Raw genomic sequence first — 56,808 nt, 5'->3', positions numbered from 1 at the left:
GTAAACAATTTCAAGCTATAAACTGTAAATTATCAATACCATTACAGACATCCTTAAAACTTTAAGGTTTAGCGATCGCCTAATTTATGAAAAATACAGCTCATACAGTTACTTTTATATTACATTGCAAATATCTATGTAACATGTAAAGATGCCAGCGCTCATTGCTATAACCTCTATACTGGTGACCAATCTTGGGGTTGTTTCAGGTGGCGGACATTCTTCCAGATAGAGTTTTGTAGCTTCTTTGAGATTCGCTAAAGCTTCTTCTATTGTTTTACCTTGGTCAACTGTGCCGACTTCTGGACATTCAGCTATGTACATATCATCTTCCTTATAAAGGATAGCAGTAAAGCTTTTAGTTTTCATCGTATATAATTTTTTCTAGATAATTGGAATTATTTCCAAAATCTAGTCTACCTAAAATGATTGATTGTAGCAACCTTTTTTATAGCGATCGCTTGATTCTGGTGCTAAAATAAATCAGTCAGTTAACGGGTATAATTATGAATATAAAAGTAGTATTAGAAGCAAGTGAAGAAGGTGGATATACCGTTTACGTTCCATCATTGTCCGGTTGTATTAGTGAAGGAGAAACTATTGAGGAGGCACTGACTAATATTCAAGAAGCTATAGAACTTTACCTTGAACCCATTGAAAAAATAGAGCGATAATGCTCCGAACCACTAGCGCTCACGCTCTTGTTTGATAGTTGAGAAATGGGGAGCGATCGCTCCTGCCATCTTTATGCTAATTGAAAAGTTTGTTCTATATTTTTAGGTTGTGGAAGGCTTTTACCTTCTTGCTGATATTCTTCAACTAACAGCTCTAATACTTCGCAAGCATTTTGCATTGCTTCTTCATAAGAATTTCCGTGGGTATGAAATTTTTGAGAAGGAAATTCTGGTAGATGAACCAGATAGCAGTTATCTTCATCCGACCAAAAAATGACGACTGTATAGGGTAATTTCATTCTTCTGACTCCTGTTGTTCGATGGTTTTTAACATTTCCAATTTGCGATTAACTTCTTTTTCTATATAAAGTTTTGCGTCCTCTCCATCTCCACCTGCAATAGTAATAGGTTGGGTTGGAAGTAAAGGATGAACCCATCTAGTGTGACTGCCTTTTGCCGAACGATAAATAAATCCTGCCTTGCGTAGCATACTTTTTAGTTCCCTAATTTTTTTTGGCATGGATGGACGGAGAAATCATGTTTAAGGATAGATTCTTTTATTAAAGCATAAAAACTAAATTTTTCAAATGAGGTTCAAACTTTAGATTGGATAGAAAATCCGACAATTGCAAGTTGTGTTATGATAATAGTCATTAGTCTCAATTCTTATCAAGGTGATATCATGTTTGTCAAAGGTATAAAACGAGGAAGAAATATCGAAATTTTTGAGGATATAAACATTCCTGATGGTCAAGAGATTTTGATTACCATTGAAACAAGGGGGAGTTTCTGGAAAAGTCTCAATAGCTTTCGTCAAGAACTTGATACTGAAGGAATATGGCTCGAACCAGAAGTTTTTGAGGGAGTTCGAGACTTATCATCTGGTAGAGAAGTAATTTTATGAGTTTACGTTTTTTGCTCGATACTAATGTTCTATCGGAACCAACACGCCAACACCCGCACCCAAATGTTATGGCAAAGCTACAACAACACGAAGGAGAAATTGCTACTTCAACTACGGTGTGGCACGAACTTCTGTTTGGTTGCAGTCGCCTTCCCAATTCTAGGAAACGCAGGTTTTTAGAAAGATATTTGAATGAGATAGTTCGTTCTACTATTCCGATTCTACCTTATGATGTTAACGTTGCAACATGGCACGCCCTTGAAAGATCTAGATTGACGAGTATTGGCAAAACTCCTGCTTTTGCTGATGGTCAAATTGCAGCAGTTGCTAAAGTTAATGGTTTGATTCTGGTGACGAATAATGTGTCAGATTATCAGGATTTCTTGGAGGTTACAGTTGTCAATTGGTTTGTTACATGAATATTGCGATAATGCTCCGCACCGCTTGCGCGACCGCTCCTAAAATATAGTATGATATTGGTAAGATTCGAGCTGTCGAATCACTATAAATTCTAATTCTCGGAATTGTATTATGGAAACAATAAGTTTTAGTCTGAATTCTGAAAAAAGAAAGGCCATTGACAAAATTGCTTCTTTATTGGAACGCTCTCGTTCTGAGATTCTTAATGATGCAGTTGATGCTTATTTGCAAGTGCAGCAGTGGCAGTTAGACCACATTAAAGAAGGTTTACGTCAGGCAGATGCAGGTGAGTTTGCTAGCGATGAAGAAGTTGCTGCTGCTTTCGCTAGGTGGCGACAATGAAGATAGTTTGGACTCGTCTTGCCTTAAATGATATCAACTCTGCTTACGAATATATTGTGACTAATAACCAAGATGCTGCCCTAGATACTATCGAAAGAATTGAAGAAGCAATAAATAGGCTGCTTCAGTATCCTCAGATGGGAAGAGTAGGACAGATATCTGGTACGAGAGAATTAGTTATTAGTCGCACGCCGTTTATTGTGCCTTACCGAGTTAGGGATGATACCTTGGAGATTTTAGGTGTGATTCATGCTGCCAGGCAGTGGCCAGAGCGTTTTTAAACTTTGCTGATGAGGGAAGCGATCGCTCTTGTCTAAGAATTGGGAGATGAGTTAGCGAAGCATTTAGAGAAAAATATAGTCTCCAAATGCTTCACATTTTCTATATCAGGATGTACCTTCCTGTTTTTTCTTAGCTAAAGCTTCTTTGATTTTTTTCTCCGCCTCTTCTTTTTCTTCTGGAGTTAACGGTCTTGATTCTGGGGTAACGTTAATTCGTGCTTTTTTAATGGAGTTAATAGACTCAAGTAGTTCGCTGAGTGTGAGTTCTTCTTTTCCTTGACGTGCTGCTCTCATCGCTGCATCTATAACAGCATTTTTGATATCTCTCCCGCAAACATCTTCAACCTGAGCTAGTTTTTCTAGGGAGACATCTTCTGCTTGAGGTAGCTCTTTGACAAGGTGTCTTTGCCAGATTTCACGACGACAAGTTTCATCTGGCATGGGGAAGTATATGTTTCTCACCCGCGTCTCAAATGCTTTGTCATAATTTTCTACAAGATTTGTGGAAAAAATGACTACTCCGCGAAATCTCTCTAAGCAAATAAGTAACTGACTCCGCATAGAGTTAATAGCTTGCTCCGATCCTTGGGTGACATTGGTGAGTCGTTTGGAAAGTAAGGAGTCAGCTTCATCTATAAATAACAGAGCATTTTGTTGTTCTGCTGCCAGAAAAATTGCCTCGACGTTTTTGGGTCCCTCACCGTGGTACATACTCTCAATTTGAGCATAGCTGGCAACTAAAATCGGACGGTTGATTTTAGAAGCTATGGCGTGTGCTGCTAGAGTTTTTCCTGTTCCTGGTTTACCATGAAAGTTTAGTGCTGTACGAGGAAAAGGTTCAATTTTACGCAAACCCCACTTGTCGAAAACTTGAGATTCTAAGCGAATTAAGTCAACAGCTAACAGGAGGTCTTCTCTGACTTTTTCAGGGATGACTAACTGCTCAAAAGTAAATAGGGGTTGTTGAGCTTTGTACCTTTTAGTAGGTTTTTCTGGGGATAAGTCGCGGTCTGATTTTTTCTGGATAGAATTTTGTCCGTTTTGGGAACTGTCTTTTTCAAGTGCAGTACCAACTGTTATTTTGATATCCTCAATACCAGTTTCATCAAGTAGCTTATTGACTGCCAGGGAAAACCTAGACCGACAAACTGCTGCTATATCTTCTGGCACACTATCAGGAATACCCTGTATGCGAATATCGCGAGGTGGGTTCATTTCTTGGATAGTTATTAGTCGTTGGCTGTTTTAAGTCCAGATTACAAGTTTTTTACCGTGATGAGCTTTGCGTAATTCAGAGTCAATGTCGTCAGATTTATAAGCTATAGATTCTTTAACATTGTAATCACTGTCTAAACCTACTGCAATGATTTTATGTTGCCCGTTTGCAAGTCTCTCTTTCAAAGTAGCACGAATTTCACGATTTCTTGCCTGAGTTCTAAACCAGTCAATAATAGTAGATACAACCAGGAAAGCAGTGTGAATTAATCGCAAACCAGCAATTATTAAATAAATAGCAGCAGTAATAGCAGCAATGGTAATTGGGTCCATCTTGTTTTTACTCCACAATAATTAAATTTTCGTTATCAAAAGCATCCTCTAGTTCTGCGTCCAACTTTTTTGCCACTAGCTGGCGACCATAGGGTATTCCATCTGGGCGATCGATTATTTCATTATTACTATCCAAAAACATTTGTGCCAAGAGTTGACCTTGGGAATGAGTTTGGCGTAAAAGATCTCCTTTTTTCACCCTTGGATCGGACGGTCGATCTGTAATAAAATACTTAATTGCATCTTCATAGGTCATAACTGGTATGACTTCTCTTGTTTCCCCTAAGTCTTTGAAGCAATTACTCAAAAATTGCCAATTAATCCTTGGATGAAATTCATTAAAACTAGATTTATTAGACTTCAAGTTCACATAAATTAAGTTTTTATTCCCAAAACTTCTGTTTAGTTGACCATCTAATTTTATAGCTACTAACTGACGACCATAGTGTGTTCCGTCAGAACGATGAACAAGCTGATTATTTGTGTCTAAAAAAACCTGTCCTAAGAGTTTTCCTTCAAGTATTTATTGACGAATAATTACTCCTTTTGTCACACTATAATGAGATGGGATATCGCTCTGGAAATAATGAATAGCCTCGGCATAGGTCATCATTGCCTGAACTTCTGGTACTTCTGAGATTTGTGATATCCATTCTTGAAACTGAGCTAATATTTGCTCTTCTTCTTGGGGATTTATTTGTTTATTTACCTCAGAATAGTCTTTAGAAAACCAGTTTAAAATCATTGCATAATTCCTGTGTTTAATGCTTGGAATTAACTACAAATCCTCAATACAGGATTCCGAAATTTTCTATTCCTTAATATAATATTTTATTTCTACATCTTCTATTAAGTCACATACATCTCTATTTTGTCAACTTCAAAAAATGTGATTTCGTGGTAAAAAGCAATTTTTTCAGAACTAATTTAGTGTTAAAAAGTGTTATTTAATTCTTCAAGTGAGAAAAAGTGTGATAAATTTAAACTATGCGAAACTAAACTACCAATCTACCTGTAGCTATGGACATTGAGACTTTAGTAGAATTAGCGGACAATTTAGTATTTACCGAAACTGGACAAAATTTAGATTCTCTGCAAAAGGAAGTTTTAAAAGGTACTTTAAATGGTAAAAAATACCCTCAAATAGCTAATGATTGTCAACGCCATCCCGATCGTATCAAGCAGGTAGGTACAAAATTATGGAAACTTCTGTCAGATATTTTAGGAAAAAATATCAAAAAATCTAATGCTCGTTCCATATTAGAAAAATTCCACTTTTCACATATTTCAAATACAGGTGATGACTGGGTAAATATTAATAGTAATCATATAAATATCTGTGGAGAAAACAGACAATCTCCCATCCCTAAAAACAAATCTTCCCCCACTCCCACTGACCAAAATAAAAACAACACAAACCCAGAAAATAATTATGATTTATCTGAAGCTCCAGATTTATATTGGATGTGCGATCGCCACACTGAACTTACCACTCTCAAACAATGGATACTACAAAACCACACCCGCATCATCACCATATTAGGATTAGCTGGCATCGGTAAAAGTGTACTTGCCCTACAATTAATTCCACAAATAAAAGATAAATTTGATTATATAATCTGGCGCAATATTGATAACTACCCCACTTTAGAATCTCTGGAAACAAGCATTATTAATTTTTGATCTCCACCTGATTCTTCTTCCCAAAAAACAGCAGATTTTTCTCCTGCCAAAACTACCAATAATCAATTAATAAATTACCTCCGTAAATATCGTTGCTTACTAATTTTTGATAACCTACAAGAAATTTTTGCCAGCGGAGAATTAGCAGGCACTTACCTGCCAGACCATGAAAATTATGGCAAACTTTTTAAACAAATAGCCACATCATCCCACCAAAGTTGTTTATTACTCCTGAGTCAGGAAGAGCCAAAAATAGAGCTAGGAAATCATTACTGTCATACTTTAAAAATTCATGGTTTTTTGGAGGCGTGCAAAATGCTTTTACAAGAGAGAAATTTAACAGATGAAGATCAATGGTTAGAGTTGATTAATCTCTATGGTGGAAATCCTTTATGGTTAAATATAATTGCCGATGCTATTGAAGATTTATGTGATGCAAGTGTAGCTCAATTCCTATCTTGCTCAACCTTATATTTAGGAGATTTAGAACCAATATTAGAGAGAATTTTTCAGCGTTTATCAGAGTTGGAAAAACAAGTAATATTTTGGATAGCTAATCAAGAAACAACAGTTGATATTTCTATTACTCCCGCAGATTTTCCACACTCCCACTCAGATTTATGGAAAGGAATACAATCATTAAAAAGACGTTGTTTAGTAGAAAAAGTGATGGAAGCTGAAGGTTCGTTTTTTACTATTCAACCTGTTGTTAAATCTTTTGGCAAAATGTTACAGCGCTACGCGCTAGGGAACAGGGAACAGGGAACAGGGAATAGCACACTGTAAAAGGGTTTTCGGTGCAGAAACGCTCCGCGAACAAAATCGGGACTTACGCAAATAAACTACATATAGTATATAAAAACTATAGCAATATGGTATATATAGTGTTTTTATTGGAATAATGCGTAAGTCCTGAAGATTTAAAAATGTCCTAATCAATCCTTGTAGTGCTACATTAGCATCGGAGCAATAAATCAAGAGAGGGCGAATGGCATTTGCTAACGTAGAGCTGCCACTAACGCCCCTACATAGGTGTTTTTAAGGTGAATTTGCGTAAGTCCTGTTAATATAAACTATACTTTTCTTGCTATAACTTTTAACTTAATTAAAATGACAGTTACCACAAAACAACTAATTCAATGGAAACAGAAAGGTCGTCCCATAGTAGCTTTAACAGCTTATGATTATGCGATCGCTCAAATTTTAGACCAAGCAGGAGTAGATTTAATTTTGGTGGGAGATTCTCTGGCAATGGTAGCATTAGGCTATGATACAACTCTACCAGTTACTCTTGATGAAATGATTCATCATGCTAAAGCAGTGCGACGAGGTGTTAAGCAAGCTTTAATAGTGGTAGATTTACCATTTTTAACTTATCAAGAAAGTATTCAACAAGCTATACATTCTGCAGGGAGAATACTCAAAGAAACAGGCGCTCAAGCTGTGAAATTAGAAGGTGGAAATGAAGCGATCGCTCAAACGATAAGTAAATTAACATCAGTAGGTATTCCGGTTATGGGTCATATTGGTCTAACCCCCCAATCTGTACATCAATTTGGAGGTTATCGCAAACAAGGTAAAACTCCCGATGCTAGGGCGCGTATTTTAGCAGAAGCTGTCGCTGTGGAAGAAGCTGGTGCTTTTGCCATGATTTTAGAACATATTGGAGTAGACTTAGCTAAAGAGATTACTGAAAAAGTTTCTATTCCTACTATTGGTATTGGTGCAGGTGTCTATTGTGATGGTCAGGTATTAGTTATTAATGATGTTTTAGGCATTTCTGATTGGCAGCCACCTTTTGCTAAATCTTATGCTAACTTGCGAGAAAATATTACTCAAGCAGTTAAGGAATATAGTTTGGAAGTTAAGGAAAGAAAATTTCCTCAACCACCATCTTGATAAGTCAATACTTCTGATATAGTGAAAACTGCATTAGTTTAAAAATTTCCTAGTTAGATATATATACAAGTGTCATGGAACAGGAAAAACACCAGAAATTCCTCAAACATCTAGAAAAAGCATTGTTTGAAAAAGATTCTCATAATTCGTGGGCATTAACTTATGAGGAAGAAGTAGCAGCAGTTAACTATCAAGCACCAGAGCTATTGGCAGAAACAGCTTTAAAGCTTAAAGCTTCTGGTAATTATCTTGATGTTGGATGCGGTACAGGTTTAGTAGGCGAAGTCATTATCCGCCGTCAGAAAGAAAATTTATATATTGATGGCTGCGATATATCTCAAGAAATGTTGAAAGTTGCAGAGCAGAAAGGTATTTATAGAATGCTCACTTGCTGTAATATTTTTGAAATGCCTTATCCAGACTCTAGCTATGATATTGTGATTTCAGCAGGTGTGTTTGTTAGTAATGAAGATAATCGAAAATCAGGCTCTGCTAATTCTCAAGCTTTACCCAATATTATCAGAGTTTTGAAGCCTTCTGGTTATTGTGTATTTTCTGTAAGTGCTCGTGTATGGGAAAGTGATAGTAGAGATTATGAAAGAGTTATTTCTCAGCTACCAGCAAATCTGATTCAAAAGCTTGAACAACCATATCACGATGCTACACCTAAAATGTTTAATATTGTCCTGCAAAAGACAATATGTTAAATACCATATAAAGCGTTTTGTCTGTATTATACCTGAACCTCCCCTTTGACAAAAGGGTACAATGTATGTTGTACAAGAGATACGTTGGATTTTTCATCTACATTTACTGGGTACAATCTTGTAGGAATTCTGGCGTTGCTGAGTCTAGGGATGAATCTTTGCAGAAAAGGTAAATCTCATCTTTTACTTCCTATTTCTCTAAAACTATACTTCATCCCGCAAATATGCAACGCCTTCCATCCTAAACGTAAAAAATCCATAATGCGATCGCATGAAAAACATCTTGGTTGTTCAATTTTGTGAGATGTTTCCCAAGCAACAGCAATTTGATGGTATGCTTAGATTTCCATGTTTGATAATTTCCGAATATAACTACATAAATTTAAAGTTCATAGTTTTATCCTACTCAACCGGAAAATTAGGTCAAGAGTAGTTATGAATTTTCGGCAGCAAAAGAAAAGATAAAAATGTTTTCTCTGATAAATTTCTCCCTGTTCCCTATTCCCTGGCGCGTAGCTATTATACTAAGCGTGAAAAAAGAATGTTACAAATAGTTTTGCTCCTTATAGATGTGAAATAATTTCGGTTAAATTACTGTAGTGTCAAAGTTTTGAGTCCTAAAAATATTGCTTTTGACTTTTGAGTTTTGAGTTTTGACTTCTGTGAAAGGGTATTAGTTCAATTTTAAAGCACTCACAGGTACTTCATCCCAAGATTCAACGGTTCGCAGTATAGCTTTCCATCCTTGTTCCTTTTGAGTCTCAGTTAAATTATTTTGAAAAGACTCATGGCATTCTTGGGCCTGTTGTCGATCGCCACAAGCAATACAAGAGTAGATAATACCAGATGGATCTATCTGTTCATTTACCCAAATAGTCATGGTTAATAGCCTCATTAAAAGTTAACAAAATTATAAACTCATTACACAAAGAAAATTCTGAACTCTAGAGAATTCAGAATTTTCAGTTGGCACTAAATTTTTAATATTAAATGGGATTAAATTCAACCTGAATCTTATCTTTTCTTTTGCGGGTTTAATATCAAATCCGTTTTATTGGACATAAAAAAATTCTCCAATTGTCATAACTACGCTCATCTTTGTAATTCTCTCTCATCCTGACTCGGTCCTCCTGACTTCCCCTCCACCGGAGGGGCGGGGGTGGGTACTTAACCATTCTATAACTGTTTAACGGGATTTGATATAATACCCCACCGTCAACAGGGGTGCTTAAAATTGTTTGGGGTTTGAATCCATAAGTAATTTTCTCTTCTGCCTTCTGCCTTCTGCCTTCTTCAAAATTGCTGTCCAGATGCTAAACTCTTGAGAGAATTGCCAGTAACACGGCATATACGCCATTCATCTAAAATTGATGCACCAATACGTTGATAAAATCCAATCGCTGGTTTATTCCAATCTAAAACACTCCACTCTAAACGTCCACAGTTTCGAGATACTGCTAACTGTGCTACATAACTGACCAGTTGTTTTCCAATACCCCGTCCTCGATACTCCGGTAAAACAAATAAATCCTCTATATAAATTCCCGGTTGAGTGAGAAAAGTTGAGTAGTTATGAAAGAAGAGAGAAAAACCTACAGGTTGGCCAGCAAATTCAGCAATAATCGCTTCAGCGTAGGGATGATCGCTAAATAAATGAGCTTTTAAGGAGGCAGCGCTACCTGTAACAGCATGGGATAATTTTTCATACTCAGCTAGCGCCTTAATTAACTCAAATATTACAGGTACATCTGCTGGCCTAGCACTACGCAATTTTACTTCATTTAAAGACATAATTTAATCGCTATTACAGCTATTACATTTTATTAAAATCGATTTAACCATTCTTTCAAACGTTCAGCTACTTGAGGACGACGCAATTTCCGCATGGCCTTAGCTTGAATTTGCCTGACTCGCTCCCGGGAGAGATTAATCATGCGACTCACTTCATCTAAAGTATGAGGTTCTCCTGTGAGCAAACCATACCGGAGAGTGATGACATCTTGTTCGCGATCATTCAATACATGATTTAAGACTTCCAAGATATCCTGGCGCATCATCATGTCATTCATTTGCGCTTCGGGAGTGCTATTTTCATTATCTTCTAAGAAGTCTAGCAGTTCGCTATTTTCGTCAGTACCTAAACGATGATTTAGAGAAAGAGTTTTCCGGCGAATTTGCTGGAGGTTACGCAGTTGTTGGTGAGAAATTTCTAGTGCTTGAGTAATTTCGGTATCACTGGGGATACGATTTAGCTTCCGTCGTAAGTCGCGGTAAACTCGTTTAAGTTTGTTAATCTGTTCAACTACATGAACTGGTAAACGAATAGTACGTCCTTGATTAGCAATAGTGCGAGTTATTCCTTGACGAATCCACCAATAGGCATAGGTAGAAAATTTGTAACCTTTCTCTGGGTCAAATTTTTCTGTGGCACGGTTTAGTCCTAATGCTCCTTCTTGAATCAAGTCTAGAAAGGGTACTCCTCGGTTTAGATAGCGTTTGGCTATGGAAACTACTAGACGGAGGTTGGAGCTAATCATTCGGCGTTTGGCGGCACGACACTTATGTAAGCGATGAGATAGTTGTGCTTCTGTTAAACCTGCTGCTGCTGCTACTTCAGCTTTTGTAGGTATTCGCCCTAAGTCATTTGCTAGTTTTTCTGGCAGTTGTTCAAAGATAACTAATTCTTGGATCAGCCTTGCTAATTCTACTTCTTCTTTTTGGCTGAGAAGAGGATAGCGAGACATTTGCTTAAATAATGCTCCTACTGCATCATCTATGTCTTGTGCATTTTCTGATAATGAGAGAGTTACAGCCTGTATATTCATACTAGAGTCCTCCTGATATTGATCTTCTTCATGTAGTGATTCGGCAATCATCAAACTCATTTGTTGCATTTGAGTTGCCATTTCTGGTTTATTATCTGGTTTATTAGTGGGAGCTGGAAATTCGACTTTATGCTGACCTGAATTCTCTGTTAGTAGAATTTTCATGGTGTTTTTTCCTATTATATAGTTTTTTGACTGTAAATGGTTGATGAAGCGTAGAGGGAGTGTTGTTTTATACTGTTACTCCTTTATCATTACTTAACAATAAACTCAATATTAAAGTTTTTTGTAAAGTAGAAATAGTACCATATTTCATGCTTTATGTCAATGAATAGCTAAGAGCGATCGCAAATCTCTATTTAGACCGGACTTCCTAAGATTTATAGCAGGGAACAGTGGGAAAAACATTTTCCTTGATTCGGATTGTCATCTGCACAAGCCCTAACCTACCTGTATATTCCTATATCTACAAGAGTTTATATACCTAATAATTACTTAACATTAAGTTATCTGTTTCTGTACTGATAACAATATACATTTCAAAGCTTTAGTATTTAATTAGCTGTATTAATCAATACAAAGCAGCTAGTTTATTTCTAATCTTATTTAATAATAATTAAAATAACTCTAATTATAATAATTTGTAACAAGATTGACTGCTTCTTCAAATTATGTATGCTGTATTTATTCAATTAAATTAGAAGGCGATGCGATCGCAATTAGATTAAATAATTAAGTAGTCAAGTCAAACTTTTTTTATTACTTAAGTATATTTTTTGTTCCGTCTTTTTGTAGCCATTCCCTTCCTTGGAACCATAACTGATGTGGAGTAGCAGCGCTGTTTTCTGATATCAAAAATCAAATGAGTAGAGAGCGATCGCGAATTTTACGCTATACTATAAGCAATATAATTAAATTTTAGCAATAAATCTCTGGACTTGTATTATCTAGTTTTATTGGTGTAGACAATTAGCTACAATAATATTTCTTTACTATAAGTAGGACTGACGCAAATTGATCTTTGAAGCAGCATCTGTAGGGACGCCATTCGGAGCTTTGCGGAGCGCAAATGGCATTCGCACTAGCTATCTCTAGATTCCCTGTTTAAGTCCTGTATAAATGACTATTTAACTTGTTGGAGTAGTCGTGGAACAAAAAATTGAGAGCATTGGTACAGTTATTATTGGAGGTGTTAGTCGTACTGGTAAGTCTCGATTCGCTAATCTCGTTTTTCAGCAAACCCGATGTACTGTTGTGCATTTAGACTCATTTTTAAATGCTGTTCGCAATAACTATCCTGCTCCCATACTTACTCCTAGAGAGAAGGAGATATGTAAAGATTATTGTGATACGGTATTGGTGAAAGCTCTTCGTAATATGGGTCAGGACTGATGCAAATTGATCTTTGAAGCAGCATCTGTAGGGGCGGCATTCGGAGCTTTGCGGAGCGCAAATGGCATTCGCACTAGCTATCTGTAGAGTCCCTGCGTAAGTCCTGATGGGTAAAGAATTTAACTACCTTTGCGTTTATGAGTCTTCATTCATCTCACATAAACTTATTATTCAACGTCTTTGGTATATCAAACCCATTACTTTATTTTTGGGATATCTAAATACCGATCCTGAACGCAAACTTCACGAAATTCACAAAGCAGCACTTGACGATCCTTACTGTTGGTCTCATCAAATGGAAGATTTAGAATTACTAAGAACTGTGCAAAGTTTTATTTCATTGAGTCAAGTCATCGAAAGAGACTGTGTTCGATATGGTTTTCCATTCTTTGATGTTTCAGATAATTGCCATGAAACTGTAGAGCTAGCTCTTATTCATATATTGACTTGTATTACATCATCATAAAGCTAATCTCAATTTAGAATCAAGTGTGAAATAGTTTTAAATTAAAGTTTGGCTCCTCATACAATTTTATTTTGACTGGAAAACAGAACTTCTTTCTTCAGTATTAATACCTTATTTTTTTAAGCTATAGTCTCTGTGTTATGGCAATTTTCATATTGGTGAGGTACGCGCATTCGTTTGTTTTAGGGAGTAGGGAGTAGGGAGTAGGGAGTAGTAATTCGAGAAACAGGGGATAGAAAAAAGAAAAACAACTGTATCTCACGCTTTTTGAGAAACGGTATATACATAATTTAGATGAAAACTTTTATAATGTCATTTTGTTATGGATACTTCAGAATTATACTCTTGCTTTTCAGTTCCGTGAGGCGGTACTAGATGTACTAATTGAGTGCTAACATAGCAGCAAAATATAATCTTTAGTTTGGAAGATTTGAAGATGAGACTCAAAATCTTTTCTGCTATTTTAGTTTTAAGTACGGTTTGCCCTCTTGTTCCAGTGATTGCTGAGAATATCCAACATACACAAAAGTTATTATCTAGTAAACAATGTCCAAATTGTGAATTAAGTGGTGCTGGCCTGGTATTAGCAAATCTTCAAGGAGCTAATCTCAAAGGGGCTAACTTGAGTGGAGCTAATCTCAGTCGTGCTAATTTGACTGGGGCAGATTTAAGTGGTGCTAACTTGGCTGGTACAAGTTTATTTGGTGCTAATTTAACTGGGGCTAATTTAACTGGGGCAAATTTGGCTGGCACCGATTTGAGAAGTGCTTATTTAACTGGTGCTAATTTAACTGATGTTGACCTCAAAAATGCTTTTTTGTTGGGTGCTGTGGGAATGCCATCTAATGTTGGTGAAGCTGAAGATTTTTATCGGTTAGGAATTGCAGAAGCAAAGGCCGGACATTATAAAGATGCTGTTAGATATTATAATCAAGCTATTAATTTAAAGTCTGATTTAGCTGCTGCTTATTTTGCTAGAAGTATGGCTCTTGCAGACTTGGGAAATCTTGATGCTGCACTTGCAGATGCTGAAAAATCTCGCGAAATTTTTATTTCTAAAGGTAGTAAAGAGGGTGAAGAATTATCACAATATTTGGTTGAAGTTATTGACCTACGTTTGAATCCTCCTGAACCAAAAAAGCCTAATCAATTTGTACACGCTATTGGTTCTTTACTTCCTTCTTTATTAAGGTTGGCATTTTAAGCCAGAAAAGTTAGTCTGGTTCAATAATGAATAATTACTTATCCTGAAAAAGAGGAGTGGGAAATAATGATGTTATATTGCTAGTTCAACAATTAATCATTAATAATTACATCAATATATTCGGTAAATTGTTAATTATTTAACTGATGTAGTCATTAATTTAGGTAAATTCATGGGAACATTATTAGGTTTTGATACAAGGCGATCGCAAAATTTAAAATCCTCTTAATAGCAATATTTTGAGTAATATAGACAGTTATAAAGGATTCTTTAGCATCGAGTCAATATAAACTACAACTATATAAACCCCTCTTGATATTTATTTTGTGCCCTTGCTTTGTTAATAACGTTTTAATTTTGTATTTATTTGTAAAAGTATCCGGAATACCAATTTAGATTGGTGTATTTAAACTTGAAAATAAATAATTGTTGTCAGACCCGAGTGGTTAAGTTTTATTCCAAAAAGTGAATGACAACAACCAATCCAATAAGTCGGACATAAGTATTCTTAAGTAGTAGAGGGGTAATAAAACAATGAATTTAAAATTAAAAGGTGCGTTCAAATTTCTATTTGCTGGTGTAGGTGGTGCTGTTTTAGCAACTCTTATTCCTTTGATTTGGAATCTTTTTTCTGACGTAGATCAACAAAGCAACTCTAATAGTTTTTCTTCACAAAAGAACCAAATTGAAATTAGAGGAAATGAAAATTCTGGTATTACTCAGACTAAAGCATCAACCGAAGACAATAGCTCAAAATATGATGCAAAAAACAATAATCTAAAGATAGAAGGAGAAAGCAATATAGGTATATTTCAAGGCACTGTAGATCAAAGCCCAAGATATGAAGATGTAGATATATTACAAGGTAGTTCTCCAGAAAATTTTATACCACTCCATAGCTCTCAGGATGAAAGCACAGCAACCCAAAGCTTAAAGCTTTTGGAAAAACTATTATCGGGTGAACAAATAGAGCCAGATGAGGCTTTTGGCGAAATTTTTTCTATTCAAACTCCTATTAAATCTGGTACAGCAGTTGAAATTTTAGAAAATCCTGCAAAATCTAATTTAACAAACTCTGATTCATCTTTTGAAAAGGCAAAAAACATATTTTTAAAAATGGCTAAAGTCAAAGTTTTAGAGGGACCGGAAAAAGGTATAATTGGTTGGGTTTCAGTTTCTACATTGGCTACAGAGTCAAGATTGATATCTGAATAGTAAAGGCACTTAGTTCAGTTATTATTTCATTTCTGAGTTTTTACTAACTCAATATTTATTAAAACTTACAGAATTTTCGTTTAATTTAACCACAGTAGGGACGTTTTATGGAACGTCCCTTTAAAATTTTTGCTTTTACCCTAGGCTCAATTTTGCTGAAAATTACTATCAGGTAAACTGTTACATCTTAATTTGCTTTTATGCCTAAGTAAAAATCAAAAATTTCAATAATTAAATTCATAATTTTCAGTTAAACAAGATGGTAAAGTTTTGCATTTACTGGCGTAATTTTAATATGTATTTTGATAATCAAAATTTGTTGTTGTTTGATAATCAAAATTTGTTGTTGTATAAACAGGGTTGTTGTATAAACAGGGAAATTTAAGCATAATGTTATTTAATTAACCCCTTCCTGGTAAAAAACTGCCACTGAGTTTTTTAATGGCCCGGTTAGCAATATCTGCATAACGCAATTCTCCACAAAGAATTTTACTCATTACTTCGGTAGCTGCAGGTAATTTAACTCCCATTTTATAAGCTACTTTGGGAAACCTATAAAATGCTCCTGCTAGACGACCTGCCCAAACCATATCTGCACCCCATTCTTCATTTATTACCTGAGTGTATTGCTTTAGAGCATCTCCATCGCCTCCCAAAGCTTTATCTATAGCTTCAGCAGCTTTGACACCACTGAAAATTGAGGGGCGAATTCCTTCGGCAGATAAGGGGTCTAATATACTTGCTGCTTCTCCTGCTAATACTGCATTTTCTGTGTGGAGATTTTTATCTCCATCCCATAGAGAAATAGGATGTTCTAATAATTCATTTTGATTTGCACTTAAACCAATTTTTTGTGCATATTCCATCAAATCTTTGGATAAATTTTTGGGTTCCCCACCTCTAAAAGTAGCAATATTAATTGAGCAAGAATCTGCTTTCGGGAAACTCCAGATATTGCCGTTTTTAACTGAGCCAAATTCAAAATTAACTTGTTGATTTTGGTCTTTTAATGCTGCTTCAAAAACCAAACTTTGTCGTTTTTTTGATTCTTTGAAACCCAACCATTTAGCCATTGGGCCTTTTGCTCCATCAGCGGCAATTAAATAACGACCTGTAACAGGTTCTCCGTTTGTTTTAACTTCCCAATGATCGCTTTTAAATTCAATACCTGTAACTTCTGTTTGATCTCTTAATTCTGCACCTTCTCCTTGAGCTTTTTGGATGAGGAAATGATCGAAAATATCCCGTTTGACCATCCACATTGCAGAAGGTAAATCTGCTTCTACGGGATCTTCTAATTTCCATGTATAGCGAATTTTCTTGACCTTGAGAGAAATTGCTGGAGTGAAATCAAAGTCAAACCACTCAGCGATGGCTGGAGATACCCCACCACCACAAGCTTTTTTTCTAGGTAAAGATTCTTTTTCTATGACTAAAACAGAACGTCCTTTTTTAGCCAAATGATAAGCTGCTGTCCCTCCTGCTGGGCCTGATCCTACGATTATACAATCAAACATTTCTTCAATTCTTCAATATTGAGGTTTTTTATGATTTTTGAGGATGGGAAAATACTTATTGAGCAGGGGTAGTTTCTATAGAAAAGTTATTTACTTGCTTAAACCATCTATAGAACCTCCCCCCTGCAAAAATCACAGAGTTCCCATTTTACCTATGATTTTCTAAGATACTTGATTTTACATATCTTGTCGATATATAGGTTTTTTAACTCTTGATTTTTTACTTTTTACTTTTGTTTATCTGTGATTTTCAAGATTTTTTTAAACCGTTGTAATATCCTTCTCTTTAGCAGCTAATAACTCATCTATTTTGGCTATGTATTTATCTGTCTTCTTTTGAATTTTGTCTTGTAAATCTCGTGATTCATCTTTAGAAATATCGCTATTTTTTTCTTGTTTACGAACTGAATCTACAGCATCACGACGAATATTACGGACAGAAACTTTCCCTTCTTCAGCAAGTTTAGCTGCTAACTTGACCATTTCCTGACGACGTTCACTTGTGAGTGGGGGAATATTTAGCCGTACAATAGATCCGTCATTGTTGGGAGTTAAACCAACGTCTGACATATTAATTGCTTTTTCAATTAAGCCCAGACTACTTTTATCAAAAGGTTGAATAGTAATGGTACTAGCATCTGGGATGCCAATATTTGCCATAGATTTGAGTGGAGTTGGAACTCCATAATATTCAACTATTACTCTGTCTAAAAGAGAAGCATTAGCTCTTCCAGTTCTAATCGTGTTGAAGGAACTTTGAGTAGCTTCAACTGCTTTTTTCATTTTCTTTTCAGCTTCTTCTATATTCATTCATCAAAACCTCTGACAATAGTTCCAATTTTTTCTCCCATAACGGCCTTACGGATATTACCCGTAACCGAAAGATTAAATACAATAATCGGGATATTATTTTCTTTACAAAGAGCGATCGCTGTACTGTCCATTACCCGTAAGTCTTGTCTTAATACTTCCCCATAAGTTAGGGACTCGTATCGTTTGGCCTGTGGATTCTTTTCTGGATCGGAATCATAGACCCCATCGACTTTAGTGGCTTTATAAATTACTTCTGCGTCAATTTCTGCTGCTCTGAGAGCTGCAGTAGTATCAGTGGTAAAAAATGGATTACCAGAACCTGCGCCAAAAACTACCACTCGGCCTTTTTCCAGATGGCGAATGGCTCGACGACGAATGTAAGGTTCGGCTACTTCTTGCATAGCGATCGCCGTTTGGACTCTTGTCGGCACTCCTGCTTGTTCGAGGGCATCTTGTAAGGTAATAGCATTCATCACAGTGGCAATCATGCCCACATAATCTGCTGTTGCTCGGTCCATTCCTTTCGAGGCTGCTTTTACACCTCTAAAAATATTACCGCCCCCAACAACAATTGCCATTTGAATTCCTGTGGCCACTACTTCGGCCACTTCTTGAGCAATTCCTTGGACTACTGCCGGATCTATGCCATAGCCAAGACTTCCCATCAAGGATTCGCCACTCAATTTCAGCAAAACCCGTCGATCGACTGTCCCCATACTTTGAGTCTTTTCTCAACTAAAGTTGCTTCCACAATACGATACCAGTTGTTCTGCTTTTTTCCACTATTTTATTCTTGATACTAAATTTATCAGAAGTTACATAGAATAATATTTTCATCAGAGTTGACTTGAGAAAAAGACAGATAAGTTAATAAATTTCATCATTCTGTGCAGACTCACATAATATTGGCATGAGAGTTAAATTATCAAAAGTTGGAAATTACTATTTATTCAGTTGTTTATCACTTTTATAAAAGGGCATGAAACGGTTTAAAGAAGTGACGGTTAATTTTTTATCTTTTTGTTTTGGGTTTAATACCCCGCTGTCTACACGGTCTTTACAATTAGTTGGGTTTTGTAGACAGGAAGTGGCCTGTCAAAGACTGTCCCCGTCAACTTTTTCCTTCTTCCTTCTTCAATCACCCCAGTATTACTACTGTTGAGTTATAATTTACGACGCCATTTAATTGAGCAACCAACGACTTCTGTATGAGATGGGGTTACTTCTTCATCTTGAAGAAGTTGGGCAATTGCCTGATGTAGATAAGCAACTTTTACTGCTTCTGGCTGATTAACATTATCGTCTATTCGGCCACGATATCGTAACTTACCTTCCCGATCCAATAAAAAAGCCTCGGGTGTTTTGTCAACCCCAAAGCTTTCTGCTACGTCTTGAGTTACATCCCGAATATAGGGAAAATTTAGTTGATTATTAGCTGCAAATTCTTTCATTTTTTCAAAACTATCTTTGGGAGAAATCGTCGCATCATTAGCATTCATTCCAATTATGATTACTCCTTGGTTTTGAAAATCTTTTTGCAGTTGCTTAATCCGTTCAATGTATAAATCTACTTCTGGGCATTGATTACTCAAAAATATCACACAAACTACTTTAAAATTTTCTAAATATCTTGCTAAATGATGAACCTCACCATCTACTCCTGGCAATTCAAAATCTGGAGCATAATTATCAATTTCTGTTCCTGTCATTTCAGTCAAACTCATCTCTCTATTACTTATAAACAATTGCATTACTTAGAACAAATATTTTTCTATCATATCCCATATTTTTACCAGCCTTGAGCTAATGCCTGATATCCAATAAGTTTATAGACTAATTTAGCTGCTGTAAACTCAGATACTACAGAATCAACTATTGGAGCTAACTCCATAATGTCACAACCTATTACTTCGTGTAATTCAAATAATTTCCGCAAAAATGCAGTTAAAGAATACCAATTTAGTCCACCAGGTTCTGGGGTACCAACTCCAGGAATTAATGTTGGGTCAATTCCATCTAAATCTATTGTTAAAAAAACTCGTTGAGTCCGAATACTAGCGATCGCTCTTTCTATCCAATCTGGCTGAATAACTATTTCCCTTGCACGAAAAACTGTGAGATTTTTCTCCTTGATTAAATCTGCTTCTTCTTTGCAAATTGCCCGAATACCGATTTGTATTGTTGGCAATCCCATTTCAATTATCCGTCGCATTACACAGGCGTGGTTATATATTGAACCTTCATATTCATCACGTAAATCGCCATGAGCATCTATTTGAATTACTGTAAATTTTTCATCTAAATATATTTTTCGATAAGCTTTAACAATCCCATTTGTAATGCTATGCTCTCCACCGATAGCAATGACAAATTTTCCATCATTCACTAATTTTTCTACTGTTTCTTGAGTGACTTTTAGCATATCTAATGGTAATATTTTTTTTCCATTACCAGTATCTGCTATAGATTCATGGGTATAGATACCAACTTCTAAACCAGTTTCTCGGTCTAATTCTTCGTCATAACATTCTAACTGTTGAGACGCATCTAATATTGCTGATGGACCGTTAACACAACCCCTTCTATAAGTGGTAGTTGCTTCATAAGGAATTGGTAAAATTGCTACTTTGGCAGTGGTGTAGTCTGGTTCAATTTCTGAACCGATAAATGGTAGAGTTGATGTAGGGTAAATTGCTGACATTTTTAATATTTTAGTATTCTAGAGTTAAATAATTTAACATTTAGCAAAATTGTGATGGTTATAGTTATTGTAAGTTTTAAGTGTAGAATATTATAACGTTTTTGATATGTAAGCATTTAGCACCTCAGCTATTAATTTTGAAGAAGATAAAAACAACCTTTGAAATTGAGAAAGAATAAAAGTTGCTGGCATGCATCCCGTGACTAAACCTTAGAAGTAATTACTCATTACTAATTCCTGAGAGCTGACTGTTAATAGCTGTTAGCTCCGCATTCCGCAGGAAATGCTTACTTTCATATTAATGATGAATAGCAATTATACTTGACAACAAAGTATAAATATAAAAATCACAACGCTAATATAAAAATTTATTTTAGATAAAAGCTCTAAAACTATTCCTACTATTTATTAATGCTGTAGATATTTTCTACAAAACTAATGATTGCTACAGCAACTCCCAAGAAGCGTGAGATACAAAATTTGTTTGTTTTAGAGAGTAGGGAGTATTCAATAATTGATAATTGATAATTGATAATTGATAATTACCTCTCCCTAAAAGGAAAAGGATTGAATAAAAGGAAAATTTTTTCTTGTTTCTCCTTTCATTAATGTATAATCGATCATCAATAATCGATAATGAATAATGGATAATTACCTCTCCCTAAAAGGAAGAGGATTGACCAATAAGGAAAAAATTTATCAAAATAATATGGGTCGCGCAACCCCGCCTTTTAAGGCGCAATATTTTTGGAGCGTTGCTCTAATCCCCTACTTCCCCTCCTGGGAGGGGGAGGGGCGAGGGGTGGGTTAACTTCTGACTTCTGACTTCTGACTTCTGACTTCTGACTTCTGACTTCTGACTTCTGACTTCTGACTTCGTGATTTTTTTCCCCTTGGAAGGGGAGGCAGAGTAAGCCGAATTGTTTAATTATTTAATTATTTAATTATTAATTATTCGGTAATAGAAAATCAGAAAAACAACTGTACCTCAGTAACTTGAGAAACGCTATATATATCAACAAATAATGAATCTAATTTAGAAGATAATTATTGAGATAAATTACTCATTTTTTTAAGGCCAGGACTTACGCAAAGGTACTATATATAGTATATAAAAACTATAGCACTATGGTATATATAGCGTTTTTGTCCTAAAAATGTCTAAGTCCTGAAGGTTTAAGATGAAAATTATTAGATCGCAAACTACAGAAAATTCCTCAAGGTAAATTCAGGTAAAATAATCAAACTAACGATCGATACATCTTAAAATCTGATGACTACCGCTAAAACTTGGATATGGCGAGGTTGGCCTATCTGCTACCAAAGCCAAGGAGAAAAAGGCCCGTCTGTATTACTCGTACATGGTTTTGGTGCTTCCTGGGGACACTGGCGCAAAAATATCCCTGTACTAGCTACCAGTTGTCGCTGTTATGCTATTGACTTACTTGGTTTTGGTGCTTCAGCTAAACCAACCCCAAGCAAAGATGTTACCTATACATTTGAAACCTGGGGTCAACAAATTGCTGATTTCTGTAGAGAGATAGTTGGCACCCCTGCTTTTCTTGTCGGAAATTCTGTTGGTTGTATTGCCGTGATGCAGGCCGCAGTGGATTATCCAGATATTGCTTTGGGTATAGGAATTATCAATTGTTCTTTGCGACTTTTGCACGAACGGAAACGGTCTACTCTTCCTTGGTATCGTAGTCAAGGGGCATCTATAGTACAAAAAGTGCTCAAAGTCAAGTGGATAAGTCAAATATTTTTTAATCAGTTAGCAACAAAGAAAACAGTCAGGCGAGTATTGTTGCAAGCTTATAAACGTTCTGAAGCTGTTACTGATGAATTAATAGATATACTATTAACACCAGCAAAAGATGAGGGAGCAGTTGATGTTTTTGTGGCTTTTACTGGTTATTCTCAAGGACCTTTACCTGAAGATTTATTGCCAATATTACCATGTCCAGCTCTCATTTTATGGGGAGAGGAAGACCCCTGGGAGAATATTGAATTGGCAAAAGAATTTGCTAAGTTTGAAACAGTAGAAAAGTTTATTCCTTTACCTGGGGTTGGTCATTGTCCTCAAGATGAAGCACCGGAATTAGTCAATCCTATTTTGCAAGAATGGATATTTGAAAAATGGGAGCGATAGAACTCCAGTTAGCGTTTTAGTATGACAAACTTTGTTCTATAGCGTTTTTATCTGGGATGTGGAGACTAAGTGTTATCAAAAAGGTATGGAGAGAATAGTAAAGGAGAGAAAACAGCAATAAATACTAGCAAACACAAGGATAGAAGCTACTCCATCAGTGCACTTTTTTTGATAATAAAAAACCTCAATCTAGATTTACATCTCAAATAAAAACATTATATAAAATCAGCTAATTCTCTGAATATATCAAATTTTTTGATTAATTATTCATAATAATAATAATAATAATAATAATAATAATAATAATAATAACTGAGCCGATAAAATTTTGAGCCTTAACCTTTGTTCCCATTTACCATTTGATTTTCAAATATTTCTAGGGTTCTTAAAAGAGAAATTGCTGACTGAAAAGCTTCCTCAGTAAGTTCTGTCTGTTCTTCGGGAGTATCAACTATTTCATCAGCTAATAATCTTAAAGAACCAATAATTTGATTGAGAGAACCACGAGCTTCATAAGAAGCTTTAGTCAAAAGTTGCTGGTCAATATAATTATCTGCCTTAGATTGGCCGCCAAACTGTATAGAATAGAGACGGCGATAGTAACCATCTTCTTTTTGTAGAAGTTCCAAATGAGTGCCAATTTCCACTAATTCTCCACGCTCTAAAACAGCTATCTTGTCTGCATTTTGAATTGTTGAGAGACGGTGGGCAATAACTAAAACTGTTCGGTCTCGACTTAATTGATCGATGGCCTCCTGCACTAAACGCTCAGAAACAGTATCAAGGGCACTGGTGGCCTCGTCTAAGATTAATATTTCTGGATCTTGCAATAATGCTCTAGCAATAGCCAAGCGTTGACGTTGACCCCCAGAAAGCATAACACCCCGATCGCCTATTTCGGTATCCCATTGCTTCGGCAATTCCATAATAAAATCATAAGCATTAGCTTGTTTGGCAGCTTGAATAATTTCATCTTCTGTGGCATCAGGACAAGCATAAAAAATATTATTTCTGACTGTGTCGTTGAATAAATGAGTCGTTTGACTAACAATACCAGTTCTTTTTCTGAGACTGGTAATATCGAACTCACGCAAGTCAATGCCATCTATAGTAATGGAACCAGAGGTAGGGTCATAAAATCTTGGTAGTAGGTCAGCAAATGTTGACTTACCTGCTCCTGAACCTCCCACTAATGCTAAAGTTTTACCTTGAGGTACAGATACATCAACATTTTTGAGAACTAGATTACTATTACCTGGATAAGAGAAAGAAATTTTATTAAAATGAATTTTCCTCCTAACTTTTTGAAAGGGTATGGAACCAGGTTTCATTATTGGTTTATTATCTCTTCTCCATAAGTCTACAGCCATATCAAAACTAGCAGAACCTTTGGCAATTTGATTACGGGTACTATTAACTCCTGATATCATTGGTAGTAACCGAAATAGAACTAAAAGATAGGTAAGTAAGATAGCAGAAACATCTTCCATTGTCTCGGCGGTAAATAAATTTTTACCTAATAATAAAATACAGATTACTGTAATTATGCTTGTCACTTCATTAACTGGTGCGATTAACGCTGAATTCATTTTTTCTTTCAGCGCTATATTTTCCAAGGACAGCATTAATTTTCTTAACTGTTTATATTCTCTATTTTCGCTACTTACTGATTTAATTAACCGGATACCACTGAGAGCTTCAATTACTTTGATTGCATAAGTTTTTTGTGCCCGGTTCAACAAAGACCCAAATTTTTTTGAACGAAGGATAAATAATTGATTAATACCTGCTATTAAGGTTACCAATAGAGTAGAAATCAAAGTAAGTTCCCAAGAGATAGAAATTAGTATGCTTACAAATAATAAAACAGTTATTAATTGAGTTATTAAATTAATATAAGCATTAACTGTTGCAGTACACTGAGCTGTATCTGAGCCTAAACGTTTTGTTAAATCTCCTACTTTTACTTTTGTGAAGAAGTCTAAGTCGCTGTCCATTAATGTTTGGAACATTTCCGATTTAATACTATTTGTGAGCCTACGACTAAAGGCTACTGATAACAAACTCTTTAAATATATGGTTAAATTTTTCAGAATAATAGTTAATATCACTACTAAAAGCATCACCACAAGGCGATAGTCTTCTGGTACTCCCTCAAAAGGAGATAATAAAAAATTAATTATAGGTGGAGAACCCTTCGGTTCAATTTTTTGCCCAGAAATTATCAGTATTATTGGTACTATTAGGGCTGTATTAACTCCATTAAATAATCCTCCGGCAAAGCCTAATATAATATTTCCTATTATGTGGAAAGGATAACGCCGAATAAATCTTAAAATAAATTCTTTTGTAGACATTTATATTTTCCTTGTATCTTAGATTATCTCAATTTTTACTACTCTTAATACCTGCTCACTAAATTTTGATTAACTCTGATAAAATTGCTGCCATAGCATCAATACTATAATATTTAATACATCTTTTTCTAGCTTTCATGCCTTTGGTATTTGCTGTAGCTAAGTCGTTAAATATTAATTCAATTTGTGCTGCAATTTGTTCGGGAGAACTAGGATCGACTAAATAGCCAGTATTGCCTACAATTTCTGGAATATCCCCTACTTTTGTGGCGATAATTGGTTTGGCCATTGCCATTCCATCAGTTAGTTTTAATGGAAATTGTGCTTGAGCTTCTGGAGTATCTCTCTGGGGGACTACTATTATATGGGCAGCGGCTACAATTTCTGGCATAACTGTAGGTGGATATTTTGGCATTTTAATTATCCAATGTCCCCATCTTTCCATTAGTTGACGGTCATAATCATCATAAGGACTACCTCCGACGATGACCAACCTTAAATCTGGTTGATTGATATTCTCTAGGGCTATTAAAACATCTTCTACGCCTTTATAAGGTCGTGGTGCCCCTGGAAACATTAAAATTTTATAATCGCTCAAGCCATAACGAGTTCTACTTACCTCTGGATCGTACTTGGTTGGGTCGAATAAAGTGGTATCTTTTCCATTTGGTAAATAAGTCCCACCAAAACGTTTTTTGAGAAATTGATTGTGTAGAGTTACCCTGTCTGCTTTGGAGACAAAACTTTCTATCCATTTTAAATAAAAGGGATGGTCTGGTTGTCGCAATGCTCCTTCTGGTTTCAAGATATCTCTAGCTAATTGTTTAAGACTGGGATGATATTTCCAACTATCTCCTCCATGCCAGCTTAACTCCCAATCGTCAATATCTAAAAATACTGGGCGATGGATTTGCATTTTTCTGATTAGAGATAAACCTAGGCTGGTAGGTTTTAATTTGTAGGCGTAAATTATGTCTCCTGTTATTTTATCTAGAAGTTGTTTGGCTGATAATAAAAATTTGGGATAGTAATTGTGGCTATCTATGGCGATGATAGTATTTTCCTGATTAGTTGTTAGTTGTTGTTTTTCTCCACTAACAAAGCCCACAATTTCTACATCTACTTGTAGTTTTTTTAGTGCTTGAGATAATAAGAAAGGACGTACTGCGCCTCCCCATCTTCCCACACCACTGGTTGATAAGTCACTAACAACTAATGATATTTTCACTGATGATTAATTTCCTGAGTTTACTACTTCTATTATAATTTTATTTATTGGATCTAAGGATTATTTTATTGATTTGGTAATTAGTTATTGATAAATTTTATTCTATATTCCTATGTAGATATTTTATTTGTGCGATATTTTTGAATAAAAATAGTAGGGATTAGTGTAATGGATAAATTTAAAAAGTATTGATACAACTCAAGACCTATGAAGATAGTCATAAATTATTTTTTTTATTTATGGATAGCAAGATAGCAAGTTTTTCTAGTTTATTGATATCATAATAAATTTGACTAAACTTGTAGTTCATCATCAAAAAGATTGTTTCATCAAATATTTTTACTTAAATAATATAATATAAATTATCTAAATAGGTTGGAAAAATTTTTAATCATCTAAATACTAACGGTTAATTCTATTTCTATGTAGCTTATATTCATATTCTATCTTAGGATGGCTATAGTTGATTAATAGTGATAATAACTCATGTTAAAGCTTCCTGTCAATTATTACATAAAAGTTCAGAAGTAAGTATTAACCCTGAACTCTTGAGATAGCTAATTATTTCAAGGGTTAGAGAGTAGGAAGTATAAAATAGGCTGGTTACTATAGTATTTTTCATATTCTCAGTTAACTATTATAAATTTTGTACTTTAGACAATATCATAGATGTAATATTAGGCTGTCATTGATTAACTTTATTTAGTTGAGTTATTGAAAATTGTATTATTTTTATAAAACTCCTGTTATCCAACCAATATTACAGATATTATCGTCATACAATTTACAGTATTATATGTCTACTCAAAACATTCAGAATCTCACTGTTGTTCAAGCTGAAGAAATCCTCCATAAATTTACCTGTCAAAACATTAAGTTAGTAGAATCACCAGAGGAAAAAGCTATTACTCAAGCAGCAATTTTGCTATTAGCTAATTTGTCTGACTATCAAATGTTAGGAATTTGTGCCGAATCAACTACTGAGGCTTTATCTGCTTTAGAAAGCTATCTAGGGGCATTAGGATATAATACTACCCTAATTGATGATTCTAATTTTAGAACAATTGAAGGTTCAGTTTATATCAAGTTTAATGGGATAAAAGAGTCATATCATCTTGAATCCTATATTGGAGAATATAGAGGGGTATTAGTATCTTGTCAATCTGCTGAAGATACAGGAATTAATGGAACTTATGGTCATTTACCGCTAGATTTATTTACTTAAAAAAAGCATTTTTGATGTTAATTCAGTAAATTAACTAGCTTTAAAAGCAAGAGGTTCGGGGAAATAAAAAAGCTGACAACTGATACATTTCAGTACAAGCTTTCTATAAAAAGAAAAGAAATAAAGAAATAAGGAATTGGGTGTTTTAACTCAATTCCTATTCTAAAATTAGGTTTTACTAGACTAATTCAGGCTCCTTGTCTGTTGTTGTTTCTTCCTCAGGTAAGCCAAGTATTGATTTGTACATTTTAATATACTCCTGAGCTGATTTGTCCCAACTAAAGTTTTCTCTCATACCGCGTTTCTGTAATTCTTGCCATTGCTCTTTAAAGCGGAAAGCTTCACAAGCTCTAACCATTGCAGTAAAGAAGTCTAGTGGTTCATAGCGATCGAAACAATAGCCAGTACCAGCATTGTTAACTGGGTCATGGAAAGATACTGTATCAACTAACCCTCCTGTGCGACGCACAATAGGTACGCTACCATAACGCATGGCCAACATTTGACTAATACCACAAGGCTCAAATCTACTAGGCATTAAAAAACCATCGGTACCTGCATAGATCCGCCGAGATAGGGCATCATTATATAAAAGTTGGACACTCATACGACCAGGGTAACGAGTAGCTATCTGCCACATTTGGGTTTCATAGAAGCGATCGCCTGTGCCTAACAATATAAACTGACTATCGGTATAAGCCATAAACCGATCCAATACTTGCAGCATTAAATCAAGTCCTTTTTGATCTACCAGTCGGGAGACCATTCCTGTTAAAAACGTGTTTTTATTTACTTCAAAGCCTACCTCTTCTTGGAGAGCAATTTTATTAGCAGCACGTTTTTCTAAGGTATCGATAGTATAAGTTTGAGCAATGTATCTGTCATTAGCTGGATTATAAAAGTTCAGGTCAATACCATTAAGAATACCTGTTAACTTACCGCTAATAAAAGACATTAAACCATCTAGGCGTTCGCCATAAGCTGGTGTTTGGATCTGACCTGCATAAGTAGGAGAAACAGTAGTTACCCGGTCGGCAAACTGTATTGCTGCAGCCATTGTATTATGTCCCTCCATATACCAGGGACACCAAGTAATTCTTTCTAATAACCAGCGCCAAGGTCCTTGATAAGCTAGGTTATGAATAGTAAATACGGTTTTAATATCTGGGGTTTCATGCATCCAAACTGGAATCATGCCTGTGTGCCAGTCATTGCAATGAATAATATCTGGTTTCCAGCCATTCCAGCAAAACTCAGCCGCTCCATTGGCAAATAGAGTGAACCTCCAGTCTTCGTCATCTCCGTAGTAGATACGACGTGGCCAAAAAGACGGATGGCCAAATAGGTACAACGGCACGTCGCTTTTTGGTAGTACCGTCTCATAAATGCTAAAGCTTTGATACATGGCATTTCCTTCCCAGATTGCTTCTTCTGGAATTTCCATTTTGTCGCCCAGAAAGCCATAGTAAGGCATAAAGATACGGACATCGTGACCCATGGCCCGTAGCACTTTGGGTAAGGCTCCGACTACATCGGCCATACCACCAACTTTGGCTAAAGGAGCTACTTCAGCTGCCACAAATAAAATTCGCATGATTCTTTAATTTGCGTTCCCTTTTTGATGCTCAATATCGTCATCATACCTGTATGGGCGCACCTAAATATAAGTCAAAAGTTAAAAATTAAAAGTCAAAAGTCAACAGTCAAAAAAGAGTTATATCATCTTCGGTTAAACAGTTATAAATATCTGTGAAGCCTCACATCAAATTGGTATAACTGTTAATTGTTGATTTTTGAACTTTTTTATTTATTTCAAAAATTTAGTTAAATCAAATTCTGCTTCTGGCTGAGATTTTTGATATCTCTGGGAAATTAAGACTAATAAAAGTCGTTCTGAATAATCTACTGCACCCCGCATTTCATCTCGTAATATTTCTAACCCTCCATTGGCATACTCTTCAAATATTTTAATGTAATTTTCTTCTATTTCTTCATTTGTTGGAGAGAGAATTTGTGTATCTTTTGTGTCGGCGATCGCGATTAATTTAATAATACTGTCATATCCCCTAGACCAAAACACTTCAATACTAATTGGACCTGGTTCTCTTTGAGAAATTTCTGTTAGTGGAACTCGGTGGTTTTTCTTAATGGCTAAAGATGCGGCAAATACCATTACATCAGCATAAGTTTTAAAAGGAGCTGTTTTTTCTTCTGACTCGGTTAAAGCTTTGACTAAATCTGCTTTATCTCTGGCAATTCTAATTCTATTCATTACTAAAAATTAAATATATTAATCTGTTCGAGATGTGTAAAATTTTCAAAATTATAGATTGAAGCTATGAAGTTTTTACCGAATAATTAAGGTTGAAATTCTCTCCTTTAAAGGAGAAACAAGCGGTCGTTAGCGCAGCTTCCCGTAGGGTGGGATGGCGATCTTCGGAGCGGGTCTGTAAGAACGGGTCTCCTCGCCATATCCAATCGACCAAGAGAGAAAAATTTTTCCTTAAGCGTCAATCCTCTCCTTGAAAATAATTAATAATTATTAATTATTAATTGTTGAACTATTTCTTCCCATTTATCGATATTTGTTACATAAATTCTGGTTCTGACTACGTCTTTTAAACTTGCTCCGACTGTCTGTAAAGCTGTTTCAATATTCTGGATAATTTGTACAGTTTGTTCATAAGTGTGTGTACTCATAATTTTCCCAGTTTTATCGGTAGCAGTAGTACCTGAGACATAAATAAAATTACCGATTTTTACTGCACGAGAATAACCCACAATTGCTTCTCAAGGTGTGTTAGTTAAGATGTTTTTCCTCAACATTTTTAATAGTTTCTATTTAGTATTATTTTCTTTTGTCCACAATAACATGATTTTCTGCTCAAAATCTCCTTTAGTTGCGCGTTTTTGATCTCGTTCGAGTGTAATTTGATTATGAGAAATTCCATAACTTTTGAGTAAAGCATCTACTACTTCTAATAAGTCAGCTATTTCTATGGCTAAATCAGCGTTACTTGCTGTTGCTGCTTCTTGGGCTTCTTCAATAAGTTTTTCTCGTAATGCTTGGCGATATTCTGTTTCTGAGAGAGTGATAGTTTCACAGTCTAAACCACTTTTACGGATAATTTCGGGAATGCGATCGCGTACTAATTTATTATATTCTTGAGGCATAATTGTATTACTTTATCAACTAATTGTTATTGATTGCTTAAATTGATATAAACTACTGTATCTCAAATTAAAATATATACCAAGACTTTCAATAATTAATAATTAATCATTAATCATTAATAATTAATCATTAATCATTAACAATTACCTCTTCTTGAAAAGAAGAGGATTGACGCGGTAGGGAAATTTTTTTCTTGTTTCTCTTTGTAGAGCGACAACTCGCGGCGCATCCAAGGAGAGGCTTTAAACCTTAATCATTCGGTAAAAAGGGGGATATTTATCTTGTTTATCTATCGTGCTATAACTAAATTTATTAAATTGAAAATCATGTTTTTTTGTTTGGATATATAGCTTTTTTTTCCTATTTACTTCATAACTTATAATTAATAATTTCAGTTTTTAACCGTCTCCGTTTAAGAATAAAAAACATTGATATTTATTTTGATAACAAGATTGAATAAAAATCAGAGGTAATTATTAATTGTTAATTGTTTAACGAGTAAATTATTGCTTTAGCAGCGGTCATTAATTCACTCTATTCAATCAAACGGTTAGAAGCAGATATATAATACCATTTTCAAAAAATATTGCTACATTGGCTATTCAAGGTATTAGGTGTTAGGTGGTAGGTGGTAGGTGGTAGGTATAATAAATAAACAATGAAGATTTTTCAATTCCGTTAAGCATCTATATTTTACTGTAACAATCTTTGTTTAATTTAGTATAAGGCGACTATCAGGAAAGTAGTTATAACTAAATTTTGTTTTGGCTTTACTTACTAATTTGGTGGAATATGATAAGATTATTCTAGTTATTTAATCCTAGTTAAGTGTGAATAAATTGTTCATCAACTATTTAAAAAATGTAGGCATAATTTTATCTATAGTTTTTCTAAGTCTACTCTTAAATGCTTGTTCTGTAAAAACTAATGTAGTTGCTAGTTCCGATGGAGTTTATAAATATAAAACTATCCATAATCCGGAAGGTATTGGGAAATTTTATCTAGGTCGAGAAATAGCTAAAGTTATGGGTCATGAAGGTGCTGCTTGGTTAGAAAGACCTAGCAGAAGTTATAGAGAAAATCCTCAAAATGCTATCGATCGTCTTGATTTAAAATCTACAGATGTTGTGGCAGATATTGGTGCTGGTACTGGTTATTTTACTTTTAGAATTAGTCCTTTGATTCCTCAAGGTAAGGTGATTTCGGTAGATATACAACCGGAGATGTTGGAGTTAATTAATTTTGTTAAAAATGAGGAAAATATTACTAATATTGAGACGGTTTTAGGGGATGTAGATAATCCTAATTTGTCTCCTTCTACTGTTGATATTGCTTTGTTAGTTGATGCTTACCACGAGTTTGAATATCCGCGAGAAATGATGTTGGGAATAGTTGCTGCTTTGAAGTCTGGTGGGCGGGTTATTTTATTGGAATATCGGGGTGAAAATCCGATGATTATGATTAAAGGTTTGCACAAGATGACTGAGAAACAGGTAAAAAAAGAAATGAATTCTGTGGGTTTGGTTTGGCAAGAGACTGATGATTTTTTACCACAACAACATTTTTTAGTGTTTAAAAAGTCTGATTTTTCTCGAGCAAATTACAATTAAATAGCTAGATTTCTCATAGGAGAGCTATTTAAATTCTCTCTAATTGAAAACGAATAATAATTTATTTTTATGTGAAATACTATTTTTTAGTTGAATAAAAAGTCATGGGCATGGGCGAGTTAACCCTTATAGTTAAATCTTCTCACAATTATTTGGAGAATGCAAGGCAAACAATCTTGCTTGATGATTTTAGGTGCTTCACAAGATGAAAATTTTTCCGGTTTTTCAATAGAGCGTTGGCGGAGCAAGTGCGGTAGCTACATCGCTATCAATCAATAACTAATCAAAATTACCTCAAATCTGGTTATATCTGGGTCTTTTATTTCTCTAGACTGTTTGTGGCAGTGAGTGCTGAGTATTTCATATATTTTTCTTGATTGAATAAAAAGTCAAGCGTATAGGCGAGTTAACCCTTATAGTTAAATCTTCTCACAATTATTTGAGCAATGCAAGGCAAAAAACCTGGGCTTTTTTAGGTACTTCACAGAATGACAATTTGTGGGATTTTTCTTGATTAGCGATCGCTTTTATCAAAAATGCAGCTTTGAGGACTCCCGGTATCATCTCCGATTTACCGGGAGAGGATGTCAAATTTGTGTCTTTTATTTCTCCAGACTATTTCATATATTTTTCTTGATTGAATAAAAAGTCAAGTGTATAGGCGAGTTAACCCTTATAGTTAAATTCTCTCACAATTATTTGAGCAATGCAAGGCAAAAAACCTTGGCAATTTTTTTTGGTGCTTCTCAGAATGACAATTTGTGGGATTTTTCTTGATTAGCGATCGCTTCTATCAAAAATGCAGCTTTGAGGACTCCCGGTATCATCTCCGATTTACCGGGAGAGGATGTCAAATTTGTGTCTTTTATTTCTCCAGACTATTTCATAGATCTTTCTTGATTGAAGAAAAAGTCAAGTGTATAGGCGAGTTGACCCTTATAGTTAAATTCTCTCACAATTATTTGAGCAATGCAAGACAAAAAACCTTGGCAATTTTTTTGGTGCTTCACAGAATGACAATTTGTGGGGTTTCTCGCTAGATTTTTTTTAACTTTAAGCTGTAGGGTTGCTGTTTTTTCTCTTAGTCCTAAAGATATCAGGATATTAGTTAGTATATTCCTTTAATTGTTGGGAGTTAAGCTTCAAAAATTATTATTTGTTTACCACTACCTTTTTTCTTAATCAGACCAATCTATAGACCATTTTTTTGATGGTAATTTAGTAGTTGGCACATTGTTATGGGCAGTTTTTCTTTGAAGATTTGTTGCCTGAGCAACCCAACTTCTAACAAGACTTAAACTAGGCAAGCGTTGCACGAGTTGTTTTTGAAGGTTAAGCTTCATCATCTGAGAGTGGAGTGTTTCAGGAAACCGATTTTTTAATTCAGAAATTGTATGTATTCCCAAAGCTGATAATAGGGAAAAATATTCCCGGTCTATTCCTTTAATTTGTGATAAATCAGCAAAATTTACCCACTGAATAATCAGGTTTTTTTCAATGGTAGTAGCTTGCTCTAATTCTTCTATTCCTGCGAGAGAAGAACATTTTTCTAATAGTTCTGTTACATTAGTAATACCTACTCCTATTAATTTTTCAGCATATACAGAATTCATGCCTTCAATATCTTGAATATTATGTATCATAATTTCTCTCCTATTTGACATTTGACTATTTTACCTCTTTCCGAGGAGCTATATTCAAGAAGTCAAAAATCAGAAGTGTGTTTGCTCATTCCCATTCCTCCTGTCTCCTGGGGGGCGAGGGGTGGGTTTTCTCCTGTCTCCTACCCCTACTAAAAGACTTTTTCAGCAAACCCTAATTAGGCAATTGATGGATGACTTCTGTGAAACTGTATAGTTATAGCAGAAGGAAGAAGTAAGAAGGAAAAAGGAAGAATCTTGCGTTGTCTGAGTTTTAAACTTTTGATATGTTCTAACCTTTCCTTTGATTGCTATATATTCTACTATTTAGAGTTGAAAATACTTCTTGCAGAAGTCAGGGAATAGGGAATAGGGAATAGGGAGATGAAATTGTTTATTTCATAGTCTTGAATTGATTTAATTAACACTTTTCCCAGAGGTTTAATCATAATCTACTTCAAGCACTTCTGTATATTCAAATTCATTCGGACTACGTTTTACTAAAGGATAAGATTCTCCACTTAACTGAATAGCATCTTCTTCACAATCTAATTTTGGAGAATTATAAGAAAGCACATATTCTCTGCCAATATAATCAGCCATTTCTTCCGCTACTTCACCTCGCCATTGAGTTTTAGTTACCAATACAACTAATTGATTTGCTAATTGAGGAATAATATTAGCAATTTGTCTGCGATAAATTTCATCTAAACTGCCAAAAGGAGAATCCATTACTATGGGAAAAGTGCTACTATCGGGTCCCATTAAAGTGTTTTTTTGACTCCAGATTCTTACTTCGTCAATAATACTACCAATAAATGCCAAACTGAGAATTTGATTTTCTCCTGTAGAAGCGGCAACTAAAGCATCTTCTCCACCAGTATTTTCTACTAAAGTTAATTCATAATTTTCATTCAATTTAGGAATATAGGGAGTAAAAGAAATTTCTGAAAATAACTCTTGTACTCGTTTTTCTAAAGAAACTCTAAACTGTTTTTCTAGACGCGCTCGGACTTCTATCAATCTATTGATAGCATCTTGAGTAGCTGCAATTCGCCTTTGGGCTAAAACTTGTTTTAATTCATTCATTTGTTGTTTATCAAGTTGTTTATCTAAGATTTTAATTTCTTTATTTAAAGTTTCTAGCTGTAGAGAATTTGAGCCAGTTTCTCTGTTTAAGTTTCCTACTTTAATTTCTATTTCATCTAAGCGTTTTTGTAACTGCTGAATATCCTCATCTGGATAATTTCGTAGTTTTTTATGAACTGACTCTAATTCATTTTCAACCCGTGAAAGTTGATGACGCAATTTTTCGATATTAGCTTGTTGTCGATCGACTTCATCCCAAAACTCTAGTACTTGTTTATCAATTTCATCTATCTGTATACTCATTCTAATTGCGGTTTCTTCTACATCAGCAATTTCGGCTTTTTCCATCCATTTTTCTACTGATTTTCTCCCTAGAGAATCTATAGTTAATTCTGCTCCACAAATACAACGTTGTTTTTCTAATAACTGTTGTACAAACTGTCTTTTGATTCCTATGGGCAACTCACCTTTTTCTTTTAAATTACCAAAAAGTTCTCGGAATTTTTCTATGGCATCTGACAAAAAAACCATATAACCACGAGTTGATATGGCTCTTTTTAACCCCTGATGAGCTTGTAATATTTGTTCTTTGATTGATACTATCTGGAGATTTAATTGATCTTTTTGTTGGGGTAGTCCTTCTGCACCTTTAAATTCCACTAAACGACTACTAATTTCTTTCTTAACTTCTCGATGATCTTGTAATTCTTTCTCTATCTCTGTTTGGCGTTTTGATAATTTGTTAATTTCTTGTTCAATTTGATTTTTTTCTTTCAGCAGTTTTTTAGTTTCAGGATTACCAATTAATCTCAAATCAGTTTCTAAGGATTTTTTTGCCTCCCCTAAATGTTTAACAGAACGATTTAATACTTCAATTCCTAATAATTCTTTCGTTGCTTCTGCTATTTCACTTTTCCGGTCATCCCTAACAATATACTCAATTCTTTCTCCGTCAAAAAAGAAATATCTATGTAAACTTTCTGGCAAAATTCTACCAATAATATCATCAGGATGTTCTGGAGGTGGAGACCAACGTCCGTCATCTCCAGCTATCTGCATATACAATTCACTTTTACCATGTTCAATTTCATTTTTTTCATTGCGATAAGCTCGAGATAAACGTTTGGCTTGATACCATTTATTATCATGTTCAAATACAATTTCTACCCAACAAGCTATGGCTTTACCAAGTTTTGCTTCTGTAATTGCTCGTTTATTTACGAGTTGAGTTTCTATTATAAAAGCGGCGCTAAATTTTTCATAAAGTACCCAAGTAAAGGCGTTCATTATGGTTGTTTTACCTGCACCATTATTGCCATGAATAATTGTTGTATTTTTCTGGCCTGATGCCAGAATTATTTCTGGTGTTTTTCCATAAAACTGACGGAAATTACACAATATAATTGAGATTAATTTCATTGCACTGCTTCCTTGATAATTTTAAGAATGTCATCATTTATCCGGGGTATTTTTTTATAAAGTCGGTCTTTTTCTAGTTGTAATACTCGCCCAATAATCTGCTTTACTTCTGCTGGTGCGCTGGTAATTGGTTCTTGAATATTATTCAGTTTTGCTTGAGTTTTAATGTCATACTTTGAATGTTTTTCTGAAAAAATTCTTGATATTTTTGTGGTTACTTTGTCTGAGTATTTTAGAGTCATTTTTATTTAAGTAAGAAGGAAGAAGTAATATCAGTTTAAAAAATATTGCTACAAAGTTTTTGTTGGTGGGAGTCAAGATTTATAAGTTAAGAAGAGTGCAAGTTCTTTAATAGTTTGGCAGGTTATTTTACTGTAAGTACCTGTGCAAAATTAATTTAACATTTGTCACAAGAGAGTAGGGAGTAGGGAGTAGGGAGTAGGGAGTAGGGCATAAAAATATACTTTTGTGAACAAGATGTCAATCTAAAAATAATTTTTCCTACCTATTTAAGCTGACTATCAAATATGCAATTAATTTTGCTTGACTACTTAAATATATTTTTTGAATTTGCTATACAAAGTAAGAAGGAAGAAGAAAACTTTATCAATATATATATCATTTGTAAAAAGTTGACGCAATAGATAAAAGGTCTGAAACTCTTACCTAGAAATTGTGGTCTAAAGCCTCTCCTTTTAAGAGATAAAAAAAAGAGAATATTCCTTATGCCAAGCCTCCTTATTCCAGGAGGTACTGTTAGCGTAGCTCCTCCTGAGGAGGCTAACTGATAACTAAAATGACCTATGTTGTTAGATGAGTTGTTGCTTAATTATGTGGATATTTTTACCAACTAATACCAATTTCTTGAAGAAGAAAGTAAGCTTGATTAATATATATAGCAATCCTAAATCATTTGTCAAAAATCCATGCAATAGATCGACAAGTATGGAACTCTTACCCATGTTGTTAGATGAGTTGTTGCTTAATTCTAAAGAGAGGTATATAAAAAGGGAGGAAAAAAGGTTTAATTTTGACAATTGCTGCCAGGTCTAAAGTGTTTGGTTGTAGGCAGGAATTACATATTAATCTGTAATTAAATTCTTGTGAATTTTGTTTGCTATAAGTAGGCACACAAAATAACCAGTGCATTTTAATTTTAATAAAAAATAGTGGCATTCTAGATATAGTAGGAAATTTAACGTTCAGAAAATAGATTGGAAATATACAATTAATTTTGCTGAGGCACTTAAGATATAGCAATCCTATTTAAGTTGTAATATTTTGCTGGTAGGGGCGAATAGCCATTTGCTAACGTAGAAGCTATCCGCTTTATATGTTGCGGAGCAAAACGCCCGTACAGGAAGACTGAGTTAGGAAGACCTAGTCATAATTTTAAAGGTTTTCAGTTCAAATTAATTATTATAAAAATTGTCATAACCAATGCGCGGATTGCTATAGAACTGTTATCGGAGTTGATAAATAAATTAATCATAAAAATTGGGTAAACAAAATAGACAGAACTTAGCTTACTGCACTTTTAAGGATGGTAAGGTAAAGTCTAATTTTAATCTCTATTTATTATTCCCTGTTTGTTTGGATAAAGCACTATAAATCTGTACTTCATCAAGTCTAAAACTGCTGTAATTGAAAAGAATCAATAATTTTTCAAAATTTCAAGCGTTCTAATCCTTCTACTAGAATTGACACAGGGAAGCTTTACTAAATATTTTAACTTGATTCTTCAAAAATTCATCTGGTAATAATACGGTTAAACAAAATCCATTAATTTTTCAGATTCAAATATCTAACAATCCGTATCTTTTTTGAATGTTTAATAACTTTCTCCGAGCTTCCCCAGAATTATCTGCTAAATCGGCAAATTCTAAGAACCTTTTCAACTCCTTTCTCAGTAAATTTCTTTCTACTTCCAATGTACTTCTACCCAGATCTGGAGGTAAAACAATCATATCAAATAAAGTTGCCCTTTCCTTACTTGGATGAGGTCGTAAAATTCTGCCTCTTCTCTGAATAAACTGTCGAGGATTTTGACTACTTGCTAAAATAACTGCATTTTTAATTGCTGGTATATCTACCCCTTCATCTAAACATCTAATTGCTACTAAACCTTGCAATTCTCCATTTTCAAATTGTTGCCTTAATTTTTCTCTTTTTTTAATTGAAGTTTCAGTAGTATAAGTATTAACTCGATAACCTAATTCATAACCTAATATTCTTACCACTGCTTCCATTTGTCTTAAATTTGAAATATCTTCAGTTTCTACGGAACTATCCCCACAATAAAATAAAGTATGACTGGTTTGTAAACGATTAGCCATTAATGCTTTTAATGCTGTTAATTTATTTGTGGCTGAAGCAACTAAACGGGAACGCTGAATTAATAAAGCAGTTAAGTCTTCTTTTTCTATCTCTACATTTTCTTTTTCTGATAATAATAATACCCAACCAATCTTCGAGGTTAATTTTGCATAAGCGCGACTTTCTGCTTCAGTCAATTCTACTAAAATTGGATAATAAAGATAACGAGCTAAAGCACCTTGTCTAATCGCATCAGCCAAAGTTAATTCAGGCTGTAATACTTCACCAAAATAATCTAAAATCGCTGTAGTTCCTTGGTCATCAAAATATCTTTCTGGTGTAGCAGATAAAGCAAGTCTTAAACCAATATTTTTTGGTAAACTCTTCTCTAACTTGGGCGAACCTAAATGATGTGCTTCATCCCCAATAATCAGAGTTTTTTCAGGAAAATATTTAATTTGAGATTGGAGACTATCTGAAATAAAAGTAGAGTTTGTAGTAATAACAGTAATAAATTCTTCATAGCCAGAATGAATATTATAAAGTGTAGTAGAAAGTTGATTTTGCCAAGTATGTACATTCTCAAAAGCGAGAATTGGTTGGAGAGAAAATTTTTCACATTCTCTTCCCCATTGAGTTACTAAATGACGATAAGGACAAATAACAATTAATGCTTGTAAAGCAATTTTTTGATAAAGTTGAGTAGCGATCGCTAAGGCAGTTATTGTTTTTCCACTACCTGTTGCCATCTTCAAAATTCCCCTACCTCTATTTGTAAACCAATTATTGATAGCTTGCTCTTGATAGGGTCGTAATTTAAGATGAGATGGCATTATTGGGTAGCTAAAGTCTATGATTAATTTATTCACTTTTTTTGATTTTTTAGATACACCAATTTCTTGCTAATAAATCTATTTTATAGCAATTCCCAAGAAGAGTGAGGTACAAAATTTGTTGGTTCTAGGGAATAGGCAACAGGGAACAGGGAATAGAAGACAAATAAAGATAGGTGTACCTCACTCTTGTTGAGAAACGCTATATCAAAATTACCACTTAGCTATAGCTATCCTCAATAGAACATGAACACTTAACCATACATAATTATTAGACATAGACGTGAAAAAGATATAGATTTTTGGCTGGAGTAGACAAGAGGTACTCATGCAAGATATTTTGAATAAAAATTTATGAAAATCAATAAGCCTTTGATTTTCTGAAGATGTCTATTATACTGGGGAGACTTTAGACCACAATTTTTCGGTAAAAGCAATTTAAAAATTCAGATAGAATAAAAAGTCACTACTAGATTACATTCCCTTAACAGTGAGAAGTAATCATAACTATGTTGCCAAAAAACTTAGTAAAAACTATCTTTAACTATGATGAATCAGAAAAATTTTTCTCTGCCTCAATACCTCCAACTTGCTCAATATTATCCAGAAGCATTTGCTGCGGGAACCTGTGCTGTACTGATTTTTTTGAGTTGGTTTTGTTTACAAATTAATTGGGTTGGTTTAGCACTATTAATTCTAGCAACAGCTTATGTAATTGGTGGTTATGAAAGTGCTAAAGAAGGTATAACAACTCTCTGGTCAGAAAAAGAATTAGATGTTGATTTATTGATGATTGTTGCTGCTTTGGGAGCTGCTGCTTTAGGTTTATGGCAACAAGAATATCACTTAATAATTGATGGAGCAGTGCTAATTTTAATTTTTGCTATTAGTGGCGCTCTCGAAACTTTTGCTATGGAGCGAACTGAACGTAATATTCAAAAATTAATGGCTATTACTCCTGATACTGCCAGATTAATAGTCGATAATCAAGAAACAGAAATTCCGGTTAATCAATTAAAAATGGGAGATTTTGTCTTAGTTAAACCTGGAGAACTTATCCCGACTGATAGTATTATTATTGAAGGCAGTAGTACCATTAATCAAGCTCCAATTACAGGAGAATCTATACCCGTTGATAAGACTGTAGGAGATGAAGTTTTTGCAGGTACATTAAATGGTAATGGTGTTTTAAGACTACAAGTAAATAAATCTCCAGAAAGTAGTTTAATTCAGCGTGTAATTCGTTTAGTTGAACAAGCAAAAACTGAAACTCCACCCTCTCAGAGATTTGTGGAAAAATTTGAGAAAATTTACGCCAAAGTTATAGTTATTTCAGGTATATTACTCGGAATTTTACCGCCATTTTTATTAAACTGGAGTTGGGAAACGACAATTTATCGAGCTTTAATATTTTTAGTTGTTGCTTCTCCTTGTGCTTTAATGGCATCAATTATGCCCACTTTATTATCTGGCATTGCTAATGGAGCTAGACAGGGAATTTTATTTAAAAATGGTGCTCAACTAGAAATGATGGGAGAAATCAAAGCGATCGCCTTCGACAAAACAGGAACTCTGACTACTGGTAAACTACAAGTTGTTGATATTATCCCTAGAAAAGGTAAGTCAGAAAATGAAGTTTTACAGTTAGCTGCTGCCCTAGAATCTTGTTCTGAACATCCTATTGGAAAAGCTATTACTCAAACAGCAATTACAAAAAATATTCAGTGGCAAGTAGCAACTAATGTTATAGCAAAAACTGGGGAAGGGATTACAGGTATGGTTGACAGTGAAATTATTATTGTAGGCAAAGAAAATTTAATTAAGTCAGAAGTAAATAATTTTAGTTCCTACTTTTTAGAGGAAAGTAATCGCCTCCATAAACAGGGAAAAACCGTTATTTTTGTTGTACAATCACAAGAAATTATTGGCTTAATATCTGTTGCTGATACTGTCCGTTTAGAAGCTGGTCAAATGATAAATCAACTCAAGTCTATGAAGATAAAATCTATAGCTATGCTGACAGGAGATAATCAACAAACTGCTGATAGTGTTGCTCAAAATCTTGGTATAAATCAAGTCTATTATGAATTATTACCAGAAGATAAATTAATGGTAATTAAATGCTTGCAACAACAAAATAGAAATGTAGCAATGGTAGGAGATGGTATTAATGATGCTCCCGCTTTATCCTTAGCTACAGTTGGTATTGCTATGGGTAATGCAGGTAGTGATGTTACCTTAGAATCAGCAGATATTGTGTTAATGACAGACAATTTAGAAAAATTAGTAGAAGCTATAAATTTAGGTCGTCGCGCTAATCGTATTATTAAGCAAAATATTACTTTTGCTATTGGGTTTATTTTCCTATTATTAGTCGCTAACTTTACTGGAAATATCAATATGCCTCTTGGAGTACTCGGTCATGAAGGGTCTACAGTTTTAGTAACATTAAGTGGTTTACGTTTACTCAAATAATAATCATAATATAGCAATCATACTCAACCTGATTTCGTATAATTACTAGAAAAAAACTGGGTATTTTTAGCAAACATTTATCAATTTGTCTGACACGCTCTTTGATTTTATTTTGAATACTGTCAATATATTTTTTGAAGTTGCTAAAGCAGAAATAAAAAGTGACTAAAACCGGACTATTTGTGGGATTAATAACCTTAGATTTACTTTATCTCACAACAACTTATCCCGAAAAAAATCAAAAAATTGTTGCTGCCGATTATACTATTACAGCAGGGGGACCTGCCACAAATGCAGCGGTAACATTTAGCTACTTTGATAATCAAACAACTCTTCTCTGTGGGCTAGGAAATCATCCGATAACTCACCTAATTAGAGCAGATTTAGAAAAGCAGAATGTCACGATACAAGACTTAGATAAAAATCGTTCCGAACCACCACCAGTTTCATCAATTATTACTACTCAAAAGACAGGCGATCGCGCTGTAATTTCTATCAATGCTACTAAGTCTCAAATCTCAAAAGAATTGATTGACCCAGATATTATTAATAATATTGATATTCTTTTAATCGACGGTCATCAAATGGCAGCGAGTTTAGAAGTTGCTCGAATTGCTCAGTCAAAAAATATTCCTATTGTTATAGATGGTGGTAGTTGGAAACCAGGATTTGAGGAAATTTTACCTTTTGTTGATTATGCTATTTGTTCTGCTAATTTTTATCCTCCTAACTGTGAGAGTCAAGAGGAAGTTTTTACCTATTTAGCAAATCAAAATATTCCACATATTGCCATTACTCAAGGAGAAAAACCTATCAAATATTTGAGTCAAGGTAAGTTTGGTAATGTGGAAGTTCCAAAAATTAATGCTGTTGATACTTTAGGTGCTGGTGATATTTTTCATGGAGCTTTTTGTCACTATATTTTTGATGGGGAATTTACAGAAGCTTTGGCAAATGCTGCTAATATTGCTGCTCATTCTTGTAAATATTTCGGTACTCGGCAGTGGATAATTAGTTAACAGTTTATTTAGTTATCAGTTAACAGTTATTAGTTGTCAGCTATAGCGAATTTCATCAGATTTAATTAAAATGGGAGAGCTTAATATTACAAATTTGGAAACTCATACCATTTTAATTAAATTATGACATAAACCTATGGAGCTTTCCTATACAACAAATATATCGAGTGTTTTAGAGTTCAAAAAAAGATATTGGTCAGAAAAATATTAGTATCCTTTATGGTGAAGATTATGAGCTTGTAGATTTGTATCTCATCTCTTGCAATATTGAAAATACTGGTAGAAAAGTAATTAAAAATGAAGAAATTACTTTTGATTTTATTCATACAAATGTTGGAATTTTAGAACAATTTTCTGATCCACCATTGAATGATAACTCAATGGGTATGGATGAAATTAAGATAGAGGATATTAAGCAAAGTGAAGTAAAAAAAGGTATTTTTTCATTGCGTTTGCTGTCATAGCAATAATCCAAGGTTGGCAAGTAGATGTAGTATTTTTAAATTGTTGACGGATATGATGGGTTGCTTCTAGACCATCCATTTCAGGCATTTGTATATCCATAAATATGATGTCGTAGAATTGGTTTTTGACTGCTTCTACTGCTGCTAAACCATTTTTTACTATTTCTATAGTATATCCTAAGCGATGCAACATCTTCTTCGCAATAATTTGGTTGACAGGATTATCTTCTGCTAAGAGAATGCGTAAAATAGATTGTTTTATGGACTGGGAATTATTGGATTTTTGAGTAGTAATTAATGATGAATTTGAGTTTACTTGCTGTGATAATTCTGGAGCTAGAGGTAAGTCTAAATCTACCCAGAAAATACTACCAATTCCTAGTTTGCTAGTTACTTTTAATGAACCTCCCATCATCTCTACTATTTTGTGGCTAATTGCTAGTCCTAATCCTGTTCCTTCAACTTTGTTTCGATTACTTCCTACTTGTTCAAATGCTAGGAATATTTTTTCTAAATCATTGGGATGAATACCTTTCCCCGTGTCTTCTACTTGAAAACGAATTTTTTGTTGTTTTTCTGATTGTGAATTATTTTCTTCCATAGAGTCTACTTTAAAATTAACCCCTCCTCGGTCGGTAAATTTAATGGCATTTCCTAATAAGTTAATTAATACCTGTCTTAATCTTTTTTCATCCGCTATAACTCTAGGAGGTAATTTGTTAATAACTTGATAGTTCAAATAAATTTTCTTTTCTTGGGCACGAATTCTAAATATTTCAACTACTCCATTAATAAATTTGGGAAAATCTAACTCTTCTGGTAACAATTATAGTTTGCCAGCTTCTATTTTAGATATGTCAAGAATGTCACTAATAAGTGTTAGTAAATGAGAGCCAGATTGATAAATAATCTCAACTTCTTGTTGTTCTTGAAATGTAAAATTTGGTGAATTTTGCAGAAGTTGGGCTATACCTAATATTCCATTTAGAGGAGTCCGCAATTCATGGCTCATATTTGCTAAAAATTCACTTTTTGCTTTAGCTGTAATTTCACCTTGTTTAATTGCTTGTAAACCATTTTCTAGACCATCAAATCCTGTAATAATTATTGGCGGATATTGACTATTTTCTACCGCTTGAATAGCACCTAGTCCATACTATCATTTGCTGCTATAATTGCATCAATATTGTCAAAATTTTTCAACAATTTTGTGGTGATTTCTTGTGCTTTTGATTGCTCCCAATTAGCAGATTCAATAGCAATTATTTTCATATCCCCTGTTTTTAAACCTGCCGTAAAACCCAAGCGACGCTGAATAGAATTATCGTGATTTGGCGCACCATCTAAAATAGCTACTGTACCTTTTCCTCCTAAATTTTTAACTACCCACTCACCCATTGATTTTCCCGCAGCAAAATTATCAAATCCAACAAAAGTTAGTATTCGATCGCTATTAAGTGGAGTATCCATAGCAATAACTGGTATACCCGAATTAATAGCTTTTTCGACGGCAGGAACTAATCGAATTGAATCAGATGAACCGATAATAATTCCATCTATTTCTTCCGTTTCAATTAAATTTGCTACTAGAATAATTTGGTCTTCAACAAATTCTGTTGTTTGAGGTTTTTTTGGTCTTCAACAAATTCTGTTGTTTGAGGTTTTTCGGAATTAATTATACTTATATCTACATTGAAATTTTGTGCTGCCTTTTCAGCGCTTTCTTTAACGTCTTTCCAATAAGGTTCTTGTGGAGTTGTTTTGAGGATGTAGGCTATTTTCCAAGGTTGGGTAGCTTTAATTTCTGTTTGAAAAATTTCGTCACAAAGGTAAGTAAGAAGTAAGAAAGAAGAAGGAAGAGTAAGTAGAGCAGGCTAAAAAAAAAGATGTTGCATTTTTAATCAAAAAACCCCTAAAAGCAATGAAGATCAACTTTTGAGTTAATTTACAATTTGATACATAGCGCCCAAAATTTACCATGTTCTACTGAAAAAAAAGGAAAATAATAATAGATATAGATCACAAATAGGATTGGAGAGATTCCTTCTAGGTATTAATTTCTAAGTTATTTTTTGTGGAATTATATTGAATAATTGCTATTACTAACACCAACTGTGAAAAAAGAATGTCACGAATAATAAGGGCGGTTAAAAGACTTTACCGAATAATTAAGGTTTAAAACAACTCCAGTTAAAAGGAGATGTTCCTTTAAATAAAAAGATAAATTGATAAATTCCGGCCTATTTCATATTAGATAAAAAAACAGCCTACTTATAGAGTGAAGCTGCCTTAGAAATGTACTTTTTACTTTTATGTTTTATGCTAGATTAGAATTTACGGCTCCTGCAACTATAGGTTCTGGCTGTAATAATCCTGTTAACATTTCCTCTGGTCGCTTACTATGAGGCCAAGCAAAAGCATGACGAAATGCTGCATTTTGACAAGCTTGTAGTTGTCGAAAATCAATCACATCTAAGGTTAGTAAATTCTCATATTCAAACGGCAAACGTACATTATGTAAACCAGCATTATCTGTACAAATAGCAATATCTACTCCTGCATCAAAACATTGGTCAAATACTGTCTTTAACTGACTCATATTATCCATAGTACCTGTTTTGAAATAAGTAGTTGGACAAACTTCTAAACATTGCCCTTTGTTAGCTACTTCTTTTAATAGTTCTGGATGTTTTAAAGGAATTTGAATTCCATGACCAATTCGCATTAAATAAGGTAGTAATTCTGGATGACAACCGTTGGGAGTTTCATAAATATGCCCAGTAGTTTTTACCCCCTGGGAGCGCGCATATTTATATAGTTTAATAAACTCATCTATACGTTCGCCATAATGATTATCTCCACCAGCTAAATCTATAGCACATACATATTCTGGCATTTGCACTGCTAAATCTACAATTGCTTGATTAACTTCAGAGGGTAACCTACTGTGCATACATAAAATTTGGCTAGTAACAATCGGGTATTCATTTTGTTGACTTGCCTTACCCACAGTTGTAACTATTTCTGACATTAAATCTATACGTTCAGACTGAGATAAATGGTCTGGAGTTCTCAAGTAAGGTGTATAACGTAACTCTAAATAAGCTAAATTTTCAAATGTATAAGCACCTCGAATTAAGCGATAAATAAAGTAAGGCAATGTCTCAATAGTTTGAACGTGTTCTACTAACGTATGTAGTTCTAAATATTCATCTAATGTGTTCCTTGGTTTGGTATAAAATTCTTCAAATTGTTGATATTCGGGAAAACGGTTTGCTAGCTCCTCATTTTGGCGTTGGAAATATCGCCATAAAACTCTAGGAACTACGGAACCTCCTAAATGTCTATGTAATTCTGCGTGTAAAGCCATAAAAATCTAATTCATCCTTGTAAGTATAAGTATTAATAAGTAATCCTAGTTTCAGTAATATATAGCTGTCCTAAATAAGTTTTGCACAAATGAAATGTTAGTTATCTAAATACTGAGGGTTATACCATCAGAGTAGCTCAAGCTATCGCACCCCATGGTGCCACACCCGCTACTTCTGTACAGGTAGAACGGCCATTAGCTTGCCAATAACTATCGTTAACGCCCCTACTAAAAATTACGAATTTTGTACCTCACGCTTCTTGGGAGTTGCTATAATTCCATATTTTATCTAAGACAACAATAGTATTTTCTAGGATTAAAAAATCAGTAGTCACCTAGTTAGGATTAAAGAATCGAAACAGTATTTCAACACAAAATCAAATAGTCTGATTTTTGCCTCTTTACCAATTGATAATTAGAGCTTGCTGGTTAAGCATAAAAGCATTTGAGAGATAGTGTTAAAGGTAAAAACCTTTTTTCACAGAAATTAAAGTGCTAGCTCTTAGGAGTGAAAAGCTAATATTTTGAGCAGACCTAAGCTGAAAAATCTCAGACAATTCTTCTTCCTAACCTCGTTTATAATCCCCATTTATCCTGTACGTCGCTAATCCGACGACTCCCCTACCTGACTCCTGCTATTTGAACCCTAAATGACAGCAAGAATTTGAGGCATACGACCTTAGCTTATCGTAACAAAAATTAACAAAAATAAATTGACATAATTTTTAGTTGATGCAATAATAAAAAATTGTGTTAACTATCCGTAGAGGAGACCCTTGGCTAACGTAATAGTGATAGGTGCCCAGTGGGGCGATGAAGGAAAAGGAAAAATTACTGATTTGTTGAGCAAGTCAGCAGATGTGGTAGTGCGTTACCAGGGGGGAGTAAATGCTGGCCATACTGTTGTTGTTGATGGTCAAACATTTAAACTACACTTAATTCCTTCGGGTATTCTTTATCCTGATACTGAGTGTATAATTGGTTCTGGAACAGTGATCGATCCCAAGGTTCTGATTGAAGAATTAGACCAGGTTGAAGCTTTAGGAATTTCCACATCAAATTTGATGATTTCTCAAGCTGCTCATGTGACAATGCCTTACCATAGACTAATAGACCGGGCATCGGAGGAACGTAGAGGCAGTCAAAAAATAGGAACTACAGGAAGAGGTATTGGTCCAACTTATGCTGATAAGTCTGAGCGTACTGGGATTCGGATGATTGATTTGATGAGTCCAGATAGATTAAAAGAACAGATAAATTGGACAGTTAACTATAAGAATGTAATTTTAGAAAAGCTTTATAATCTATCTCCTTTAGACCCAGATGAGGTAGTAAAAGAATATCTAGAGTATGCAGAGCGTCTCAGACCTAATGTTATAGACGCGTCTTTAAAAATCTACAATGCAATTCAACACAGACGCAATATTTTATTTGAAGGGGCACAAGGTACTCTCTTGGATTTAGACCATGGTACTTATCCTTATGTTACTTCCTCAAATCCAGTGGCAGGAGGTGCTTGTGTGGGTACGGGAGTAGGGCCAACAATGATTGACCGAGTAATTGGGGTGGCGAAGGCCTATACTACTAGGGTGGGAGAAGGACCATTTCCCACGGAAGCTAAAGATGATATAGGGACATTGCTACGCGATCGCGGTGCAGAATTTGGGACAACAACTGGTCGTGAACGTCGGTGTGGATGGTTTGATGGGGTAATTGGACGTTATGCAGTCCGAATTAATGGTATGGATTGTATGGCAATTACTAAATTGGATGTATTGGATGAGTTGCCAGAGATTAAAGTATGTGTAGCTTATGACATGGAGGGTGAGCGTTGTGAAGATTTTCCCAGTAGTTCTTTGCAGCTAGCTAAATGTGAACCTATTTATGAAACTTTACCTGGTTGGCAAAAGCCAACTATAGATTGTAGAAGTCTTGAAGATTTACCCAAGCAAGCTTTGGATTATTTACGGTTTTTGGCAGAGCTAATGAATGTACCTATTGCCATTGTGTCTTTAGGAGCTAGTCGTGATCAGACTATTGTAGTTGAAGACCCAATTCACGGGCCAAAGCGAGCACTCCTAGGTTCCCATGGTACTACGATTATTTCTTAATCGATCAAATTTGATTTTGATGTGATTTGGCTATAAATGATAAATGATAATTGTTTTTAATGTGGATGGGTATAAAGAAATCTCAAACTAATAATTTAGAGTTTAAGGAAGGAGAAAAAAATTGTTTAACTCCCATTTTTTCTCAAAAATTATTTTTTATTTGACTTTACTGACCTACTCAAATAATAAACTGCTGGCAAAAGTAAAAGTTAAATATTAATTTATTCCGTTTTTTTGGGGTTGCATAGTTGCGGGATGATGATTAAATTTGCTGAAACTCAAACTTTTGATCAATAATGGCAAATTTTTGGGCAAATATCAAAATCATCCCTTAGTGATGCAATGCCGTTTTTTTAATACCTCTTCTATTTCTGTTATTCCTCTGGATACTAACTTCTGCCAAAAGCATAATTATCTTTTCTGTGGCGGGTTTAATACCCCACTGTCTAAACTGTGCTTAAAATGGCTTGGGGTTTGAATCAATAAGCAATTTTCCCTTCTGCCTTCTGCCTTCTTCAAAGATATTTTATCGCAGTTGAAGCAAAGGTTAGGACAGCTAAAGAATCTAAAACTTAGACCAGGTAAGATTTTTACTTCTGCCTTCTACAATAAAAGATTTGGTAGTCCTGTCGCCGTAATGGTACCTTGAGGCGAGCAAAACTTAGAACGGGAGCAAGATCCTCCTACTGGTTATACCATTACAATGCACCACTACCGAAGTTTGGTAAAAAATCCAGAAATATATAAAAAATTGAAAATCTGATTCCTCGATCCTAAGAGATTTTTTATTATGATAAGCTGTAAAACTAGAATGTCTAAAAGTTCTTTTACAGCGCTTTTCGTTATTGCCGTTTATTTCTTATTCCTTGCCTCAAAAATGTAATTATAGTAGTTTAACTTAAAAATGAGACGTTTTTTCGTCTGAAACTCCCTAATAGCAAGAAATCTTTGTTTCAATCTAAAGTTAAATGACTATAAATGTAATTATCTGTTCAGGTTTTAGATTATCAGTCCGATTGAATACTGATAAATAAGGGAGTAGGGAAAATAGATAAATTTGTTGTTGAAGTGAGAAGAATGTTTTTTCCAAATAGCTATTAGACATCTGGTGAAAATAAACTTACCCTTTATTTAATATCAGCTAGAGTTGTAAAAGTCAGTTCCCTAAATCATTTTTCGTACCTTTTTCCTACAAATCTATTCCCTGTTGCTTTCCGGAGCTGTTGCCTGTTGCCTGCTATGTGCAAAAAGTCTATATCTTTTTCACGCCTATGTCTATTAAACAAACATTATATTAATTGTCAATGTCATGTATCCAAAACTTTGGTATAATTAGTAAGCAAACTAAGCGAAAAAAGTCAAGATGGAAGTTACAGTAGAATGTCAAAAAAGACCTGAAGGTAGCAAAACCAAAGCTCTAAGACGAGAAGGATTAATTCCTGCAGTATTATATGGTCATCAAGGTACAGAATCAGTTCCATTAACAATTGAAGTTAAAAAAGCACAAAAGTTGTTAAAAGATACCTCTATTAACAATACTATTATCGATCTTCAAGTTCCTGATATTTCTTGGAGTGGCAAAACTATTCTTCGGGAAGTTCAATCTCATCCCTATAAACCTTTAATTCTTCACCTAAGTTTTTTCTCCGTAGCTGCTCATGGAAGTTTAGATGTAGAAGTACCTATACATTTTGTTGGCGATCCAGTAGGAGTTAAGGTAGATGGTGGAATTTTAGACCAGGTTGTTACAGAATTAGCAATCAGATGTAAACCAGATAAAATTCCTGAAACATTGGATATAGATATCTCAGGTCTTAAGTTAGGAGAGTCTCTTCAGCTAAATCAAATTACTTTACCAGAAGGAGTAGAAGCGGCAGGAGAAGCAGACCTAGTGTTAGCGCGTGTAATGGCTCCTGTGGGAGCGTCATCTACAGAGTCGGAGGGTGAAGCAGCAGAATAAAGTAGAGATTTCATAGTATCAGTTGATATTATTATCTCTTCTTTTGTGGGTTTAATACCCCACCGTCAACGGGGGTGTTGAAAATTGTATGGGATGATAAGACACTCAATGGCGTGTAGAAGACTATCCATGAGCAATTATACCAAATTGATAAATGTTTGCTACAAATAGCTAGGGTATTTCTGAGAAATAAACCCACCCCTAACCCCTCTCAGGAGGGGAACTCAGGAGGACTAAGTCACACGGGAATGGTTTCAATACCAGTTTTTAGGTCATAAATTCTCTTTTCTGTCAAAGGGACATTTCCTGCACCTGTCTTTTAATCACACTTATTATTCGTAACATTTTTTTTTCAAAATGGTATTAGACCTTCTGACCTCTGCCTTCTGCCTTCTGCCTTCTGCTTTCTTCAAGACATAAATGTGAAAAAAAATGTAGAGACATTTCTATGAAACGTCTCTACGAGAATTGCTCAAAAAGAACCTTTGTCATCCCTATTTTTTACTAAATATCCAGGTCAGTAATATTCAATTTTGGTCCATAAGTTTCAATAAACTCACGCCGGGGAGCAACCCGATCGCCCATCAATACTGTAAATATCCGATCCGCCTCCGCAGCATCTTCAATTTCTACTTGCTTCAAAGTCCGAGTTTCTGGATTCATTGTCGTATCCCAAAGTTGTCCTGGCATCATTTCACCGAGACCTTTAAACCGTTGGATAGTATAGTTAGCATTAGCAGGAAACTCATTTTGAACGAGTTGGTTGAGTTCGCGATCGCTATAACAATAGTAATGATTCCTACCCCGCTCTACTTTATATAAAGGAGGGCAAGCAATATATACATAACCCTGGTCTACCAACGCTCGTTTATATCGGTAGAAAAATGTTAACAACAACGTGCGGATGTGGGCACCATCAACATCTGCGTCAGTCATAATAATTACTTTATGATAGCGTAGTTGACTCACATCAAACTCATCACCTTTGATACCCAAACCTAAAGCTGTAATCATTGATTGAATTTCATTATTTTTGTAGATCCTAGCATCATCCGTTTTTTCAATGTTGATAATTTTACCCCGCAACGGTAATATGGCTTGGAAACGGCGATCGCGACCTTGTTTGGCACTATTATGCACAAAAACTCCACTAGCTAAAGCAAAGTTATGAGTATTAGGAACTTCAATGTCGTAAACATCCCGTCGCTCTTCCAGAGGTTCAATAGAAACAACCCGATGATTATAATTACGAATAGCATCCCGCGCTAAAAATTCGTCTCCTCCAAAATAGCGGTCGCAGAAAGTCTCAAACTTCAACATCGACTTATCCTTCTCGCGACGACGATAAATATCATACAATTCCAAATCTATGAAACGAGAACTCTGGTAAACCTTATGCAACGCCTCAAGAGTCTTGCGATAGTAAGTTTGATTTAACGCCTCGCGACGCTTGGCACGAAATTCAGGAGTCCACTGTTCCTTAGTTTTTTGCCGTCGCCACTCCAACAAATCTTCATCTTGCCATTGCTGTTTTGCTACTTCAGAAGCTGCTTCCCGTGCTTCTGGGTTATTAGCAAAATAATCCCGCACTTGTTCTGCTCGAGCTTCACAGTTCTCAGCTTTACTCCAATATTCCTGCTGTGCTTTCATTAACTGTTCGCGATTTTGTTCACGATACTCTTCATTGCTATCATAAAACTCCCGCCATTTCTGAACCATAAAAGCTTTATACTCATCAACTTCCCACTGTGCTTTAGCTTGTTGTGATAAAATTTCTCGCGTCTCAGGTTCCTGCATTCGTTCCTTCATCTTCGCCCGATATTCATCAGTTGTATGAGCTTGACGACTTTTTTCTTTGACATCGGGACGATGCAAAGTGAATTCAAGATGTTCCCTGTGTAATGCTAAGTGGTCCTCTGCTGGAAGTCGCTGAATATTGGTAGGATTATTATTGAGTTTATTAAAATCAACATGATGACGATGGTTGCCATCTCCTGACTGATATACTCCTGCATTCAAGTTATAAAAGTCTGCCAACAAATGGGTATAAATCCACTTTTCTTTTTTAGGGTTCCAAACCATTTCATAACCATCTAATCCCTGACCAGTTTTTGTCTTTTGAGATAACTTTCGATACAGAGGCATCAAAGCATCATTTGGTGTTAATAAAGCTGCTGGTTTATAACTACCATCTCTGAGCATAAAAGGATGATCTGGAGTACAAATGATAGTTTCATCATTATCCAAAGTTATCTTAAGAACTGTGGCATTTTTCTTAGTCATTCTAGCATTAATTATTCTTTCAATTGCCACATATCCACTCTCATTAATTGTGTAACAAAAATGTTCTTTACCCTCAGCTTGCTCGGCTACTATTTCGATAAAGCTAAGTCTACGTCCATCAGCTAAAATAACTTGTTGATGGCCATCGTTACAGCCCCCGGCACTGTCTCCTTCCACAAGGTATATTTCGGATTCTTCAGGGTTTTTCGTACTGCAATCGGCTAGTTTTCCTGGTAATGGAGAAGATTCTAAAACTGATTTTCTCCTAACTAAATCCCTCGCTCGACGTGCTGCTTCTGCTGCTTTAAAAGCTTGAATAGCCTTCTCCAAAACTGCATCAGCAATTTGAGGATTAAAGTCTAAATATTCAGTTAAAACTTCTCCTACCAAAGAGTCAACAATACCTCTAACTTCAGTATTGCCCAACTTTGTCTTTGTTTGACCTTCAAATTCTGGTTCAGGAACCTTTACAGAAATAACTGCCGTTAAACCTTCCCGGACATTTTCACCACCTAAATTAGAATCACTTTCTTTGAGTTTATTTCGCTTACGAGCAATACCATTCATTGTTCTGGTTAAAACAGTTTTCAACCCCTCCAAATGAGTACCACCATCAATAGTCCGAATATTATTGGCAAAACCGAGAACATTATCACTAAAAGCATCAATACACCATTGCAAAGCAACTTCTACATGCACATCATTCTTTTCACCTTGTACAAAAATCACCTCTTCGTGCAAAGGTTGCTTTTCCCGGTTCATGTAGATAACATATTCCTTGATCCCACCCTCATAACAATAAGATTCAACTCGTGGTTCATCACTTTTGATTAATTCCAGGCGGTGGTCTGTTATCGTAATCTTGACACCTGCATTCAAATATGCTAGTTCTCGCAGACGGCCAACAACAGTATTGTAGTCAAACTCTATACCTGTAGTAAAAATTTGTTCATCGGGGAGAAAGTGTACTGATGTACCCGTGCGCTTTTCTTTATTAGACTTAGATTTCAGGTTTCCAGTAGGTTTGCCACGCTCATAACCTTGGATATGTGTCTTTTTATCGCGCCAAACCGTCACCTCTACCCATTCTGACAGAGCGTTGACCACAGAAACCCCCACTCCGTGTAATCCCCCAGAAACTTTATAACCACCACCACCAAATTTACCTCCAGCGTGGAGAACGGTCATCACTGTTTCTAAAGCTGACTTACCTGTTTTAGAATGGGTATCCACCGGAATTCCCCGGCCATCATCTGTCACTTTCACAGAACCATCTTGATTCAGATCGACTTCGATGTGGGTGCAATAACCAGCTAGCGCCTCATCGATAGAGTTATCAACAACTTCATAGATTAGATGATGTAGTCCACGAGGTCCTGTGGTACCGATGTACATTCCTGGTCGCTTGCGTACCGCTTCGAGACCTTCGAGAACTTGTATTTGTTCAGCGCCATAATCGCTGCTGGCCATAGCAATATCCCTCCTAATACTGGCTTTAATCGCAACTTTTGTAAAAAAATGATAAAGTTATAGTAAATTATAGCATAAAAGCCTTAAAAGCGACTCTAGGCTATTTTGAAGAGAAATTTATTTAGGGGATATACCCAGCATATAAGTCAAAAGTCAAGAATCAGGAGTCATAAGTTATAGCAGAAGAAAGAAGGAAGAAGGAAGAAGGAAGAAGGAAAAGTATTACGTTGTCTGAGTTTTAAGCTTTTTATCTGTCCTAACCTTTGCTTTGACTGCTATATATTATGCTTGGTTGAATACTTAAATAATGGGAAAGATGAGGAAGAAGTAGTGAAGTGCCATGAAACTTTCTATCAATGGAAATGTTATTTATCTGAAGATAATGTTAATTACTATTTGTGGGCCTACTGCTACGAGTAAATCTGGATTAGCTTTGGGTTTAGGCCAGAGATTAGGATCGGCGATTATCAGCGCAGATTCTCGTCAAGTGTATAAATATTTTAACATTGGAACGGCAAAAGCAACTACAACAGAACGGGAATTAGTACCTCATTACCTAGTAGATATTTGTGAACCCACGGAGATTTTAACTCTAGCAGAATATCAGGAACAGGCACAAGATTTAATTAGTAAAACTAATGTGGCATCTCCAAGTTTATTAGTGGGGGGTACGGGTCTATATATTAAGGCAGTAGTTAAAGGTTTAAAGATTCCTAGAGTTGGGCCTAATGAAAAGTTGCGATCGCAGTTAGCAGATTTAGGTCAAAAGCAATGTTACGAAATGTTACAACAAGTTGATGGGATTGCTGCTCAAAAAATTCATCCTAATGATGCGGTACGAACGTTGCGAGCATTGGAAGTTTTTTATGTGAGTGGGAAACCCATTTCTCAACAGCAGGGAGAAAACCCACCAGATTATCCTATTTTGCAGATCGGGTTAGACTGTGATGTGGAAGTTTTGGGCGATCGTATTCGTCATCGGACTAATAAAATGGTGGAAGTTGGGTTACTGGAGGAAGTAAAATTTTTGTGTGAAAAATATGGTGCGGAGTTGCCATTGTTAGATACATTGGGTTATGCAGAGATGAAACAATATTTGGCAGGGGATATTAGTTTAACTGACGCGATAGATGCAACAGTTTTACATACTCGTCAGTTTGCCAAGCGACAACGGACTTGGTTTCGAGCGTACCCAGAAATTGAATGGTTTGATGCAGCAGCAACAGGTTTATTAGATAAAGTTTGGGAGCGAGTGGAGGAGTTTATATTATGTAGGGAGTAGGGAGTGGGGGAGTAGGGGAGTGGGGGAGTGGGTGAGTGTTTACAAGGGTAAGTTTTGAAGATTGGACACGGAGACGCGGTGACACGGGGACGCGGAGATTGGATAATTGAGTAATTAATTCAATCTACTCGCTCTATTCATTAGACATCTCCAGAAAAGAGGGAACAGGGAACAGGGAACCCACCCATAACCCCTCCCAGGAGGGGAATAATTGATGATGTATGGATAAGAATTGATTTTATTTTTGATTTTTGGAAATGTCTTTTAAAGAAAACCCCCGGGTCCATCTATCTGCACGTCTCCCCCTCCCCGCGTCCTCTTCACTCAAATTTTCTGGAGATGTCTATTAGAGTACGGAATATGCACCCAAACTTTGAGTTATTCAGTATATAGTTTTCGCAATTCATCCATTGAAGAAATTTGGGGAATTTGAGAAACAATTCTCTCTAACAATTTCACATCATTAATTGCTGAAATTTCAGATAATATCCCCACATATTTATCACCAAATTTGAGCTTTAATCCCATTTCAATTGCTAATAATAATGCCTGTTTAATTTGAGCATCTTTTTGGGATATTTGAGCATTTTTTTCTGTTGCTATTTCATCTCCTGTTTTGTTAAACTAAGCCAGGTAAGTTACCCTACCCGACTCGTCTTCAGAACCGGACGTGAGACTTTCACCTCATCACGGCTCCTCTCTTAAACGTCCCTTTTCATGGGTACATCCCTGCCTTAATATC

General features: G+C 35.1%; 53 protein-coding genes. 21 read left to right on the top strand and 32 right to left on the bottom strand.

Translation table 11 applies throughout. From position 1 onward, the window contains the following. Nucleotides 1–114: 114 nt before the first annotated feature. Complete coding sequence (locus tag F6K27_RS14595; protein WP_287276855.1) at nucleotides 115–324, bottom strand: type II toxin-antitoxin system HicB family antitoxin; 210 nt, start codon at nucleotides 322–324, stop codon at nucleotides 115–117. A gap of 182 nt (nucleotides 325–506) precedes the next feature. On the opposite strand from F6K27_RS14595, the gene F6K27_RS14590 reads away from it, so the two are divergent. Then, nucleotides 507–674: a type II toxin-antitoxin system HicB family antitoxin gene (locus tag F6K27_RS14590; RefSeq protein WP_287276853.1), complete on the top strand. Its 168-nt coding sequence runs from the start codon at nucleotides 507–509 to the stop codon at nucleotides 672–674. A 71-nt stretch (nucleotides 675–745) separates the two neighbouring features. On the opposite strand, the gene F6K27_RS14585 is transcribed toward F6K27_RS14590, so the two are convergent. Then, nucleotides 746–973 (bottom strand): type II toxin-antitoxin system HicB family antitoxin, encoded by a 228-nt coding sequence (locus F6K27_RS14585; RefSeq protein ID WP_287276852.1) that lies wholly within the window; start codon nucleotides 971–973, stop codon nucleotides 746–748. After that, entirely contained in the window at nucleotides 970–1,194 is a 225-nt protein-coding gene (locus F6K27_RS14580) for a type II toxin-antitoxin system HicA family toxin (RefSeq protein ID WP_287276850.1), read from the bottom strand. Before F6K27_RS14580 ends, F6K27_RS14585 begins: the two co-directional genes overlap by 4 nt. Nucleotides 1,195–1,314: 120 nt before the next feature. Between F6K27_RS14580 and F6K27_RS14575 the strand changes: the two genes are divergently transcribed. The 4 genes from F6K27_RS14575 to F6K27_RS14560 all read left to right on the top strand — a co-directional run bounded on the left by F6K27_RS14575 (nucleotide 1,315) and on the right by F6K27_RS14560 (nucleotide 2,621). Beyond that, entirely contained in the window at nucleotides 1,315–1,578 is a 264-nt protein-coding gene (locus F6K27_RS14575; protein WP_287276848.1) for a hypothetical protein, read from the top strand. Continuing rightward, nucleotides 1,575–1,997, top strand: coding sequence for a type II toxin-antitoxin system VapC family toxin (locus F6K27_RS14570; protein WP_287276846.1), 423 nt, complete (start codon nucleotides 1,575–1,577; stop codon nucleotides 1,995–1,997). Before F6K27_RS14575 ends, F6K27_RS14570 begins: the two co-directional genes overlap by 4 nt. A gap of 112 nt (nucleotides 1,998–2,109) precedes the next feature. Then, nucleotides 2,110–2,340: a CopG family ribbon-helix-helix protein gene (locus tag F6K27_RS14565; protein ID WP_287276845.1), complete on the top strand. Its 231-nt coding sequence runs from the start codon at nucleotides 2,110–2,112 to the stop codon at nucleotides 2,338–2,340. Next, on the top strand, nucleotides 2,337–2,621 hold the full coding sequence (locus F6K27_RS14560; RefSeq protein ID WP_287276843.1) for a type II toxin-antitoxin system RelE/ParE family toxin: 285 nt from the start codon (nucleotides 2,337–2,339) through the stop codon (nucleotides 2,619–2,621). Before F6K27_RS14565 ends, F6K27_RS14560 begins: the two co-directional genes overlap by 4 nt. Before the next feature lie 105 nt (nucleotides 2,622–2,726). Here F6K27_RS14560 and F6K27_RS14555 read toward each other — a convergent pair whose 3' ends face one another. The 4 genes from F6K27_RS14555 to F6K27_RS14540 all read right to left on the bottom strand — a co-directional run bounded on the left by F6K27_RS14555 (nucleotide 2,727) and on the right by F6K27_RS14540 (nucleotide 4,914). Then, nucleotides 2,727–3,836: an ATP-binding protein gene (locus F6K27_RS14555; protein ID WP_287276841.1), complete on the bottom strand. Its 1,110-nt coding sequence runs from the start codon at nucleotides 3,834–3,836 to the stop codon at nucleotides 2,727–2,729. Nucleotides 3,837–3,866: 30 nt separating this feature from the next. Next, the gene (locus F6K27_RS14550) at nucleotides 3,867–4,169 is read right to left on the bottom strand and encodes a hypothetical protein (protein WP_287276822.1); all 303 of its coding nucleotides are present in this window, start codon (nucleotides 4,167–4,169) and stop codon (nucleotides 3,867–3,869) included. A gap of 7 nt (nucleotides 4,170–4,176) precedes the next feature. Next, the gene (locus tag F6K27_RS14545; protein WP_287276820.1) at nucleotides 4,177–4,539 is read right to left on the bottom strand and encodes a hypothetical protein; all 363 of its coding nucleotides are present in this window, start codon (nucleotides 4,537–4,539) and stop codon (nucleotides 4,177–4,179) included. 153 nt (nucleotides 4,540–4,692) lie between these two features. Next, nucleotides 4,693–4,914 carry a hypothetical protein gene (locus tag F6K27_RS14540; protein ID WP_287276819.1) on the bottom strand — a complete coding sequence of 74 codons (222 nt, stop codon included), beginning with the start codon at nucleotides 4,912–4,914 and terminating at the stop codon, nucleotides 4,693–4,695. A gap of 275 nt (nucleotides 4,915–5,189) precedes the next feature. Here F6K27_RS14540 and F6K27_RS14535 point away from each other — a divergent pair, with 275 nt between their 5' ends. From F6K27_RS14535 to F6K27_RS14520, 4 genes are all read left to right on the top strand, one after another. Beyond that, nucleotides 5,190–5,852 carry an NB-ARC domain-containing protein gene (locus F6K27_RS14535; RefSeq protein WP_287276818.1) on the top strand — a complete coding sequence of 221 codons (663 nt, stop codon included), beginning with the start codon at nucleotides 5,190–5,192 and terminating at the stop codon, nucleotides 5,850–5,852. Between the two features lie 315 nt (nucleotides 5,853–6,167). After that, the gene (locus F6K27_RS14530; RefSeq protein ID WP_287244153.1) at nucleotides 6,168–6,638 is read left to right on the top strand and encodes a hypothetical protein; all 471 of its coding nucleotides are present in this window, start codon (nucleotides 6,168–6,170) and stop codon (nucleotides 6,636–6,638) included. 324 nt (nucleotides 6,639–6,962) lie between these two features. Then, nucleotides 6,963–7,751 (top strand): 3-methyl-2-oxobutanoate hydroxymethyltransferase, encoded by a 789-nt coding sequence (gene panB / locus F6K27_RS14525; protein WP_287276817.1) that lies wholly within the window; start codon nucleotides 6,963–6,965, stop codon nucleotides 7,749–7,751. Between the two features lie 74 nt (nucleotides 7,752–7,825). Then, on the top strand, nucleotides 7,826–8,458 hold the full coding sequence (locus tag F6K27_RS14520) for a class I SAM-dependent methyltransferase (RefSeq protein WP_287276815.1): 633 nt from the start codon (nucleotides 7,826–7,828) through the stop codon (nucleotides 8,456–8,458). A 673-nt stretch (nucleotides 8,459–9,131) separates the two neighbouring features. On the opposite strand, the gene F6K27_RS14515 is transcribed toward F6K27_RS14520, so the two are convergent. The 3 genes from F6K27_RS14515 to F6K27_RS14505 form a co-directional block, all read right to left on the bottom strand. Beyond that, on the bottom strand, nucleotides 9,132–9,338 hold the full coding sequence (locus tag F6K27_RS14515) for a glycogen debranching protein (RefSeq protein WP_124143818.1): 207 nt from the start codon (nucleotides 9,336–9,338) through the stop codon (nucleotides 9,132–9,134). A 413-nt stretch (nucleotides 9,339–9,751) separates the two neighbouring features. Further along, entirely contained in the window at nucleotides 9,752–10,249 is a 498-nt protein-coding gene (locus tag F6K27_RS14510; RefSeq protein ID WP_124143817.1) for a GNAT family N-acetyltransferase, read from the bottom strand. 32 nt (nucleotides 10,250–10,281) lie between these two features. Beyond that, complete coding sequence (locus tag F6K27_RS14505) at nucleotides 10,282–11,448, bottom strand: RNA polymerase sigma factor, RpoD/SigA family (RefSeq protein ID WP_353735987.1); 1,167 nt, start codon at nucleotides 11,446–11,448, stop codon at nucleotides 10,282–10,284. A gap of 981 nt (nucleotides 11,449–12,429) precedes the next feature. On the opposite strand from F6K27_RS14505, the gene F6K27_RS14500 reads away from it, so the two are divergent. The 4 genes from F6K27_RS14500 to F6K27_RS14485 all read left to right on the top strand — a co-directional run bounded on the left by F6K27_RS14500 (nucleotide 12,430) and on the right by F6K27_RS14485 (nucleotide 15,560). Next, nucleotides 12,430–12,675: a hypothetical protein gene (locus F6K27_RS14500; RefSeq protein WP_124143816.1), complete on the top strand. Its 246-nt coding sequence runs from the start codon at nucleotides 12,430–12,432 to the stop codon at nucleotides 12,673–12,675. A gap of 106 nt (nucleotides 12,676–12,781) precedes the next feature. After that, nucleotides 12,782–13,141, top strand: a complete 360-nt coding sequence (locus F6K27_RS14495; protein ID WP_287276813.1) for a hypothetical protein — start codon at nucleotides 12,782–12,784, stop codon at nucleotides 13,139–13,141. 436 nt (nucleotides 13,142–13,577) lie between these two features. Beyond that, nucleotides 13,578–14,345 carry a pentapeptide repeat-containing protein gene (locus F6K27_RS14490; protein WP_124143814.1) on the top strand — a complete coding sequence of 256 codons (768 nt, stop codon included), beginning with the start codon at nucleotides 13,578–13,580 and terminating at the stop codon, nucleotides 14,343–14,345. A 534-nt stretch (nucleotides 14,346–14,879) separates the two neighbouring features. Beyond that, complete coding sequence (locus F6K27_RS14485) at nucleotides 14,880–15,560, top strand: hypothetical protein (RefSeq protein WP_287276812.1); 681 nt, start codon at nucleotides 14,880–14,882, stop codon at nucleotides 15,558–15,560. Nucleotides 15,561–15,961: 401 nt separating this feature from the next. Here F6K27_RS14485 and F6K27_RS14480 read toward each other — a convergent pair whose 3' ends face one another. The 5 genes from F6K27_RS14480 to speB all read right to left on the bottom strand — a co-directional run bounded on the left by F6K27_RS14480 (nucleotide 15,962) and on the right by speB (nucleotide 20,591). After that, nucleotides 15,962–17,077: a geranylgeranyl reductase family protein gene (locus F6K27_RS14480; RefSeq protein WP_287276809.1), complete on the bottom strand. Its 1,116-nt coding sequence runs from the start codon at nucleotides 17,075–17,077 to the stop codon at nucleotides 15,962–15,964. Between the two features lie 261 nt (nucleotides 17,078–17,338). Then, nucleotides 17,339–17,887, bottom strand: coding sequence for a ribosome recycling factor (frr, locus tag F6K27_RS14475; RefSeq protein WP_124143812.1), 549 nt, complete (start codon nucleotides 17,885–17,887; stop codon nucleotides 17,339–17,341). Continuing rightward, complete coding sequence (gene pyrH, locus F6K27_RS14470; protein ID WP_124143811.1) at nucleotides 17,884–18,606, bottom strand: UMP kinase; 723 nt, start codon at nucleotides 18,604–18,606, stop codon at nucleotides 17,884–17,886. The genes frr and pyrH overlap by 4 nt, the downstream gene beginning before the upstream one ends. A gap of 447 nt (nucleotides 18,607–19,053) precedes the next feature. Continuing rightward, nucleotides 19,054–19,599 (bottom strand): thioredoxin family protein, encoded by a 546-nt coding sequence (locus tag F6K27_RS14465; protein WP_192901063.1) that lies wholly within the window; start codon nucleotides 19,597–19,599, stop codon nucleotides 19,054–19,056. Nucleotides 19,600–19,679: 80 nt separating this feature from the next. Next, nucleotides 19,680–20,591, bottom strand: coding sequence for an agmatinase (gene speB / locus F6K27_RS14460; RefSeq protein ID WP_287276807.1), 912 nt, complete (start codon nucleotides 20,589–20,591; stop codon nucleotides 19,680–19,682). A gap of 1,273 nt (nucleotides 20,592–21,864) precedes the next feature. Between speB and F6K27_RS14455 the strand changes: the two genes are divergently transcribed. Continuing rightward, nucleotides 21,865–22,740: an alpha/beta fold hydrolase gene (locus tag F6K27_RS14455; RefSeq protein ID WP_287276805.1), complete on the top strand. Its 876-nt coding sequence runs from the start codon at nucleotides 21,865–21,867 to the stop codon at nucleotides 22,738–22,740. 335 nt (nucleotides 22,741–23,075) lie between these two features. On the opposite strand, the gene F6K27_RS14450 is transcribed toward F6K27_RS14455, so the two are convergent. Next, a complete protein-coding gene (locus F6K27_RS14450; protein WP_287276803.1) occupies nucleotides 23,076–25,097 on the bottom strand; it encodes an ABC transporter ATP-binding protein in 2,022 nt (673 codons plus the stop codon). Between the two features lie 58 nt (nucleotides 25,098–25,155). Then, nucleotides 25,156–26,325 carry a glycosyltransferase family 4 protein gene (locus tag F6K27_RS14445; RefSeq protein ID WP_287276800.1) on the bottom strand — a complete coding sequence of 390 codons (1,170 nt, stop codon included), beginning with the start codon at nucleotides 26,323–26,325 and terminating at the stop codon, nucleotides 25,156–25,158. Between the two features lie 796 nt (nucleotides 26,326–27,121). Between F6K27_RS14445 and F6K27_RS14440 the strand changes: the two genes are divergently transcribed. Further along, entirely contained in the window at nucleotides 27,122–27,550 is a 429-nt protein-coding gene (locus F6K27_RS14440) for a DUF1824 family protein (RefSeq protein ID WP_287276798.1), read from the top strand. A 178-nt stretch (nucleotides 27,551–27,728) separates the two neighbouring features. Here F6K27_RS14440 and glgA read toward each other — a convergent pair whose 3' ends face one another. From glgA to F6K27_RS14420, 4 genes are all read right to left on the bottom strand, one after another. Continuing rightward, nucleotides 27,729–29,144, bottom strand: a complete 1,416-nt coding sequence (glgA, locus tag F6K27_RS14435; protein WP_124146586.1) for a glycogen synthase GlgA — start codon at nucleotides 29,142–29,144, stop codon at nucleotides 27,729–27,731. A 213-nt stretch (nucleotides 29,145–29,357) separates the two neighbouring features. Then, nucleotides 29,358–29,822 (bottom strand): DNA phosphorothioation-associated protein 4, encoded by a 465-nt coding sequence (locus tag F6K27_RS14430; protein ID WP_124146587.1) that lies wholly within the window; start codon nucleotides 29,820–29,822, stop codon nucleotides 29,358–29,360. Nucleotides 29,823–30,082: 260 nt separating this feature from the next. After that, nucleotides 30,083–30,331 (bottom strand): Rid family hydrolase, encoded by a 249-nt coding sequence (locus tag F6K27_RS14425; RefSeq protein WP_205127391.1) that lies wholly within the window; start codon nucleotides 30,329–30,331, stop codon nucleotides 30,083–30,085. 57 nt (nucleotides 30,332–30,388) lie between these two features. Next, the gene (locus F6K27_RS14420) at nucleotides 30,389–30,724 is read right to left on the bottom strand and encodes a nucleoside triphosphate pyrophosphohydrolase (protein WP_287244170.1); all 336 of its coding nucleotides are present in this window, start codon (nucleotides 30,722–30,724) and stop codon (nucleotides 30,389–30,391) included. Nucleotides 30,725–31,555: 831 nt separating this feature from the next. Between F6K27_RS14420 and F6K27_RS14415 the strand changes: the two genes are divergently transcribed. Continuing rightward, nucleotides 31,556–32,335, top strand: a complete 780-nt coding sequence (locus tag F6K27_RS14415; protein ID WP_353735986.1) for a class I SAM-dependent methyltransferase — start codon at nucleotides 31,556–31,558, stop codon at nucleotides 32,333–32,335. A gap of 1,178 nt (nucleotides 32,336–33,513) precedes the next feature. Here F6K27_RS14415 and F6K27_RS14410 read toward each other — a convergent pair. The 5 genes from F6K27_RS14410 to F6K27_RS14390 form a co-directional block, all read right to left on the bottom strand. Then, nucleotides 33,514–33,978, bottom strand: a complete 465-nt coding sequence (locus F6K27_RS14410; RefSeq protein WP_287276795.1) for a DUF4332 domain-containing protein — start codon at nucleotides 33,976–33,978, stop codon at nucleotides 33,514–33,516. Between the two features lie 438 nt (nucleotides 33,979–34,416). Continuing rightward, a complete protein-coding gene (locus tag F6K27_RS14405) occupies nucleotides 34,417–36,483 on the bottom strand; it encodes an AAA family ATPase (RefSeq protein ID WP_287276794.1) in 2,067 nt (688 codons plus the stop codon). After that, nucleotides 36,480–36,725 (bottom strand): hypothetical protein, encoded by a 246-nt coding sequence (locus F6K27_RS14400; RefSeq protein WP_287276792.1) that lies wholly within the window; start codon nucleotides 36,723–36,725, stop codon nucleotides 36,480–36,482. Before F6K27_RS14400 ends, F6K27_RS14405 begins: the two co-directional genes overlap by 4 nt. A gap of 567 nt (nucleotides 36,726–37,292) precedes the next feature. Further along, complete coding sequence (locus tag F6K27_RS14395; RefSeq protein WP_287300881.1) at nucleotides 37,293–37,445, bottom strand: hypothetical protein; 153 nt, start codon at nucleotides 37,443–37,445, stop codon at nucleotides 37,293–37,295. Between the two features lie 834 nt (nucleotides 37,446–38,279). Beyond that, the gene (locus F6K27_RS14390) at nucleotides 38,280–39,632 is read right to left on the bottom strand and encodes a DNA phosphorothioation system restriction enzyme (RefSeq protein ID WP_287276861.1); all 1,353 of its coding nucleotides are present in this window, start codon (nucleotides 39,630–39,632) and stop codon (nucleotides 38,280–38,282) included. Nucleotides 39,633–40,178: 546 nt separating this feature from the next. On the opposite strand from F6K27_RS14390, the gene F6K27_RS14385 reads away from it, so the two are divergent. Then, a complete protein-coding gene (locus F6K27_RS14385) occupies nucleotides 40,179–42,107 on the top strand; it encodes a heavy metal translocating P-type ATPase (protein ID WP_287276790.1) in 1,929 nt (642 codons plus the stop codon). Between the two features lie 161 nt (nucleotides 42,108–42,268). Further along, on the top strand, nucleotides 42,269–43,126 hold the full coding sequence (locus tag F6K27_RS14380) for a sugar kinase (RefSeq protein ID WP_124145378.1): 858 nt from the start codon (nucleotides 42,269–42,271) through the stop codon (nucleotides 43,124–43,126). A 411-nt stretch (nucleotides 43,127–43,537) separates the two neighbouring features. On the opposite strand, the gene F6K27_RS14375 is transcribed toward F6K27_RS14380, so the two are convergent. From F6K27_RS14375 to F6K27_RS14360, 4 genes are all read right to left on the bottom strand, one after another. After that, complete coding sequence (locus F6K27_RS14375; protein WP_287276788.1) at nucleotides 43,538–44,416, bottom strand: ATP-binding protein; 879 nt, start codon at nucleotides 44,414–44,416, stop codon at nucleotides 43,538–43,540. Continuing rightward, nucleotides 44,417–44,638 (bottom strand): histidine kinase dimerization/phospho-acceptor domain-containing protein, encoded by a 222-nt coding sequence (locus F6K27_RS14370; protein WP_287276859.1) that lies wholly within the window; start codon nucleotides 44,636–44,638, stop codon nucleotides 44,417–44,419. A 98-nt stretch (nucleotides 44,639–44,736) separates the two neighbouring features. Next, complete coding sequence (locus tag F6K27_RS14365) at nucleotides 44,737–45,183, bottom strand: sugar ABC transporter substrate-binding protein (RefSeq protein ID WP_287276857.1); 447 nt, start codon at nucleotides 45,181–45,183, stop codon at nucleotides 44,737–44,739. 724 nt (nucleotides 45,184–45,907) lie between these two features. Beyond that, on the bottom strand, nucleotides 45,908–46,960 hold the full coding sequence (locus F6K27_RS14360; protein WP_124145381.1) for an adenosine deaminase: 1,053 nt from the start codon (nucleotides 46,958–46,960) through the stop codon (nucleotides 45,908–45,910). Between the two features lie 776 nt (nucleotides 46,961–47,736). Between F6K27_RS14360 and F6K27_RS14355 the strand changes: the two genes are divergently transcribed. After that, nucleotides 47,737–49,071 (top strand): adenylosuccinate synthase, encoded by a 1,335-nt coding sequence (locus F6K27_RS14355; protein ID WP_124145382.1) that lies wholly within the window; start codon nucleotides 47,737–47,739, stop codon nucleotides 49,069–49,071. Nucleotides 49,072–50,434: 1,363 nt separating this feature from the next. Beyond that, entirely contained in the window at nucleotides 50,435–51,031 is a 597-nt protein-coding gene (locus tag F6K27_RS14350) for a 50S ribosomal protein L25/general stress protein Ctc (protein ID WP_124145383.1), read from the top strand. Between the two features lie 504 nt (nucleotides 51,032–51,535). Here the strand turns inward: F6K27_RS14350 and gyrB are convergent. Beyond that, nucleotides 51,536–54,784 (bottom strand): DNA topoisomerase (ATP-hydrolyzing) subunit B, encoded by a 3,249-nt coding sequence (gyrB, locus tag F6K27_RS14345; protein ID WP_287276786.1) that lies wholly within the window; start codon nucleotides 54,782–54,784, stop codon nucleotides 51,536–51,538. 340 nt (nucleotides 54,785–55,124) lie between these two features. Here gyrB and miaA point away from each other — a divergent pair, with 340 nt between their 5' ends. Further along, the gene (miaA, locus tag F6K27_RS14340) at nucleotides 55,125–56,066 is read left to right on the top strand and encodes a tRNA (adenosine(37)-N6)-dimethylallyltransferase MiaA (RefSeq protein ID WP_287276785.1); all 942 of its coding nucleotides are present in this window, start codon (nucleotides 55,125–55,127) and stop codon (nucleotides 56,064–56,066) included. 378 nt (nucleotides 56,067–56,444) lie between these two features. Here the strand turns inward: miaA and F6K27_RS14335 are convergent, their stop codons facing one another. After that, nucleotides 56,445–56,594 carry a hypothetical protein gene (locus F6K27_RS14335; protein WP_287276783.1) on the bottom strand — a complete coding sequence of 50 codons (150 nt, stop codon included), beginning with the start codon at nucleotides 56,592–56,594 and terminating at the stop codon, nucleotides 56,445–56,447. Nucleotides 56,595–56,808: the final 214 nt, after the last annotated feature.

Origin of the sequence: Okeania sp. SIO2F5, assembly GCF_010692685.1 — a bacterium.
Taxonomy (GTDB): Bacteria; Cyanobacteriota; Cyanobacteriia; order Cyanobacteriales; family Microcoleaceae; genus Okeania; species Okeania hirsuta.
Note: the sequence above shows the minus strand (reverse complement) of the source record. Positions and strands in the feature narration are given on the sequence as shown.

Bases quoted from the DNA above. Each gene is read 5' to 3' on its own strand.
- F6K27_RS14595 (WP_287276855.1), bottom strand. From the start codon at position 324: ATGTACATAGCTGAATGTCCAGAAGTCGGCACAGTTGACCAAGGTAAA.
- F6K27_RS14590 (WP_287276853.1), top strand. From the start codon at position 507: ATGAATATAAAAGTAGTATTAGAAGCAAGTGAAGAAGGTGGATATACC.
- F6K27_RS14585 (WP_287276852.1), bottom strand. From the start codon at position 973: ATGAAATTACCCTATACAGTCGTCATTTTTTGGTCGGATGAAGATAAC.
- F6K27_RS14580 (WP_287276850.1), bottom strand. From the start codon at position 1,194: ATGCCAAAAAAAATTAGGGAACTAAAAAGTATGCTACGCAAGGCAGGA.
- F6K27_RS14575 (WP_287276848.1), top strand. From the start codon at position 1,315: ATGATAATAGTCATTAGTCTCAATTCTTATCAAGGTGATATCATGTTT.
- F6K27_RS14570 (WP_287276846.1), top strand. From the start codon at position 1,575: ATGAGTTTACGTTTTTTGCTCGATACTAATGTTCTATCGGAACCAACA.
- F6K27_RS14565 (WP_287276845.1), top strand. From the start codon at position 2,110: ATGGAAACAATAAGTTTTAGTCTGAATTCTGAAAAAAGAAAGGCCATT.
- F6K27_RS14560 (WP_287276843.1), top strand. From the start codon at position 2,337: ATGAAGATAGTTTGGACTCGTCTTGCCTTAAATGATATCAACTCTGCT.
- F6K27_RS14555 (WP_287276841.1), bottom strand. From the start codon at position 3,836: ATGAACCCACCTCGCGATATTCGCATACAGGGTATTCCTGATAGTGTG.
- F6K27_RS14550 (WP_287276822.1), bottom strand. From the start codon at position 4,169: ATGGACCCAATTACCATTGCTGCTATTACTGCTGCTATTTATTTAATA.
- F6K27_RS14540 (WP_287276819.1), bottom strand. From the start codon at position 4,914: ATGATTTTAAACTGGTTTTCTAAAGACTATTCTGAGGTAAATAAACAA.
- F6K27_RS14535 (WP_287276818.1), top strand. From the start codon at position 5,190: ATGGACATTGAGACTTTAGTAGAATTAGCGGACAATTTAGTATTTACC.
- F6K27_RS14530 (WP_287244153.1), top strand. From the start codon at position 6,168: ATGCTTTTACAAGAGAGAAATTTAACAGATGAAGATCAATGGTTAGAG.
- panB (WP_287276817.1), top strand. From the start codon at position 6,963: ATGACAGTTACCACAAAACAACTAATTCAATGGAAACAGAAAGGTCGT.
- F6K27_RS14520 (WP_287276815.1), top strand. From the start codon at position 7,826: ATGGAACAGGAAAAACACCAGAAATTCCTCAAACATCTAGAAAAAGCA.
- F6K27_RS14515 (WP_124143818.1), bottom strand. From the start codon at position 9,338: ATGACTATTTGGGTAAATGAACAGATAGATCCATCTGGTATTATCTAC.
- F6K27_RS14510 (WP_124143817.1), bottom strand. From the start codon at position 10,249: ATGTCTTTAAATGAAGTAAAATTGCGTAGTGCTAGGCCAGCAGATGTA.
- F6K27_RS14505 (WP_353735987.1), bottom strand. From the start codon at position 11,448: ATGAAAATTCTACTAACAGAGAATTCAGGTCAGCATAAAGTCGAATTT.
- F6K27_RS14495 (WP_287276813.1), top strand. From the start codon at position 12,782: ATGGGTAAAGAATTTAACTACCTTTGCGTTTATGAGTCTTCATTCATC.
- F6K27_RS14490 (WP_124143814.1), top strand. From the start codon at position 13,578: ATGAGACTCAAAATCTTTTCTGCTATTTTAGTTTTAAGTACGGTTTGC.
- F6K27_RS14485 (WP_287276812.1), top strand. From the start codon at position 14,880: ATGAATTTAAAATTAAAAGGTGCGTTCAAATTTCTATTTGCTGGTGTA.
- F6K27_RS14480 (WP_287276809.1), bottom strand. From the start codon at position 17,077: ATGTTTGATTGTATAATCGTAGGATCAGGCCCAGCAGGAGGGACAGCA.
- frr (WP_124143812.1), bottom strand. From the start codon at position 17,887: ATGAATATAGAAGAAGCTGAAAAGAAAATGAAAAAAGCAGTTGAAGCT.
- pyrH (WP_124143811.1), bottom strand. From the start codon at position 18,606: ATGGGGACAGTCGATCGACGGGTTTTGCTGAAATTGAGTGGCGAATCC.
- F6K27_RS14465 (WP_192901063.1), bottom strand. From the start codon at position 19,599: ATGACAGGAACAGAAATTGATAATTATGCTCCAGATTTTGAATTGCCA.
- speB (WP_287276807.1), bottom strand. From the start codon at position 20,591: ATGTCAGCAATTTACCCTACATCAACTCTACCATTTATCGGTTCAGAA.
- F6K27_RS14455 (WP_287276805.1), top strand. From the start codon at position 21,865: ATGACTACCGCTAAAACTTGGATATGGCGAGGTTGGCCTATCTGCTAC.
- F6K27_RS14450 (WP_287276803.1), bottom strand. From the start codon at position 25,097: ATGTCTACAAAAGAATTTATTTTAAGATTTATTCGGCGTTATCCTTTC.
- F6K27_RS14440 (WP_287276798.1), top strand. From the start codon at position 27,122: ATGTCTACTCAAAACATTCAGAATCTCACTGTTGTTCAAGCTGAAGAA.
- glgA (WP_124146586.1), bottom strand. From the start codon at position 29,144: ATGCGAATTTTATTTGTGGCAGCTGAAGTAGCTCCTTTAGCCAAAGTT.
- F6K27_RS14430 (WP_124146587.1), bottom strand. From the start codon at position 29,822: ATGAATAGAATTAGAATTGCCAGAGATAAAGCAGATTTAGTCAAAGCT.
- F6K27_RS14420 (WP_287244170.1), bottom strand. From the start codon at position 30,724: ATGCCTCAAGAATATAATAAATTAGTACGCGATCGCATTCCCGAAATT.
- F6K27_RS14410 (WP_287276795.1), bottom strand. From the start codon at position 33,978: ATGATACATAATATTCAAGATATTGAAGGCATGAATTCTGTATATGCT.
- F6K27_RS14405 (WP_287276794.1), bottom strand. From the start codon at position 36,483: ATGAAATTAATCTCAATTATATTGTGTAATTTCCGTCAGTTTTATGGA.
- F6K27_RS14400 (WP_287276792.1), bottom strand. From the start codon at position 36,725: ATGACTCTAAAATACTCAGACAAAGTAACCACAAAAATATCAAGAATT.
- F6K27_RS14395 (WP_287300881.1), bottom strand. From the start codon at position 37,445: ATGGGTAAGAGTTCCATACTTGTCGATCTATTGCATGGATTTTTGACA.
- F6K27_RS14390 (WP_287276861.1), bottom strand. From the start codon at position 39,632: ATGCCATCTCATCTTAAATTACGACCCTATCAAGAGCAAGCTATCAAT.
- F6K27_RS14385 (WP_287276790.1), top strand. From the start codon at position 40,179: ATGATGAATCAGAAAAATTTTTCTCTGCCTCAATACCTCCAACTTGCT.
- F6K27_RS14360 (WP_124145381.1), bottom strand. From the start codon at position 46,960: ATGGCTTTACACGCAGAATTACATAGACATTTAGGAGGTTCCGTAGTT.
- F6K27_RS14350 (WP_124145383.1), top strand. From the start codon at position 50,435: ATGGAAGTTACAGTAGAATGTCAAAAAAGACCTGAAGGTAGCAAAACC.
- gyrB (WP_287276786.1), bottom strand. From the start codon at position 54,784: ATGGCCAGCAGCGATTATGGCGCTGAACAAATACAAGTTCTCGAAGGT.
- miaA (WP_287276785.1), top strand. From the start codon at position 55,125: ATGAAACTTTCTATCAATGGAAATGTTATTTATCTGAAGATAATGTTA.
- F6K27_RS14335 (WP_287276783.1), bottom strand. From the start codon at position 56,594: ATGGGATTAAAGCTCAAATTTGGTGATAAATATGTGGGGATATTATCT.